Origin of the sequence: Actinopolyspora mortivallis (assembly GCF_003001495.1) — a bacterium.
In the GTDB taxonomy this organism is placed as follows: domain Bacteria; phylum Actinomycetota; class Actinomycetes; order Mycobacteriales; family Pseudonocardiaceae; genus Actinopolyspora; species Actinopolyspora mortivallis_A.
Map to the genome: position 1 here is coordinate 1 of NZ_PVSR01000018.1, position 57,671 is coordinate 57,671.

Consider the following 57,671-nt stretch of genomic DNA (forward strand, 5'->3'; position numbering starts at 1 on the left):
CCCGGCACCCGAACCGTGGTTGTGAAGCTCGTCAGAGGGCGCGCAGGCCGGCCAGCACCCGGGCCAACAGCGCCCGATCCGGAACCAGGGACAGCACCGGGGTAGGCTCGGTCTGCCGACCCGGCAAGGTGGAGCTGCCGGGTCGGCGCTTGGCCACCGCCGTCGGCGGCAGAGTGCCCGACCAGGACAGCCGACGAGGCCACCACACCCCGGCCAGACCCAACACGGCAGGCGCGGGCAGAGACCTAGCCATCGCTGCCACCCCGATACCCCACCCCGTCCACAGTGGCGGCAGGAACGTCCTCCACTCGTCCAGCGTGCTCACCCAGCGCGGCGGCCAACTCCTCCAGCGCGGCGGCCACGTCCCGACACTGCCCGCTGGTGTAGCGCCGCCCACCGACCTCGTAAGCGGCCTCCTCCACCAACCACGTGCCCCGCACCAACAACTCGGCCAGCACGGCCCCCGAACTCGGCCCGCTCACGACCGCTGCCCCACATCCGGACGCGGCGGAGCCCCCACGATCTCCCGCGCCCTGTCATCACAGTCCGGGCAGGTCCACCACAACCAGGCCAGCTCACCCTCACAGGCCTCCACCCTCAACCCACACAGGGTGGACACCCACTGGCCCTCCGGATACACCCTGCGCCCCCGCTGAGAGACCGGATCCATGCTGGCGTGGCGTGCCCGCTCGGCGGGCACCCACGCAATCGGATGTGACATAGCGTAATCTCCAATCCGAACACCAACTTGGTGCCGTCACCAAATAATCCAGGTACTGTCACCATGTGATCAATCGCTCGATTAGGTGATCCATTGCGCTGATCACGCACGCTAGAGTTTGGTGACATGGCCGAGACCACAAATCCGGCGCCGCGTGCCTATCTACTGGGTTCTGAATTGCGCTACGCCCGCACTCAAGCTCATATGACGATGCGCGATCTCGCGGAACGGCTGGATCTCTCACATTCCGTGATCGTCCGTTGGGAAAACGGGTCGCGAGTCCCCTCATCCGACTCGGTGTCAGCGGTGTGCGCCGTCCTCGGTCTGTCCAGCTCAGAGCGGGATCGCCTAGCCGAGATGGCACGGGAAGCAGCCGCCGAACCGGCGAACTCCGTCTCAGTGGGATCCACGGGTGAGCAGGACCAACTTGCCGCGCTACTGGAGTACGAACGCAACGCCTCCGCGATCACTGACGTTGCCCCGGTGCTCATGCCGGGGCTGACGCAGACCTCGGACTATGTGCGAGCGATCGTCGGCACCGAAAACGGCGACCTCGATAAATGGGTCAACATGCGGCTGGGGCGAAAGGACATCATCACCCGACGACGGAACCCCACTCACTATGTGGCGTTCCTCTTGGAAGTTGTACTTCACCAGCAAATCGGTGACCGTGAGACCCACATCGACCAACTGCACCACCTGATCGAGCTGGGCAAATGCGACAACGTCGAGATCCGTGTGATCCCGACTACGGCCGGTTGGACCCCAGCACACACAGGCCCGTTCGTTCTGTTGGAATTCGACCGCGCCGACCCGGTAGTGCACCTCGAACACCACAGGTCCAGCGCAACACTACGCGACAAGGATGACGTGACAGCCTATCTCGAAGCACGAGATCATCTCGCACGTGCGGCGATGACCCCGGAGGACTCGATCGGACACATCGCCGCCGTGGTCAACCGATTGGAGAATACAGCGTGACTCTACCGCAGACCCCCGACAACTGGCGCAAGTCCAGCCGATCGAGCAACCAAACCAACTGCGTCGAAGTCGGCCGCGTCGGCGACGGCGCCGCCGTGCGCGACACCAAGGACCGCTCGGCCGGGTACGTCACCACCACCCGCCAGCAGTGGACGGCGTTCCTCGACGCGGTCAAGAACAACCGCTTCGAGTGACCCCGTAGCGACAACACGGCGCCCCCGGAAGGGTTCCGGGGGCGCCGTTTTCATGTCATGCCCCGCGTGTGCCGCGAGTGCGTGGCCCGATTTTGCCTAAAACTGGCCCGGCCCCGTCCCCGCGTGTGCGGAGAACACATCCCCCGAAGGGCCGCGCGGCCGTGACGAAGAGTCCATCCCCGCGTGTGCGGGGAAAACATGCTCGCCGAGCTAGAGCTGCACTGCACCTGGGGTCCATCCCCGCGTGTGCGGGGAACACACGTACTGACCTGCGGATTTCCATCAGCGTTATTCACTTGTGATCTTCCGTGGGAAGCACGCGCATCCTAGTCGGCCCACACCGACCACCACAACGACTCCCCCGGCAGCCCCGGCCGGGCGGACCCGGCCGGGTCGCTGTCCGGTCCCGCTTTCAGCGGTAGAAGTCCCGGCTCAACAACGGCCAGGAGCGGTGCAGCGCACGTTCCCAGTACGGCCAGCTGTGCGTTCCGGGCCCGTAGAAGTCGGTGGTCACCGGAATGTCCCGCCTGCGCAGTTTGCGCACGAAGGACTCCGAGGTCCGCAGCGCGGCGGGCTCCAGCACGTCGAAACCCGGCCCGTCGTCCAGCGGCCCGCTCAACCCGTTCCCGCTGGAGACGTAGAGATCCGTCCCCCGCAGACTCTCCACGTTGTCGTAGGGGTTGTGCGAACGCCACAGGTGCGGGGCGATCCTGTCGTCCCCCCACAGTGCTCGCCAGTCGTAGTAGCCCTCCCGGATCAGGATTCCCTTCACCACCGCCGGGATCAGCGGCCCCATCGTGTTGAGCATCCCGCTGTAGGAGGCCGCCGCGTCGAACATGTCCGGATGCCGGAAGGCGTAGTGCATGGCGCCGAAACCACCGATGGACACCCCGGCCACGGCCCGCCGCTCACCGGCGCGGAAGTTACGTTCCAGGATCTGTCTGACCTCGGTGAGGTGGAAGGTCTCCCAGTCCGGGATGTCGACCATCCCGTGGTTGTGCCAGGCGCTGTACATCCCCGCCGGGCCGTCGCTGGGCATCACCACGATCACCTCCTTGTCGGCGGTGAACTCCCGGACGTCGGTGAACCTGGTCCAGGACTCGTAGTCGGCCACCTCGCAACAGCCGTGCAGCAGGTACAGCACGGGCCACCTGCGCCAGGGCTGTTGCTGCCACCTCGGTGGGAACAGCACCCGCACCATGCCGTGCTCCCCCAGCGAGGGGGAGTCGATGGCCAGGTCCATCGTTCGCTTCCCCAGTATCCGTCGCTCGGCGATGCGGGCCCCGTTGTCGGCGGGGACGTTGCCGCCGTAGCCCCCGGAGAACCCGGGCAGCGGGTCGCGGGGGAACCAGTCGGGGAAGGCGTGCCCGTCCCAGGGGTCCTCGGCCGAGCCGAGGGCACCGCCCGCCGAGAAGGGCACGGAAAGCACCAGGAACAGGACGGTGAGAACACCGAGCACACGCGACGGTCTGCGCACCAGAACTCCTCTCCGAACCAACCCGTGACGACGCCGATCCCGGGGCGTGCCCGCGTGAGCCGACAAGCGGCTCACACACCCCCTTCGCGCGCGGCGGAGACCTCCGGGGCGGGGTCGGTCTCGCCGGAGCCCCCACCGCGCTCGGGATCCTCAGGACGCAGCAGCGGCAACGCGGCCAGCGCCGCGATCCCCTGCAGAACCGCGGCCACCACCAACCCGTGGGTGTAGCCGGAGGCCAGCGCCTCCGGCCGGTCCAGCCCCGAGGCGAGCCCCCGCGCGAGCACCACGCTGACCACCGCGCCGATCAGGGCCACCCCGAAGGCGCTGGAGACCTCCCGGGAGGCCGTGAGCACCCCCGAGGCCCCGCCCGCCTCGGACTCCCCGCTCGCCTCCAGCGCGTGGGAGGTCAGCGGAGCCGTCAGCGCCGAACCGAGCCCGATCACCAGCAGCGCCGGGAAACGCGGCAGGAGCTGGGGAAGGTGGTTGACCCCGGCCAGCAGGAACAGCCCCACCGAGACGGTCGCGAGCCCGCACGCCACCACGGCGGCGACCCCGAAGGCGCGCGTGGCCCGGGGGACGAAGGGGGTGGCCAGCACCACCCCGACCGCCACCAGCACCAGCGGCAGTCCCGCCGAGTCCGGCGCGAGCCCCAGGTAGCGCTGGTGCAGCAACGGGGTGAAGAACACCACGCCGCTGATGCCCAGCCCCCACAGCACCAGCAGCGAGTTCGCCCCGAGGAAGACGCGGCCGGTCACCAAGCGGGCCGGTACCAGCGGCGCGGAACTGCGCCGTTCCGCCAGGACGAACCCGCACAGCACCGCCCCGCCCGCTCCTCCCAGCAGCACGGCGGAGCGCACACCGAGCTCCCCCTCGGCGGAGGTCACCAGCGCGGTGAGCAGCAGGGTGAGCCCCGTGGTCACCGCCAGGGCGGCACTCAGCCGCACCGGGTCACGGCGTCCACCACCCCGGTCGGGGACCCCGCGCGTGAGGAACAACGCGACGGCGGGCGCCACGAAGAGCACGTTGCCGTGGAAGATCCAGCTCCAGTGCGCGTGCCGCGCCACGAGCCCGCCCAGCCACGGCCCCGAGGCCAGCGCCGCGGCCAGGGCCGCCGTCCACGTGGCGGCCGCGGTGGCTCTCCAGCCGCCGGGCAGCTCGGTGCGCAGCAGTCCCAGGGTTCCCGGCACGATGACGGCCGCCGCCACACCCTGCAGAACCCGTCCGAGCAGCAACGGGACGGCGTTCCAGGAGAGTCCGCAGAGGACGGCCCCGGCGCAGAACAGCACGAGCCCGGCGAGCAACGCGCGGTCCCCGAGCCGGTCCAGCACCGCTCCGGCCACCAGCACCAGCCCGGCGTAGGGAAGCATATAGGCGATGCTCACCCACTGGAGCGTGCCCAGGTCCATCGCGAAGTCCTCGCCGACGGACGGGGCGATCACGGCCACCACCGTGTTGTCCAGGGCGGTGACGAAACCGACCGAGGCGACGACGGTGAGGATCACCAGCGGATTCCGGTGGAATCGTCGAGGCGGATTCGTCGACGTGGTCACGGAACCACCGGTTTTCCCCCGCGCGCGGATGTTCCGGCCCCGGACGTCCGGCACGGACCACGACATCCGCCCCCGGAACAGGGCCCCGTTCCCCTCATCGGATCCGCTCCGTCCTCTCGTCGGTTCCCGCTCTTTTCCGAAAGAATCGTTTCCCGTCCCACGCTGGTGGAGCGGCCAAGATACTCGAAGTACGGGGGAACCACAAGAAATCTCCCGGACGCCGCAGTGAATTCATAACCTCGTTGACAAAGACTCCCCGGAGAACCGCTCACCGCTCCGCGCCACGGTGTCACCACCGTGCCAGGACGGCAGGACACCGCACCCCGTGCCGCGAACCGTTCTCCTCACCGCCCGGCCCCGGGACGACGACGCGGAACGGAGTCATTCGGATGACAATCGAGGACCCGACAGTGCTCAGCTCCGCGAGTTCTTTCCGCACGACGCGCGGAAAAAACCGGGGAAATCCCCTCCGAACGCTTTCGAAGTATTGATCCGCTCTCGCCCCGTGTGGAGGCTGACGAAACACGGACGAACGGGGGCGAAACACCGGATTCCCACCGGAAGAAACGCCTTCCGCAGCATCCCCGAAGGAGTGGAAATGCATCGAACAAAGCGCACCTGGCGGGTTCTCCTCGCCTCTCTCGGCGCCGTCGCGCTGGCCGCGACGGCCGGAATCGGCACGGCTTCCGCCGACGACGAAACCGGAGAGACCGGTCCACGACAGGACGACTTCCTGTCGGCGTTCTTCTACTCGCAGAAACACCCGGAGGCGGTGCCCCCCGGGGCCAACGACTTCTCGTGCACCCCCGGCCCCGAACACCCCGACCCCGTGGTCCTGGTGCACGGGACGTTCGAGAACCGCTACGACAACTGGGCGGGGCTCTCCCCGGAACTCGCCGAGCGCGGCTACTGCGTGTTCGCCCTGAACTACGGGGGCAGCGAGGGCAACCCGATCAAGGGGACGAGGGAGATCACCCGCTCCGCACGGCAGCTGGACGGGTTCGTCGAGCGCGTGCTGCGGGCCACCGGAGCGGACGAGGTGGACATCGTGGGCCACTCCCAGGGCGGGATGATGCCCCGGTACTACATCGAGAACCTCGGCGGCGCGGACCGGGTGGACTCGCTGGTCGGGCTCGTTCCCTCGAACCACGGCACCACGCTGTGGGGGCTGGACACACTGGGATCGTTCCTGCCCGAGGGAACCCCGCCGTGTGCCTCGTGCACCCAGCAGTTGAAGGACTCCGAGTTCATCACCGAACTCAACGCGGGCGGTGAGACCCGTCCCGAGGTGGACTACACCGTCATCGCCACCAAGTTCGACGAGGTGGTGACCCCCTACACCTCCTCGTTCCTGGAGGAGGCACCGAACGTGACCAACCAGACCCTGCAGGACTTCTGCTCCGGCAGGCTGACCGAGCACGTGGGGATCTCCTACGACCCTGCCGCCCAGCAGCTGGTGTTCAACGCGCTGAACCCGGACGGGGCCGAGCCCCCCACCTGCTGAGAACACGAGAGTGCGGCGGTGACCGCGTCGGGAACGGTTCGGGGGATCACCCGGCAGGCGGAACCTTCCGGGGTCTGTCGCCGGGTGGTCCCCCAGCGTGGGGCCGGGAGCGCTTCCGCTGCCTCATCCGCCGAACAGGCGCACTCCTCCCGCCCGCACCGTCTCGCACAGCCGTTCGCACGACATGGGACGGGAGAACAACCACCCCTGGTAGGTGTGCACGCCCACCCCGCGCAGCACCTCGAACTGCTCGCGTGTCTCCACTCCTTCGGCCGTGCAGGTGCACCCGAGGGCCTCGGCCAGGTCGGCGATGGCCTTGACCACGGAAAGCCCCGAACGTCCCGTGGTGACCTCGGAGACGAAGCTCCGGTCGATCTTGATGATGTCTATGGGGAACTCCTTCAGCCGCGCCAGCGAGGAGTAGCCGGTGCCGAAGTCGTCCAGCGCGAACCGCGCCCCCTTGGCGGTCAGTTCGCTCATGGTCTCGGCTCCCTTGGTGGGGAGGTTGATCAGCGAGGTCTCCACCAGCTCGACGGCGATGTCGGACCATCCGAGGCCGGACTCCTCCAGGGCCGACTCCAGCACCTCCACGAAGTCGTGGTCGGCCGGGGAGAACTCACCCAGGTTGAACGCCACCACCACGCGCCCCCCGTCCGGCCTGCGCGGCCAGCTCGCCGCGTCCCGCATCGCCGAGCGCAGCACGCAGTGGTCCAGCGAGCGCAGCATGTCCCCCCGCGCGGCCACGGGCAGGAAACTCCCCGGGCTCAGCAGTCCCCGCTCGGGATGGTGCCAGCGCACCAGGGCCTCGGCGGCGACGATCACACCGGTGTCGTCCACCACCGGCTGGTAGTGCAGGGTGAGTTCCTCCGCCTCGATCGCGGCCCGCAGTTCGCTCTCCAGCTGGAGCTGGCGGTCCATCGAGTCGATCAGCGCGGTGCTGGCCACCGAGATCCGGTCCCTGCCGCCGCTCTTCGCGTCCATCACGGCGGCGCTGGCCGAACGCAGCAGGTCCTCGGGGTTGGTCTCCCCCTCGGCCACGGCCACGCCCACCGAGACCGAGACCTGGATGGGCGGGTGTCCCCGCAGGTACACGGGGCGGTTGAACAGGTCGGTCACCAGGGTGGCCATCTCGTCCACTCCGCCCGCCTCGGCCACGTCCGGGCAGACCACCAGGTACTCGTCGGCGGCCATCCGCGCCGCCAGCCAGCCCTCAGGCAGGTCGCCGCGCAGCCTCTTGGCCATCTCGACGAGCAGGTCGTCCCCGGCCTGTAGTCCCAGCGACTCGTTGATCCGGCGGAAGTTGGTGATGTCGCAGTAGAGCATGGCCAGGCGTTCGGTGTCGGCGTTCCCGAGCAGCTGGGTGATGGCGGCACGGTTGGGCAGACCGGTCAGCTCGTCGTGGGTGGCCCAGTAACGCCATTCCTCCATGACCCGTTGACGTTCGGTGAGGTCCTGGAAGGCCACCAGCCAGAACGGCTCGCCGTCCGGCCCCGCCGAGCGGGTGATGTGCAGTTCGCAGACCAGTCGCCTGCCGTCCGCCCGGACCAGCGGCCACTCCTGGACGATCTCCCGTTCGGGCGGGGTCCCGGCACGGAACACCTCACGCAGTCGTCGCCGGTCCGAGACGTTGGGATGGACCATGTCCGCGGCGTGGACGCCGCGCAGCTCCTCCCCGCCGTGGCCGAGCAGTTCGCACAGGGCGACGTTGGAGTCGCGCAGGTGGCCGGACGAGTCGAACACGCCGATCCCCACGGGAGCCAGGGAGAACAGGTCGCGGAACTGTTGCAGCGACCTTTCCAGCTGGAAGTGCAGATCGGTTTCGTCCCTGGTCACCCGCGCGAAACCGCGCAGTTCGCCCTCGCTGGACCACAGGGCGGTGGTGACCACGTGGGCCCAGAAACGGCTGCCGTCCTTGCGGACCCTCCACCCCTCGTCGACGCAGCTGCCCTCGCGCACCGCCCTGTCGAGCAGCTGCCGTGGTTTCCCGGAGGCGATCTGTTCCTCGGTGTAGAAGAGCGCGATGTTGTTGCCGACCACCTCCGCGGCCGAGGCCCCGGTGATGTGCTCGGCTCCGGTGTTCCAGCTCGACACCACACCGTCCGGGTCGAGGGTGTAGACCGCGTATTCCCGCAGCGAGGCCCCGAGCTTGCCGACCAGTTCCTCCGTGTCGATCCGAATCCCGCCTTGGTTGTCCGCATCGCTCATGTACCCGCTCCGGCTACCGAGTCGCGATCGGCCCGTGGTCTCGTCAGCCGACCCGTCTTTACGAATCAGTGTCCCGCACGTTCCGAACCCCGACCGGTTCCACCGAACCCTGTTCCCCGGTGTGGCACCGTTGCCGTCGAGTGTCCGCCAGGATCACAGTACGCGCACGGCTTCTCGGGACGAGATTTCACCCGAAGGTGTGAGACGGTTTCCTCACCACGAGAATGCTGTTGCCAAGGAGAAGCATCACTTTCCGCGCAGTACCGCGTCGACGGATCACGTCCTGCGCTGCCGAAACATCCGAACAGCCCTGAACACTCCGTCCACGGGGGACTTGACACCCAGACACGACGGTGTGAACGTCCTGCGTGACAACAACGCGGCGACGCGCGGGAAGCCGGTGCGAGTCCGGCACGGTCCCGCCACTGTGAGTGGGGAGTCTCCCGCCAACACGCCACTGTCCGAGGCCGGGAAGGCGGCGGGTGAGTGACGGGCGTGGCCACCGGCCACCGTGGAGTGATCGCGTGCCGGGCTCACCCGGCGACGGGGGAGAGTTCCTCTCCACAGGGATGGGCCGCCCTGGCCCGGGAGAGGGCGTCCCCTGCCGTGACCACGTCCCCGGCCAGCACCGTGCTCAGTGCCCCTCCCCCGGCCAGCGGCATCAGCGCCCACCCGTCCCCGGAGCACTCCACGGGATCGCGGTCCCAGACCACGGCCTCCGTGGCCAGCACGCGGGCCCCTCCGAGATAGGCGTGGCTGTCGCGCAGCCGGGAGTCGGCGGTGTCGAAACCGTTACGCAACAACGCGGTTCCGGCGCGTTCCAGCTCCAGGCGGCTGCGCAGCCTTCCGGGGCGCTCCCCGCTGCGTCCCAGCACGAGGACCTCCCGGCAGCACAACCGGGCGTGTTCTCCCATCCGGACCGACAGTTCGGCCTCGTGTTCGGCCCGGGAGGTCACCACCGTGGGTTCGGGGAGGTACTCGACCGTGCCACCGTCGGCCACCTCGATCCGGACCGAGCCACGACTTCCGCCGGGACGGTGTCCCGGAAGCGCCAGGGTGGCCGCCGTGCCGCGCAGCAGCAGCCGGGCCCCCGCTCCGACGTGCACGTCCAGGTCGAGGTCGTCGCCTCCCAGCGGGGAGGTGGCCGAGCCGACCAGGTGCACCACGACCGCCCCGGAGGGCTCCTCACGCCGACGCCGGGGGAGCAGCGTCAGCGGCGCGTGGGAACGCAGCTCGCGCACCACCGAGCGGGACCGCTCGTCCGCCTCCACGACCAGTCGGGCTCTGGACCGCATCACACCACCGGTTCGGTGGAACGGCTCCACTCGGCGAGCCGCTGCCGCACCCAGTTCGCGGTGTCCCCGGCGCTCGGGTCGTCGGTCAACGACTGGGTGATCACGGGGAGGTCCCCTCGCATCCGGTGGGCGTCCGCGCACATGACGGACATGTCGGCCCCGACCCGTTCGGCCAGGTCCACCTTGTTGATCACGAGCAGGTCCGCCGTGGTCACCCCGGGGCCGCCCTTGCGGGGAACCTTGTCCCCTCCCGCCACGTCGACGACGAAGATCTGCGCGTCGGCGAGTCCCCGGCTGAACACGGCGGTGAGGTTGTCCCCACCGCTTTCCACCAGCACCAGCTCCAAGCCGGGGTGAACCCGCTGCAACCGCTCCACCGCGTCGAGGTTGGCGGTGATGTCGTCCCGGATGGCGGTGTGCGGGCAGGCTCCCGTCTGCACCGCCTCGATCCGGCTGGTGTCCAGCACCGCCGCACGACGGAGGAAGTCCGCGTCCTCGGTGGTGTAGATGTCGTTGGTGACCACGGCCAGTTCCGTCTCCGCGCCGAGGGTGCGGCACAGGGCCGCGGTCAACGCGGTCTTGCCGCTGCCGACGGGGCCTCCGATGCCGATCCGCAGCGGGCGGTCCGCGCGGCGCTCCGCGCTGAACGGGTCCGGTCCGGCCGCCGTGGGGTCGAAGTCGACCGGGTGCCGGTGGGTGGCTCCGGCGTGCTCGTGGGCGTGTTCAGCTGGCAAAGAGTCGCACCTCTTCCTCGTGGTGTTTGCGGTGTGCCTGGGCGAGCAGGTCCAGCGCGGGAGCCCCCGTCGAGGGCAGCTCGGCGGCGGGCAGTGCCGCCGTGCGGGCCGCCGCCCGCGCGAGCCGTTCCGTGTCCGTCTCGAAGGCGGCCACCGCCGCGTTGGCCGCGAAGGGGTCGAGGCCGAGCAGGCGCACCGCCGCCGAGGCCGGACCGCTGAGCGCGAGGTAGGCCACCACCGCCGCCGCGTCCTTCGGCCCCGCCAGGGAGCTCGCCCCCACCAGCACCCCGACCACCAGCGGGTGGTGGGGACTGTCCGTGACGCTCAGCAGTTCCCGCAGCGCCGGGGAGGGCCATGCCGTCCGCCCTGCCCGGGCGGTACCGCGCCCCTGGGACCGGGAGGCCGCACGCTGGGCCGGGGAGGGAACGCGGGCGTCGTACTCGGTGTCCAGTTCGGACCAGTGACTCCGGGGAGCTCCCCGGGCGGCGGCGTGGGCAGCGGCGGCGGCGAACACGGCGGCCTGCCGTCCCGCGCCGTGCAGGCGTCCGCGCAGGAACTCCCGCAGTTCGTGCGGGCCGGTGACGGTGCCGCGGTGGACGGCCTCCTCCAGACCTCCCGAGTGCGCGTGGCCGCCTCCCGGCAGGCGCGCGTCGGCCAGCGCGAGCACGGCCAGCGAGCTCGCCGGGCCGGAGGGCGGGGGTTGCTGTCGTTCGGTCATCACACTCGTCGTTTCAGAACAGGAAGTAGCGCTGTGCCAGGGGAACCTCGTCCACCGGTTCGGGTTCGACGAGTTCCCCCTCGACACGCACCGCGAAGCTGTCCGGGTCCACCTCGATCTCGGGAGTGGCCTCGTTGAGCGGCATGTCGGCCTTGGTGACCCCGCGGGTGTCGGAGACCCCGACCAGCCCGCTGCGCAGACCCAGCCGCTCGTCCAAACCGGACTCCAGGGACTCGGGCGCGACGAAGAACAGCGAGCCCGCCGCCGGCGCTCCCGCCAGCTGGCCGAACATCGGACGGGAGAGCACCGGCTGCGGCGTGGGGATGGAGGCGTTGGCGTCCCCCACCGCCGCCCGGACGGGGAAACCGCTCTTGAGCACCATGTGCGGACGAACCCCGAAGAACTTCGGCTCCCACAGCACGAGGTCGGCGAGCTTGCCCGTCTCCACCGAGCCGACCGAGTCCTGGATGCCGTGCGCCACGGCCGGTGCGATCGTGTACTTGGCCACGTAGCGCCGGGCACGCAGGTTGTCGGCGTCCGTGTCCGTCGGCAGGGGTCCCCGTCGCCTCTTCATGGCGTGGGCGGTCTGCCAGGTCCGTGTCACGACCTCACCGATCCGTCCCATCGCCTGGGCGTCCGAGCTGATCATCGAGATGGCACCGAGGTCGTGCAGCACGTCCTCGGCCGCGATGGTGGTGGGGCGGATGCGGCTCTCGGCGAAGGCCAGGTCCTCGGGCACCGAGGGGTTCAGGTGGTGGCACACCATCAGCATGTCCAGGTGCTCGTCGATGGTGTTGACCGTGTGGGGTCGCGTGGGGTTCGTCGAGGAGGGCAGCACGTTGGACCGCGCGGCCACCCGGATCACGTCCGGCGCGTGGCCGCCGCCCGCCCCCTCGGCGTGGTAGGCGTTGACGGAGCGCTCTCCGATGGCCCGCAGGGTGGACTCGAGGAACCCGGCCTCGTTGAGCGTGTCGGTGTGGATGGCCACCTGCACACCGCTGCGTTCGGCCACGCGCAGGGCGGTGTCCACGGCCACCGGTGTGGCGCCCCAGTCCTCGTGCAGTTTGAGTCCGCCCGCCCCGGCACGCAGCTGCTCCTCCAACGGCTCCTCGGCCGCCGTGTTCCCCTTGCCCAGCAGGAGGACGTTCACCGGGGAGTCGTCCAGGGACCGCAACATCCGTCCCAGGTGCCAGGCTCCCGGGGTGACGGTGGTGGCCTTGGAGCCCTCGGTGGGACCGGTTCCCCCGCCGACCAGAGTGGTCACACCGGAGGCCAGCGCCGTGTCGATCTCCTGTGGACAGATGAAGTGCACGTGGCAGTCGATGCCGCCCGCCGTGAGGATCCGCCCGTTGCCGGAGATCACCTCGGTGGAGGGGCCGATCACCATCGCCGGGTCCACCCCGTCGGCCGTGTCCGGGTTCCCGGACTTGCCGATGCCGACGATCCTGCCGTCCCGGACGGCCACGTCGGCCTTGACCACTCCCCAGTGGTCCAGGATCACCGCTCCGGTGATGACCGTGTCCGGAGTTCCCTCCGCCCGGGTGGCCACCGACTGGCCCATGGACTCGCGGACGACCTTGCCGCCCCCGAACACCGTCTCCTCCCCCGAACCCCGCTCGCCCAGGGAGAGGTCGCGGGTGACCTCGACCAGCAGATCGGTGTCGGCCAGCCGTATCCGGTCACCGGTGGTGGGGCCGAACAGCTCCACATAGCGTTGCCGGGAGATCTCCGGCTCCGCCTCGTCACCGCTCACGGCCGTTCCTCCTCTCCCACGGTCTCCCGTTCGGCGCGGCGGTCCAGGTCCCCGGAGTACTCGGGACGCAGGCCCGGCACGGTGCGGCGCCCCTCGATCGGAACCAGCCGCACCTCGCGCTCGACTCCGGGTTCGAAACGCACCGCCGTTCCGGCGGGAATGTCCAGCCTGCGTCCCCACGCGGCCGTCCTGTCGAACGACAGCTCCGGGTTGGCCGCGGCGAAGTGGTAGTGCGAACCGACCTGCACCGGCCGGTCGGCCTCGTTGACCACGAGCAGCCGGATCCGCTCGCGTCCGGGGTGCAGGGGAACCGGTTCGCTGCCGGGAAGGATCTCTCCTGGACGCACTGTGGCTCCTACTGGATCGGTGCGTGCACGGTGACGAGCTTCGTTCCGTCCGGGAAGGTGGCCTCCACCTGCACGTCGTCGATCATCTCGGCCACCCCGTCCATGACCTGTTCCCGGCTCAGCACGTGACGCCCGCTGGACATCAGCTCGGAGACGCTGCGTCCCTCCCGGGCCCCCTCGACCACGTGCTCGGTGATCAGCGCGACCGCCTCGGGATAGTTCATCCTCAGCCCGCGCTCCAGCCTGCTCCGAGCGAGCTGCGCCGCGACGTGGACGAGCAGCTTGTCACGTTCCTGGGGTGCGAGGTGCATGACGCGTTTTTAGCATTGCGAACTATTTTCGGCAGCCCGCACAACACGAACGTCACCGGAAAGAAACAAATCCGTCCGGTTCGGACCGGATCGTCACCCCGCGTCCGGTTCGTCGCCGGTGAGCGGCTCGCCGCACCGGAGACGAACCCACCGCGATCCAGAGCGGGAAACAGTCCCGAAACCTCGGGAAACACACGGGAGCCGCCGAGTCACCCTCGTGGACTCCTCGACGGCGATGCCACCCGGATCAGGCCGTTTCCACACCCCGCCGTGCTGTGCGGGCAACCCCCGCGATGTCCACCGGCTCGGCGGGCACGGGACGCGCCCGCGGCAGCCACTCGGCGGCGGTGCGCCACGCCCAGTCGATCAGGGCGGCGGAGTGCTTGAACGAGTAGGGGGAGAGCCGGTCGACCTTCGGGGCGGGCAGCACGTAGAGCTCACAACGCGCGGCGTTGAGCTGCATGTCCAGTTCGGAGGCCGCGTACATGGCCGCGCTCAACGCCGCACCGTTGACCGCCGGAATGGACCCGCCCACTCCCTTGTCCGGGGGAAGCTGTTCGAACTCCGCCGAGTCCAGCGGCCGCGTCCCCCCGCACGGCAGCACGTACACCCGCTCCGCGCCCTGCTCCACGGCGCGGCTGATGGGCATGAACGCGGCCGGGCCACCGTCGACGAAACGACGTCCTCCGATCTCCACCGGCGGGAACACACCGGGGATGGCGCAGGAGGCCACCAGGGCGGGCAGGGCCGGACCACTCGTGAAGTAGGTGGCCTCGCCGCTCTCCAGGTCGGTGGCGGTGACCGTGAGGGGCACCTCGGCCTGGTCGAGACGCCGGAAGGGCAACGTGCGATGCAGCCACCCGGCCAGTCCCCTGTTGCTCATCAGGTGGTCGGACAGTCCGAGTTTTCCGGCCAGGATCCGCATCGGTTCGACCGGGAACACGTCACCGCGCCGCATCGTCCGCCAGATCTCGCGCAGCCTCTCGGCGCCGCGCGGCGTGGGGTCGGCGGCCAGCCATGCCGAGTTCAACGCCCCGGCGGAGGTCCCGATCAGCATGTCCGGCGGGGACTCCACCTCGAACAGCGCACTGACCAGACCCGCCTGCACGGCCCCGAACGTGGATCCGCCCGGAAGCACCCACGCCGTCGACATCCGTGTCCCCCTCGTCTCGGGTTCCGCCGTTCTCGTGCGCGGGGCACGTCCCGGCGGCGGTGGCCGCCGCGGACACCCCGCGGACCGGTGTCTCAGGATATCGGGTCCTCCAGCGGCCCCTCACCGCACGGCACCGGCCGCACGAGAGTCACTCCCGTTCCATCCGGCCGCGTCCACGGGTGCGCTTGATCGCGGAGCGGTGTCGTTTGTCCTCCAGCCTCCTGCGCTTCGCCCCGGCGCTGGGACCGCTGCGTCTGCGGGGAGGCGGGGCGGGACGCAACGCCTCGGCCAGGAGGTCGGCGAGCCGGCGCCGGGCCTGTTTCCGGTTGGCGAGCTGACTGCGCCTGCCGTCCTCCACCACGGTCAACGCCCCCGCGGAGATCCGGTGGGAGAGCCGGGCGAGCACCTGCTCGCGCTGCCGCCACGAGAGCGCCCGCGAGCTCTCCGGGAAGAACACGAGTTCGACCCGGGACTCGGTGGTGTTCACGTGCTGGCCTCCCGGCCCGGAGGACCGGGAGAACCGTTCCACGAGTTCGGACTCCGGGATGCTCACGCGGTGGTTCACGCGCAGTTCGTCGGCCACCCCCCGAGCATCCCGCCCGGCGGGCTCGGACATCAATCCGAAATCCGTCCGGTGTTCCGGGACGTGAGCCGGAACACCCGTCCCGGTGCGGAGTCGGTCTCCGCACCGGGACGCGGAGCCACCACTCAGGAGTGCCGGACCCCGTCCACCCGACGCGGGATCCCGAGGGGGTTGTCGTCCCGCAGCGCCTCGGGAAGCACCGCCTGCGGCGAGTTCTGGAAGGAGACCGGCCGCAGGAAGCGCTCCACGGCGGCGGTCCCCACCGAGGTGTGCGTGGGGGCCGTGGTCGCCGGGTAGGGCCCGCCGTGCTGCATCGCGTGGGTGACGCTGACCCCGGTGGGCCATCCGTTCCACACCAGGCGCCCGGCCCTGCGGCGCAGGATCCCGAACAGGGAGGCGACCGGCTGCTCGTCCTCCTCACCGTGGACCGTGGCGGTCAGCTCGCCGGAGAACCGTTCGGCCACGCGGAACAGCTCCGTGGTGTCGGAGTAGCCGACCAGCACCGACACGGGGCCGAAGCACTCCCGCAGCAGTTCGTCCGAGTGCTCGAGGAACTCGCTCGCCCCGGTGGCCAGCAGGGTGGGGCTCACCCCCTCCTCGGTGCTGGTCCCGGCGACCAGCTCCCGCACCGCCGGGTGCCCCCGCAGGGAGGCCAGGGTGTCGTGGAAGGCGTGCTCGATGTCCGGGTTGAGCATCGGGGCGGCGGAACGCTTCGCCACCTCGGCGAGCAGGGTTTCCTCGAAGGTCGACTGCTGCTCGCGCGGAACGAACAGCAGTCCCGGTTTGGTGCAGAACTGCCCGACCCCCAGGGTGTAGGAGTCCAGGTAGCCACGGGCTATCTCGGCTCCGCGCCGCCGGGCCGCCTCCGGGGTGACGAACGCGGGGTTCACGCTGCCCATCTCGGCGTAGAAGGGGATGGGTTCGGCCCGGGAGCACGCCAGGTCGAACAGCGCGCGACCACCGCCGTGCGAACCGGTGAAGGCCCCGGCGCGGATCCGTTCGTCGAGCAGCGCCGCGCGCGCGGTGTCGGTGCCCTCGACGAGCGCGAAGGTCCCCTCGGGCGCGCCGGCCTCGGCCAGTGCTCCCTCGACGAGCGCGGCGGTGCGCCGGGACAGGTCGGGGTGGCCGGGATGAGCCTTGACCACCACGGGGCAGCCGGCGGCCAGGGCCGAGGCCGTGTCCCCACCGGCCACACTGAACGCGAAGGGGAAGTTGCTGGCCGCGAACACGAGAACCGGCCCGATCGGCAGGTGCACCCGTCGCAGGTCCGGGCGGGCGCCGGTGGGCCACTCCGGATCCGGGGAGTCGATCGTGGCCGCCAGATGGGCGCCCTCCTCGACGAGATCACCGAACAGGCGCAACTGGAACGTGGTGCGCGCCAGCTCTCCGCACAGCCGTCCCTCCGGGAGGTTGCTCTCCCGCTGCGCCAGGGGGACGAGCTCCTCACCCGCCGCGTCCAGCGTGTCGGCGATCCCGCGCAGCATCCGGGCCGTGTCCGCCGGCCGGAGGTTCTCCAGCTTCTCGGAGGCGGTGCGGGCCCTGTCGAGCACGGAGTCGAGAGCCTCGGTGGTGCTCGGAGGTGTCGATGTCATGGAGTGTGCAACCTCCTGGGTAGTCGTCGTCGTTCACGGCCGCAGCAGCGTCTTCACGTTCCGTTCGAGGGAACGCAGTGCCCGCTCGGCCTCCTCCAGTCCGAACTCCTCGGTGACGATCACCCCGGGGTCGAGCGCCCCGCTGGTGAAACTCGACACGGCGTGTACCCAGGCGTGGGAGGGAGCGCCGAACACGGTGTGCACCGTCAGCTGCGAGAGCACCAGTCGGGCCGGATCCAGGGGAACCGAGTCCTGGGCGGCGACCCCGGTGAGCACCACCCGTCCGGCGGGTCGGGCGAGGGCGGTGGCCAGTTCCGCCGTGCCCGGGACCCCCGCCGCCTCCACGACCGCGTCGTAACCACCGAGTTCGCCCCGAGCCCGCTCCGGGGAACACACCCGGCTCGCCCCGCAGCTCTCGGCGAGTTCCGCGCGACGCTCGTTCGGCTCCACCATGGTCAGTTCACCGGGAGAGGAGGCCGCGATCAGCTGGGTGGTCAGCAGCCCCAGGCTGCCGCCGCCGACCACGGCCACCCGCTCTCCCGGCACCGGGGCGAGCTTGAGCGTGGCCGCCGCCGCGCACGCGGCGGGCTCCAGCGCGGCGGCGCCGCGCGGGTCGGCGTGGTCGGGCAACACGTGCAGCAGCCGGGCGGGCAGGGTCAGCCAGTCCGCCCAGGCTCCCGGACTGGTGAACCCGGTTTCGTCGTACTCGGCGGCGCAGAGGTTGGTGTCCCCTCGGCGGCAGCGCGGGCACACCCCGCAGGAGCGGAACCCCTCGCCCACCACGAGCCGTCCGAACAGCCCCTCGTCCACACCGGTGCCGACCGCCGCGACCCTGCCGGACCACTCGTGGCCGGGCACCACGGGGTAACGGACGAAGCCCTCGGGCCGTCCGCCGGTGAAGACCTCCCGGTCGGAGCCGCAGATGCCGCTGTAGGCCACCTCGACCAGGGCCTCGCCGGGTCCGGGCGGTGTCGGATCGGTGGGAACCAGGCGGAGCACGCCCGGTTCCTCGATCCGCACCGCGCGGGGCGCGTCGCTCATGAGGCAGCTCCCTCGGTCGCCTTGGTGCCGCGGAACTGCCAGTCCTCGGCGTAGAGGTCGAAGCGGGCTCCGCGTGCCGGGTGCTCCCGGACGAAGTCCACGTCGAGCTCGACCCCGAGACCGGGCCCGGAGGGCAGCGCGAAGTAGCCGTCCTCCACCTCGGGAAGTCCCGGCGCGGCCTGCTTCACGTGCGCGTCGGCGAAGTCGTTGAAGTGCTCCTGGATCTTGAAGTTCTCGGTGACGGCGGCCAGGTGCAGGTTCGCCGCCGTGAGCACCGGACCGCCCACGTTGTGCGGGGCGAGCAGCACGTAGTGGGTCTCCGCGGTGGCCGCCACCTTCCGGGTCTCGGAGATCCCGCCGAAGTGGCCGATGTCGGGCTGGATGACGTCGGCGGCCTGGCGGGCGAACAGCTCGCGGTACTCGAAGCGGTCGTGGATGCGCTCACCCGTGGCCACCGGAATGGTGGTGCCCGCCGAGACCTTGCTCAGCGCCTCGGGGTTCTCCGGTGGAACCGGTTCCTCGATCCAGCTGGGGGAGAAGGGGGTGAGGTCGGCGGCGATGCGGGTGGCCTGGGCCGGGGTGAACCGACCGTGCATCTCGATCAGGATCTCGACGTCGGGTCCGACCGCGTCCCGCACGGCCTCCACCAGCTCCACCGAGCGGCGGGTCTCGGCGGGTTCCAGTTCCCAGCGTCCGGGCCCGAACGGGTCGAACTTCAGCGCCCGGTAACCACGCTCCACCACGGTGCGGGCCGCCTCGTGGAACTGCTCGGGAGTGCGCTCCACCGTGTACCACCCGTTGGCGTAGGCCTTGATCCGGTCCCGGACGTTGCCGCCGAGCAGCCGCCACACAGGCTGGTTCAGCGCCTTGCCGATGAGGTCCCAGCAGGCCGTCTCCACACAGGCGATGCCGGACATCACGACCTCACCGGCCCGGCCGTAGTCGCCGCGCTTCATCCGCCACACCAGCGCCTCGATGTTGAACGGATCGGCTCCCACGACGTGGTTGCGCGCCGCCTCGTTGAGGTAGCCCAGCAGCGCCTCGGTGTGCCCGAGCATCCGCGTCTCACCCACCCCGACGAGCCCGTCGTCGGTGTGCAGCCGCACGTAGGTCATGTCCCGCCAGGGGGTTCCCAGGACCAGGGGTTCCAGTTTCGTGATTCTCATCGCAGTTCACCCGCTGTCTCGCTCGTGACGGGCTCGCCGTGGGGCACGGCGAGGTCCCGGGTGGGCAGTTCCGAGGTGGTGGCCTGGGGCATGTACCGGTGCAGCATGTCCAGGCCGATCCGGGCGCGGCGCACGCGTTCACGTCCCAGTGCGATCGCCGTGGAGGTCAGGTGGCTGCCGCTCGGGTAGATGTCCGGAGCGTTGCGCAGTCCGAACTTGACGTAGACCGGGGCGGCCACCCGGACTATCTCGGCGATCTCGTAGTGACGCACGAACCCGCCCAGGTCGTCGGGGGACTCGACGTAGACGTCGAGCGGGAGGTCCGTGGCGGCACGGATCGAGGCGAGCTGGCCGATGGAGAGGTCGGTCGGCACGTTGTAGGTGTCGGCTCCGATCCGCTCGGCCAGCGCCACGGAGGCGGGGTTGGACAGGGCCATCTGAACGCTGCTCTTGAAACGCATGTCCGCGGGGAGTTCGCCCCGCTCGCGCATCCGCGCGGCGACCGACAGCACGCCCAGGTCGGTGACCAGCACACTGCGCACGCCCGCCTCGGCGCTGCGGCGCACGTCCTCCAGCACGTGCACGAGCTGTTCGGTACCCCGGGCCTGGGCCGCGACGAGGCCTCCGGCGGGCGCGGCGACCATGGCCCCGGTGTGCCATCCGGCCTGGGGACGGGCGAACAGGCTCAGTTCCACACGGGCGCGCCCGGCCGTGTCGGCCATCCTGGCCAGTTCCCCGTCGGTGAGCAGCATGGCCCCGCTGCCCTGCGAGATCCGGTGAACCGGCACGTCCCGCTCGGCGGCCTCGGCGAGCACCGCGTCGAGCACCTCGGGACCTTCGGTGCTGGGGATCTCCACCCGGTACTGCGCCCCGTCCGGGAAACGCTTGGGGCTGGCGGGCGGGGATCCGACATCCTCCGCGGGCAACCCCTGGGATCGCAAGAACGTTCGTGTATCCAACACCCACTCCGTTCGAAATATCGGACGCTGTTCGAAACAATAATCACGGGCGTCCAACCGGGTCAATAGGCCACGAGGTGCCGCCCGACGGAAACCGCGACCGCCCAGCCGCGACACCGGGAAACGACCGGCACGAAGCCACGACCGAACGGACGAGCCGGTTACGGGTAAACTGTTCGAAATACCGGCTCCACGCCGCTCGACACCCGCTCACGAAGCCGGCGCGACCCGAGGCGCATCCGCTGCAGAACAGGAGGAGCAACCGCGGTGGCACGAGCAGTACCCGCCCTGGAGCGGGCCTTCGACATCCTGGAACTCTTCCTGGACGAGCCGGAACTGAGCGCCCCCGAGATCACGTCCAGGCTGGGGCTTCCCCGGACCACGGTGCACGAACTGCTCGGCACCCTCGTGGAACGCGGCTATCTCACCCACGCCGGCGGCAGCGGCTCCCGGTACCGCCTGGGCGTACGGGGATTCCAACTCGGATCCGCCTACGCGGACCGGCTCGACCTGGCCCGCGAGGGACACCTCGCTGCGGAGGAGACCTCGCGCCAGTGCAACGAGACGGTGCACATCGGCATCCGCGAGGGCACCGACGTGCTCTACGTCGCCAAAGTGGACAGCGGACATCCGGTCCGGATGGTCTCGGCCGTGGGCCGGAGGATCCCCGCCCACTGCACCGCCGTGGGCAAGGCGCTGCTCGCCCCCCTGTCCCGGGAGAAACTCGACGAGCTCTACGGCGGGACGACCCTGACCCCCATGACGGACAACAGCATCAGCGACTACCCGAGCCTGCTCGCCGAGCTGGCCGAGGTCGCCCGCCGCTCCGGCCAGGCCAGGGAGTACTGCGAGTCCAACGACTCGGTCGCCTGCGTGGCCGCCCCGGTACGGGACCACTCCCACGAGGTGGTGGCCGCCATGAGCATCGCCGTTCCCATCCTGCGCTGGAACGAGCGGGTCGAGCGCGAACTGACCGAGACAGTACTGCGCGGTGCCGCGAACCTCTCGGAGAGGCTCGGGCACCGCGCGGACTGACCCCGCCGTGGGGAGGTGAACCCGTTCAGTCCTCCTGTCCGGGGATCTCGGGTGTCTCCAGCGGGCGAAGTCTTACCCACAGCAGGAAGAGACCACCCAGCACCAGCATCGCCAGGCCGGTCCAGAGGTTGATGTTGATCCCCTGGGCCTTGGCCAGCCCCTCCTCGGTGGGGAAGAGCCCCGCCACGCCCACCAGCACGCCGTAGACCACGAACAGACCACCGATCACGGTCCGCACGTCGAACAGCTTGCCGGCACCGCTGCGCGCGACGGCCTCGGGGTGCTCCTGCGGGGAATCCGGGTGTTCGGACAAGGACTACCTCCCAACGTAGCTTCTCGACCGGGCGTCTTCGACGAACGCCCCGTCGCCGGTCCCGGCCGGTGGAACCTCACACCGAGAACGGCACGTAGCACAGCGCGGCGAGTATCACGGCTCCCCAACCGAGCAGCGCCGGTTTGCGGTACCAGGCGTCGTCGCCCTTCTGCAGCTCCCCCTTGGTCCGCGCGTCGGCCTTCGTGTAGACCAGCCCGGCCAGTTCCGCCTCCGTCTTCGGCCGGGTCGCCAGCGCGATCGGCACGCTCACGGCCACGTCGACGGCGAAGGCGATGATCGAGGAGGTCATGTTCACCGCCTGGTCGGTGCTCATGTCCACGATTCCCACCCGGTACATGCTGTAGAAGGCTATCGGCGCGACCGTTCCCGCCAACAGTCCCCAGAATCCCGCCTGGGCCGTCATTCTCTTCCAGAACAGGGCGAGAATGAAGGTGGCGAAAAGCGGGACGTTGAAGAAGGAGAACAACGTCTGCATGTAGTTCATGATGTTGCTGAACGACGCGGCGATGAACGCCGTTCCGATTCCGACGACCACGCCCACCGCGGTGATGACACGCCCGACGACCAGGTAGTGCGCGTCGGATTTCCCGGGCTTGATGTAGGCCTGCCAGATGTCGGTGGTGAAAACCGTGTTGAAACTGGAGACGTTGGCCGCCATACCGGCCATGAAGGAGGCCATCAAGCCGGTCACGGCCAGACCGAGCACGCCGTTCGGCAACAGTTCCGCCATCAGCAGCGGTATCGCCGAGTTGTAGTCGTACTCACTGCCGGGCTGGCCGATGTTCGGCTGCACGACCAGGGCGATCAGCCCGGGCAGCACCACGATCAGCGGGATGAACATCTTGGGGAAGGCCGCGATCAGCGGGGTGCGCCGTGCGGCCGAGAGGTTCTTGGCCGACAGGGAACGCTGCACCTCGGCGAAGTTGGTGGTCCAGTAGCCGAAGGATATGGCGAAGCCGAGCCCGAGTGTGATGGTCAGCCAGTTGGTGCCCAGGGGGTTGTCCTGGCCGAATCCGGTTCCGCCCCACGCGGTGAGGAACTGCGTGCCCTCGGCGGCCGTCACCTTGTCGATCAGGCCGCTCACCCCGCCGACACGGACCAGTCCGAGCACGGTGAGCGGGACCAGCGCGGCGACGATCACGAAGAACTGCAGCACCTCGTTGTAGATGGCCGAGGTGAGCCCACCGATGACGATGTAGGCGAGCACGAACAGCCCGGCCACCACGATGGACACCGGGATCGGCCATCCCAGCAGCGCCTGCAGCACGATCGCCAGCGCGTACAGGTTGACTCCCGCGATCAGCACCGAGGCGACCGCGAATATGCTCGCGCTCAGCAGGTGCGAGGAGCGGCTGAATCGCAGGAGCAGGAACTCCGGAACACTGCGTACTTTGGAGTTGTAGTAGAAAGGCATCATCACCAGGCCGAGGAAAACCATGGCCGGGATGGCGCCTATCAGGTACCAGTGGATGGTGTAGGCACCGTACTGTGCCCCGTTGGCGGCCATTCCGAGAATCTCGGTGGCGCCCAGATTCGCCGAGACGAACGCGAGTCCGGTCACCCACGCGGGCAGGGAACGCCCGGACAGGAAAAAGTCCAGTGTGGTGTGCACGCTGCGTTTGGCGGCGAACGCGATCCCGAGTACGACCGCGAAATAGATGACAAGAATGAGGCTGTCCATCCAGTTCATCGACAGCCTTAGCCCATCGGCCAGAGTGTGCATCGTCGTCCGATCCTGTCGCTGTCCGCGAGTTGGCTCTCCAATCGCATGTTCGGTATGCCGAACGTTGTTCGGACAACCTACGACACGTTCGGGTGACGGTCAACACATACGGCTACTCCACTTTTCGAGTGAAGTTCTGCCCCGACAGGGGCTCCCAGCACGTGGACGGTGCCCGTTCCGTTCGGGACGGGGCGTCGCCGAGTCCGTTCAGGACGAGCGCCGCCGAGGGCGACACACACGCAGCCATGACCACGGAAGTTCAGCGCGATCGGCCTGGTGGCCGAGGGGGCGGCACGGCCCCTGGCGCTCTACCGACGACGCGGCCCGGCCCCGCCACCGGAGTCCGACGCGACCCCACGTGGAGACGACCCCGCCCGGCGGTCCCCGCCTGATGTGGGACGGGACAGCGCTCCACGACCACGCTCGACACGGACGACGTTCACGTCGACCCGTTCGCCACGCTCACCGGCCCCACAACCGGGTGAAACCGATCCCGGTCAGCCAGTGGGTTTCCGCACATCGGACGGGGCGGATGTCCGACCCGGCCACGAGGAGCCACCAGCTCCCCACGCATCCGTCCGACAGCACGTCCACGGCGTGCGGGACGCTCGTGCGCACCACGCGCGCCCGCCGGACGCTCGCGGTGCGCCTGTTCGGTCCGACACGCCGGAGCCGAGGGCCCCCATCACGGCACGGTGCCGTGCCACCCCCGGCCCAACGACGTCACTTCCACGGACGGGTTCCGCCGGGAACGGGTGCCTGGGGGTCGTAGGGACTCCGGGTGAGCACGAAGGTGTTCAGGTCCAGCCAGTGCGGACTTCCGTCCTCGGAACGGACGACGCGCAACACCTCACCACGGTGGTAGCCGTCCAGTCCCACCCAGGTCCCGTCGCCCTCGGCACGGAACCGGGAGGTTCTTCCCGGCCCCTTCCAGGCCGACAGTTCGACCAGCCCGTCCGGCAACACCCGCAGCAGGTGCGGGATCGGCCCCCAGTACCACAGGCCGGTCAGTTCGAGCGTCTCCGCGGAGACCTCGGTGCTCGGATGCCACTCCGGAGGAATCCGCGGCTCGTGTTCCTCGAGGATGTCCAGCAGGTCGGTGGCCAGCGGCCCCACCCCGGAGGTGGTGTTGGCCAGGAAGACCACCCCGGTGGCCTCGGCCGGATCGGCCAGCACGTTGGCCAGGAAGCCCGGCATCGAACCACCGTGCCCGACCAGCCTGCGCCCCCGGTGCCGTGCCAGTTGCAGGCCGAGCCCGAAACCACGCGTCCACTCGTCGCCGTCGTCCACGCTGACCGGTTGGCACATCTCGGTCAACGTCTCCGGGCTCAGCACTCCCCCGGTCTCGCCGGTGAGGAAGCGCAGCCAGCGGATCATGTCGCCCACCGTGGACCAGAGCTGCCCGGCGGGAGCCATCGCACCGGCGTCCTCGGCGGGTTCCGGCTGGAGCACGTCGGCCCACGGATGAACGGCCCAGCCGGGGGCGTACGGTTCGACGGGTTCGGGGGTGGTGCGGTTCATGCCGAGCGGATCGAGCACCTCCTCGCGCAGCACCCGATCGAACTCCCTGCCACGCAGCCGGGCCACGAGCTGCCCCAGCAGCCCGAAGGCCGTGTTGGAGTAGTGGAAGACGTGCCGGGGCTCCCCGCGCAGCTGCGACTCATCCACTGTAGACAGGAACTCCTCCGGGGCGTATCCGGGAACACGTTCCCACCACTGCCCCGCCGGTTCGGAGCTCAACCCGCTGTTGTGCGCCAGCAGCTGCCAGACGGGCCGGTCGTCGACCACGGTCCCCGGGACGTACTCGCCGAAGCGGTCGGACAGCTCCAGCAGCCCCTCGTCCCGCAGCCGCAGCACGAGGACGGCGACGAACGTCTTGGTGATCGAGCCGATGCGGTACTGCGTGTCCACGGTGGGACGTTCGGTACGCACCGCCCCCCGACCGTCCACCCACAGGGTCTCACCGTCCCGGACCAACCCGGCGATCAGGGAGGGGACCCGGTTGCGGGACTGTTCCACGGCCAGCCTGTGCAGCAACGCGCGTCGCGTCGTGGGAAGCAGTTCGCTCGGCATGGGGACATGTTTTCGCGCGGACGCACCGCTTGGCAAGTTGCCGCGGATCCCGCCTCGCACTGTGATCACCGATACACCGGACGGTGAAACCCCTGGGGACGACGCTGCGAGCTCGACCCGTCACCAGGGCGGGTCCGCCACCGGGGGTTGCCAAACGACTCCACACGCGCAACCATTTCCGGCGCCGATGGTTCACCGGCCGGTGCGAACGAGCCGGCGCGGTGAGGCAAGAGGGAACCCGGTGCGAATCCGGGACTGCCCCGCAGCGGTGTGTGGGAACGAACGCCGTCCCCGGACACGTCGAGAGTCGTCCGCGGAACCCGGCACTGGGTGTGCGCACCCGGGAAGCCGACGGCCACTAGGAGAACCGGTACAGCCGGAGACGCCCACGAGTCCGAAGACCTGCCGTCGGTGCGCGTCCGGTGCACGGACGCGCGAGTCCGGGGCCTCGCGGGAAGGCCGACAGGACCGAGGGTACGGGCTCCCACTCACCTCGTGCCGTCTGTGCTGCCTTCCTCCGGGGTCTCGGTGACCGTGTCGTCGAGCTCGCGAGGAGAGGGCTTTGACCAGCAAGATCGGATCCACCGTACTCGGCTATCCCAGGATCGGGCCGCGCCGCGAACTCAAACGCGCGCTGGAGAGCTACTGGGCCGGCAGGATCGGCCAGGACCAACTGCGCGAAACGGCGGCGGAACTGCGCGCCCGAACCTGGCGGGAACTGCACGATGCGGGTCTGGGATCCGTGCCGAGCAACACGTTCTCCTACTACGACCAGGTGTTGGACACGGCCGTGACCTTCGGGGCGATCCCCGAACGCTACCGCGCGCTCGGGCTCGACCCGCTGGACACCTACTTCGCCATGGCCCGGGGAGTGGAGTCCACTCCTCCGCTGGAGATGACGAAGTGGTTCGACACCAACTACCACTACCTCGTCCCCGAGATCGGCCCGGAGACCACCTTCTCGCTCGCCGACCGCACCCCGGTGGAGCGGTTCCGCGAGGCGGAGCGGATGGGGATCACCACCCGGCCGGTGCTCGTCGGGCCGCTGACCTTCCTGCTGCTGTCCAAGAAGACCGCCGAGGCACCCGACTCCTTCACTCCCCTGGACAGGCTGGACGACCTGGTGCGGAGCTACGCCGAGCTGCTGAGCGAGCTGCACCACGCGGGCGTGGAGTGGGTGCAGCTGGACGAACCGGCGTTCGCCGCGGACCGGCAGTCCGCCGAGCTGGAGAAGCTGCGCGGTGCCTACGAACGGCTCGGGAAGCTCTCGGCCCGGCCGAAGCTGTTCGTGCCGACCTACTTCGGGGACCCCGGTGAGTCCCTCGAAGTGCTCACCTCGACCCCGATCGAGGCCGTCGGTGTCGACCTCGTCGCCGGTGCGACCACGACGAACGTGCTCTCCGGCCTGACCGGGCTGCGGAACAAGACCCTCGTGGCCGGGCTGGTCGACGGGCGCAACATCTGGCGCACCGACCTCGACCACGCGCTGGCCACGGGGGCTACCCTGCTCGGCCTGGCCGGGGAGGTGGCGGTCGGCACCTCCTGCTCGCTGCTGCACGTTCCCTACGACGTGGAGTTCGAGCAGAACATCGACCCGCAGGTGAAGTCGTGGCTGGCCTTCGCGAAGCAGAAGGTCGAAGAGGTGGTGCTGCTCGATCGTGCGCTGCACGAGGGCCGGGAGGCCGTACGGGAACAGCTCGACAACGCCCGAGCCGCCATCGAGGACCGGCGCAACGCCTCCCGGCTGCGCGACGAGAAAGTACGCGCCCGCACCGGGCAGCTGCGTCCCGAACACGCCCGACGTGGCGACAGGGCGAAACGGCGTGCGGATCAGCGGCAGGCACTCGGGCTGCCACCGCTGCCCCTCACCACCATCGGTTCCTTCCCCCAGACCTCCGACGTGCGCAAGGCACGCGCCCAGTTCAACAACGGGCGGATCGACCGGCCCACCTACGAGTCCAGAATGGTCGACGAGATCCGCCGTGTGATCGAGCTGCAGGAGGAACTGGGACTGGACGTGCTCGTGCACGGCGAGCCCGAGCGCAACGACATGGTGCAGTACTTCTCCGAGCACATGGAGGGCTTCGTCAGCACCGAGAACGGCTGGGTCCAGTCCTACGGCTCGCGGTGCGTGCGCCCGCCGATCCTGTTCGGCGAGGTCTCCCGACCGGATCCGATCACGGTCGGCTGGGCGAAGGAAGCCCAGGGCATGACGGACAAACCGGTCAAGGGGATGCTCACCGGTCCGGTCACCATCCTCGCCTGGTCGTTCGTGCGCGACGACCAGCCGCTGGCCGAGACCGCCGAACAGGTGGCCCTGGCCATCCGCGACGAGGTGGTGGACCTGGAGTCCGCGGGGATCCGGGTGGTCCAGGTGGACGAACCGGCCCTGCGCGAGCTGCTGCCGCTGCGTTCGGAGCTGCACGGCCAGTACCTGGAGTGGGCGGTGCGGTCCTTCCGACTGGCCACCTCGGGGGTCTCGGACTCGACCCAGATCCACACCCACCTGTGCTACTCGGAGTTCGGCGAGGTCATCAACGCCATCGTGGACCTCGACGCGGACGTGACCAGCCTGGAGGCCGCGCGCTCCCGGATGGAGGTGTTGGACGACCTCAACTCCGTCGGCTTCGCCAACGAGGTCGGCCCCGGCGTCTACGACATCCACTCCCCCCGGGTGCCCGAGGTCGGCGAGATCGAGAAGTCGCTGCGGGCCGCGCTGGAGGCGGTCCCGGCCGACCGGCTGTGGGTGAACCCGGACTGCGGGCTCAAGACTCGTGGCTACGAGGAGGTGAGAACGGCACTGGCGAACATGCGCACCGCCGCCGTACGGGTGCGCGACTCCCTGAACTGATTCCGCACGCCGAAAGGGCCTCCGCCCCGCTTCCCCAGCCATGAGCGATGGGGGCCCTCCGGGCCGCCGTCCGTGCTTCCACGGGCGGCGGCCCGCTTTCTTCTCCGGCCGGGCTCCTCGCCCCACGGGCGGCCGCGGTCTTGGCAGAATGTACGGATGAGATCCGAGTACGACCGAGTGGACGTTCGCGGCGTGGTCGGCTTCGTGCTGATCGCCTATGTTCCGGCGTGGCTGTTGACCCTTCCCCTGTGGCTCTCCGGCCAGGGACTGGGCTCGGGCTGGTTCCCGCCACTGCTGGTCGCGATGATGTTCATGCCGGGCGTGGCCGCGCTGGTGACCGAGCGGTGGATCAGTCCCCGGCGTCGGCCGCTGCGCGCGGTCGGCGTCACGCACCAGCGCGGAATCCGCGGGTGGTGGAGGTACGCACTGCTCGGCTGGATCGGCGCGCCGCTGGCCATGATGCTGGCTCTGGTGGTCGGCTGGGCGCTGACCGTCTACGACGCGCACTGGCTGGACCTCTCCGAGCTGTCGGGACAACTGCGGTTCACGCTGACCGAGGAGTCCCCCGACTCGACGGTGTCGGGCCTGGCGCTGCTGCTGGTGAACGTGTTCGTGTTCGGCTGGCTGAACGTCATCCCGGCAGTGGGGGAGGAACTGGGCTGGCGCGGCTATCTGACCAGGGCGTTGCTTCCGCTGGGACAACCCGGGGCCTTCCTGGTCACCGGTGTCCTCTGGGGACTGTGGCACGCACCGCTGCTGGTGCTGGGCTACAACTACCCGACGATCCCCGTGGTGGCCGCCTTCGCCATGATGATCGTGTTCTGCGGCCTGGTCGGTACCCTGCTGGGATGGTTGCGGCTGGCCTCCGGCAGCGTGTGGCCCGCCGTGATCGCCCACGGCTTCCTCAACGCCTCGGCGGTACTGCCCGGCGTCTTCCACGCACCCGACGAACCAGCGGTTTCCAACGTGTCGGTGGGCCTGCTCGGGTGGACCGGCTGGATCGTGCTGGCGCTGCTGATCCTGGTACTCGTCGCGTTGCAGCGCCTGCCGGTGCGGCTGCCCGCCCGCCGCGAGGACGAACCGGGCATCAGCCGCGGCGTTCGCCGGTTCCACCACACCTGAGTTCAGCCGTCCTTGTGTGCTCTGGCCGCACGCCGCCAGGCAGGAACAACTTCACTGGTAGTGGAGCTGTTGTGTTCGGCTTCGTGGGATCCGGCGTCCCTGCGGCCAGGATCCGTTCGGGAGGTGAGCGTGGTGCGGACTCGTAGTCAGCCGCAGAGGGTGGTGACGTGGGGTTCGGCTGCGTATCGGACGGCGAGTCCGTCGTAACGGCCGGCGACAGCACGGTGGTGTCTGAGCTGGTTGAGGCCGCGTTCCACGGCGTGGCGCTGTCGGTGGAAGGTGGTGGGGGACGCGGGGCGGTCTGGTCCGGTGGGCTCACGACCGTGACCGGGGCCCCGCGTCGCCGGGGGTAACATCGGTTGACCGCCGATGAGCCTCTTTGGCCGGACTCCGTTCGGAGCGGCCACGGGATGCCCACCTCGTCCTCGCTCCTCGGACAGCCTCCAGCGTCCGGTTCCCGGACAGGACACCGTCCCGTTGCCAACGACGGAACAGCTGACAGAGCGACTGTCAACGCCCGTACGGCTGCGGCGTATCCCGCCACTACCGGTCCGTGAGACCCTTCCGCCCAACACCCCCGATTGATCGAACGGCTCGCCAGCTGCGGTACACCGCCACCAAGAAACCGGGTAAGAACAAGGTCAGCATAAACCCGATTTCCAGATCCACAAGAGCGACGATGAGAACAGTTCCGATCATCTGCACACCGAGAAAAAACAACCGCAACCACAGGGGGCGCCAAGGAATGAACGCCAAAGCGATCCAAAATGCCATAACAGGCAAAACAATAACAATTATTACCGTGTAAATCATTTCTTCGTCATCGCCTCCCATTCTACGACATCTTCATCTCTCGAAGAGACCCTACCAAGAAAATAGCCCGCCGACGGCAGAGCGTCGACGGACTATTTACTAACCAGGAGTAATTAATCTCCTACCCCTCGACTACTATGGGAAGGACTCGGAGTCATATCAGGATTCGTGCAGAAGTGCATACTATCAGGATTGAGACCAGGCCTGGGGAACGGTCTTATACTCCAAGGGTTCTCGTTTCTGATCGGAGCTTCCTCCTTTTTCTTACAAGGGCCGTACGACGAGTTTTTGTGTATCCACTGTATATTGCTGAAGTAATCAAAATTTCCATGCATCAAAGGAGATTTTTCATTTCTAGCGTTGCCATCCTGATCCATAGCTTCCCCATTATGATAGAGGTAATGATCGGGCATCCAACTCGCACGGAGTATGGGATTATCCTCAATCCTTCTGATTGACCCGTCCGCACAGGCCCTGAAGTTCAGTTCCTGCCATATAGGAGGAGCAGCATTATACATGCTCGACTCCAAAAGAACCAATTTACCTCTGTCGAAAAACATTTCTCTGATGTTTTCTACGAGTTCCCAGACGCTTTGTGCGACCTCGGGGGTGTTCTGCAGTTTCTCGCTGAAATCGTACATGGCGTCGGTCGGCCCTTTTTTGCTGAGCAGGGTCCGGTATCCGATGCTGCCGCCGGCCACGGTACGGGCGGCGACACAGGTCGCTCCTAGCTGGTCACCGCTTCCCTGGAAGCTCGTCAACTTCGGAGCCTTGCCCGCGTAGGCGTAGGCACGTCCGGGGATGATCCCTTTCCGTAGCGGCCGCACCGTGGTGTATTCACCGTTGTGCTCATTGAGATCCTTGGCTCTGTAGCTGAGGTCGGGAAGGGAAACTCCGTACAGACCGTAGTCCTTGGCCACGGCTCTGATCAGTTCGAGCACGAAATGCGGCATGTGCGTGTCTGCTGTGCGATGACTGTAGTCTGCGTGCTCACTACCAGGAACTATTTTCCCGTTCTCCCCAGTGACGAAGGACACGGTCGCCTTCGTCTTTATCTTGTACCGACTGTCGTCGTCGAAACTGGCGGGTCTCCGATTAGAGCCCGGCCGGTCCTTGTAGGAGTTTGCGAACCCGATCCAACTTGCTATACTGTTTCCCGGCGGATGGTTTTTCGGATCCGTTCCCGCGGCTTTCACCTCGGCGCGCCAGTCCGCCACCACTTCTCCGACATTCGGTGTCAGACAGTCCCCGACCTCCGAGTCGCAGTTCTTCATCGACAGGACCTTGTCGGACATGGTCATGGCCCAATCATAGAGCTTTTTTCTATTTTTCAACGGGCCCCAATTGACTTTGGACTCAGGAACAGTCGTATCTATATTTTGGTCCTCATCGAATAGTGCGTCAGCTTCGATGGTCTCCTCGTGGTACTGACCGTCTATGGGGACGAAGGCCATCGCGTCGAACGCGATGTCATTTTCCCCCGTCCCGTAGGGGGTCTCCGAGCTGAGTGTAACTTCGGGAACCACTCCGTCGAACATGTAGGTGCCGATGGACACCCATCTGACGCCGTCCCCAGGTTGTCTGGTCACCTGCCCCTCGGGGCCGCGTGTGGCGTTGACCTGATACTTCGCCACCGGTGTGTGCGCCCCGTGGTCGGGCAGGGCCGCCAGGATTTTCATCGGTCCGCTGCGTTTGTGGTCCAGTCTCCAGGTTCCCGTCACCTCCATCTTTCCGTTCCAGGCCCCCGGCTTACGGGTGTGAGCGAACCAGAAGTGACCGCCGAATCCGGCCCCGATCTGATGGAAGTCGATCTTCGAGGGATAGTGGCCGCTCGAATCGCTGGCGAAGTCCAGGCTGAACTCACCCGCGTTGCTCCACGGGCGACCGCAGTTGGGTCTGACTGAGTCCACGGAGTCGGACACGTCGTCGACGACGAGCGTATTCTCCGGCAGAACGTTGAGATCGCACACGGGCGGATACTGGGTTCCATCGGGTTGCTCGGGATAGGTGGTGTCGAACCTGATGAACTCGTTACCGCAAGTGACATCGCAGTCCTTTTTCCACGTAGCCGGTTTGTGGAACCAACAGCGGTAGTCCTCCCGCTTACACGGTTTCTCCAGATTGGCGGGATCACAGGAGTTGCTCGAATCACAAAACAGCCGGATGGGCGGTTTGGAGTCGAACCGGTACTGCTTGCTGTTCCACCACGCGGCCCGGTAACCGGCCCCGTCGGCGTTCGCCAAAGGATGCCCGGCCCAACCGATCACCTTCTCCGGGTACGGCCAGTCCTGCGGGTGAGCCGCATCATGGTACGTGTCTTCGAGAAAAGGAAGCCGGTCGGAAGGATAGCGCGGGTTGATCGGATTATTGAACCAACCCACTCCCCACTGACCGCTCGGATGGTCTCCCTCCGGGTAGAAGCCGCTGTTGTAGGCCCACAGGGCGTAGAACCAGTTCTCTATTTTCGCGGGATCACCGTTGTTGATGGTCATCCCCGCGCGCCGTGTCGCGTTCCATTTCTTCTGCAGTATCTGCATCCCCGCGGCCAAGTTGGTCGCGTAGTCCAACGCCACCGCGCGCTGTTTCCGCATCGGCCACGCCTTCAGGTCGTCCGGTTTCTCCTGACCGGCCAAACGCATGTGATCGGTTACCTGGGACATTCCGTAGCCACAGTCGGCCTCGGAGAAGTCGATGTCCCAGTCGTTGTCAGGATTGTCGTCGTAGACATCCCGTCCGTAGTAGTTACCGATCAGCGGGTTACCCGTCACACCGGGCAAGGCGTGCCAACTGGCCTGGGACATGTTCGATTCCTGGGTCAGAACTCCCAGCATTATCTGAGCGGGGATCTCCCCTCCGCCTTCCAACGCGATGGGAGGGAACATCTCCTGTGGATCCCAGGACCGCAGGCCCGATCCCTTCCAGTCATCCGAGCGGGGCGGATGCAGGTCGTGCTGCACCGCCTGGTTGACCGCCCATTCGACCTGACGTGGAGTCGGTTGGTACACCTGCGTGTCGGGATCGTTGCGCGGAACGGAACAGGTCCTCCCCTGGTCGACGGGATCACTGGCGGAACCAGCCGCCATGGTGGACGGAGAGTTCCCCGGAGAAGCCAGCCCCAGTTCGGGATGCGGCGCACTGGCTTCCGTATCCGACGCGGACAGGGTTTCCGGACGCACCCGGAAATCCAGCTCGGCTCCGGTACGGAGCACCTTTGCCCGCATGCTCACCGGTTCGGTTCCTTCCGGTGCGGGCCGACTGGGGCCGTTCTTACCGATCCCCTTGCTCAACTCCGGCCCAGTGACCGCGATCTCTCCCGTGGTGGACGGCTTCGCTCCGGCGGGCACCGACAGCATCGTCACCGGCCCCGGCACGCTCCGAGCGGCCTTCGTCGACTGTCCGGTCACGAACACGGATCCGCCCTTGCCGGACCCGACTCGGATCTTTCCCAACTTCCCGCTGGCCACGGATTGCAGGGCCTCACCACTCCAACGGCGCACCCGAACACGCTCATTGTCCGCCGAACGCTGTTGGAACACGACACCACCCGCAGAGTCCGCACGCATACGGAACGGGACACTGTCCGTACGGGCGAGCTCGTGTTGGTCACCCGCCTTCCCGATCCGGAGCAACCGTGATCCGCGCGCGGCGACAATCCCCTGCGGCGTGGGCACCGCTGAGGTCACCTGCCCCTCAGTGACCACCGGAGACAGTTCCCCGTTGCTCGCATCCAGCCGGACCAAACGCGTTGTGCCGGTCTTCTCGTGCCCCTCCTGGGTAAGCACCACCTGTTCGCCCGGTCCACACCCGGGATTGAAGTAGGCCAGACTCGACCGCACCGGTATCTTGTCAACCGCTCCGGTAACCAGATTCACCACAGCAGTGAAAGCCCCTCGCTCCACAAGGGCCCGCTCATTGGTGAACGTACGTGGCGCATAGACCACGACAGCACGCCGACCGGATCCAGTCACACAGACATTACCGATCCAACGGTCCGACACAAGCCCCGGCTCCGATAGTGTCGCCACAGTCCGCCACGAATAACCTGACTCCGCCTCCGCCGTCAGAATATGAAACCCCGTGGAATCCCCCGAGGTCGTCCAGGCCATGTCCTCAGAAGAACGCCATCCCTTCCCCAGCACTTTATCCCGCTTACCGGGAACAATCATACTCCTGTCCGCAGGTGCTTTCTGCTGTGCACCGTTCGGTTCCTCTTGTTCCTCCTGGAGCCGCTGTGCCTGCGCCGGAGCGGTAATCAGCGCTGCGGACATCAAGGCCACGGACGCGACCGTGGCCAGTCTTCGTAATCTCAAAACATCCTCAAAAGCAAAAATTTTACTACAAAATAATAGAAACTATACAGTAGCAAGAAAACAAATCAACCAAAAAACTTCACAAAACAAAAACAGAATCAACGAAAGAACAATCCAAGAAAACTTACAACAAGAATCCTCCTAATCACCAAAACCGAAATAACAATACTTCTCAGTACGGCCGCCAAAAAGATCCGCTAGGAGCATAATAGCTACTCCGTTCAGAGTAGAAGCGTACGCACAATTGGGCCAGAGTAATCCCCCCCCGACAACAATTAGAAACCGATCAAAAAGAAAAGCTCTTACCATGATTCTCCAGAAGAGTTCGTTGGTGACTTCGGACGTAGTTCCGCATCCGATCCAGGAACGAACGATAGTCTTCTCAGAGACATTCGGCTGAGTGATCGGAACCAGTAAACGATACTTCCGGCGAGTGAAAGGTTCGTTATGGGTGCCAACACTGAATTTCCAGTGCTTAGACAGATCTTCGAACCTGTGCGGCAACCTGAAAACGAGTTCGCAGGTTCAGCGAACCGTTTGGTTGTTCTCCGGAGAAAACAACGAATGATCAACGCCCGGATTACGTCTCTAACAAGAGAATTCGGCAGGTATATAACGCGTATCAGCACAAGGAATCAAGCAGAACCTCTGGTGAGGCGTGCTTATTTTTGACGAAGCAACCTCACCAGAGGGTTCACTTAACAAATAATATACTACCGACCGAATATCATTCTAGGCAAATAAATAACCCGCCTGACGAGCATTCAAATCGGCTCAACTGAAAAATACTAAAACGTTTTTCGTGGCTTTCATGAATAAAAAACTAATGCCATTCCGAACAGTACCACTTACTCGTATCCGATCCACCTCCCGGCGAGGGGGTTCCATACCGTCCACAGACGCGTGTTTTGTCCCTATGCGCACCCATCATTGTCCATTGAGGGCCCGGCCACACCTGATGACTGGGGAAAGTGGTACTGAACGTGTAAGGTTCGTACTTCGACTCTGGCGGAATTCCATCCAGATTTACTGTATCTCCTTGCACGGAAGGACGTAGCATGCGGCCCCACGTAGCATCACACGAAGGAGAGTAACGTAACTGCCACTGTCGGCCGTTGGCGATTACACGGTCGATTGTACGTGCATCGGCAGAACAGCCCGTCGCTCTAGGATCTTTCCCTGTACAACTACCACCATAGCAGCTTGCCGCTGAAGCCGATCCCGCACCGATAAGACCGGTGAAAATTAAACAACACACGCCAAAAAAAGAAAAAACAGTCAGTAGTTTTAACTTATTATTCATAACGAGAAAAAACCTCCCTGTCGCGAACCCCTCCAACTTATCATGCAGCCTGGAGGGTGATCAACACTTTCTTCAATACAGCAAGATGCCCTGTTTGCTCTACTGGCAGAGGAAAAGGCCACCTCGGAAGGTGAGCACGGGACATGCTGCGTCGCGTAAATGTGGGTGATGACACAGTGGTCGAGCTCGAATTCTCGGTCCGCTTCGATGATCTGACCGGCGATCCCATACGACTAACGAACCCGTGTCCGCGGGCTGCTCACTCAGGTTCCCTCCACCCCGGAACGGGCACTCCGGGCCGAAAACTCCACATCGGTACCGCCCTCGTCGGGACGATCCGGTCGGTCCGGGACGAACAAACCGTCACCGTGACAAGCATCCGCACCGTGAAAACAGTGCTATCGAAACTGGTCGAGTGCCTGGAAACCAGGCTGTCCCACCGCACAACCACTCCCAACGAGGTCGACAGGATGCTGGAGCCACCTCCCCTTGCCGGACTCGGGAACCTCGATACCTGGCTCCACGTCAGGCTGCCCCCAGCAGGGTCTGTTACGAAAGCACAAAAGAGCCGAGACAAACCCCGAGACACCACCCGGAGTCGCCTCGCCCACCGCGAGGACGAACCGGGCATCAGCCGCGGCGTTCGCCGGTTCCACCACACCTGACTCGCCCCGGGCGAGCGCACTCTCCTCGACGTACCGGGCCCTGCCCGGGGGCAGGGCCCGGTGTCGGCTCAGTTCTTCCCGATGCTCGAGAGCTGCTCGACCGGCAGCCCCTCGTGGATCTTCTTCATCGCCGGATAGAAGGTCCGCGCCGGTATGGTGCCGCCGTAGAGGTTGCCCACCGTGTTGCCGCACTGGTACGGCGGTGCGCTGCCGTTGACGCAGATGCCGTCGTAGGGCGGGCCGTCGGCGTAGGTCATCACGGCAGCGGCCATCTGGGGCGTGGCTCCGACCAGCGCGGCCGAACGGTAGTTCTGCGTGGTTCCCGTCTTGGCCATCAGCGGGCGCTGCCAGCCGGCGGCCTCGGCGGCGGCGTGCGAGGTACCGCCCGCCTTGTGGTCGTCGGCCAGCCCCTGCGCCAGCCCGTGCGCCGTGCTCGGCGAGATCGCCTGCTCGCAGGGCTGTTCCTCGATCTCGACCGGATCGCCGTCGCGGTCGGTCATCGAACTCACCGGGCTCGGCGGGCACCACGTGCCACCACTGGCGATGGTGGCCATCACGTTGGACAGCTCCAGCACGCTCACCTTATGGACACCGAGCGTGAACGAACCCTGCTCGGACTGCTTGATGAACTGGGCGCGGGTGAGCTCCCCGTCCGGCGACGTCTCGCCTTCCTCGTCGACCTTCTGGGAGAGACTGTCCCGGAGCCCCATCTTCTTGGCCATGTCCACGGCGTTGTTCAGCCCGACCCGCTCCAGCAACCACACGAAGCCGGTGTTCGGGGAGGTGGCCAGGGCCTTCCGCAGACTCCTGCTGCCGGAGGAGACCCCCTCGGCGTTGTGCATGGTCCATTCCTGCCCGTGGCCGAACTCGTAGGTCGTGTAGGAGGACGGAACCGGAATGGTGTCCTCGGGGCTCCAGCCCTGCTGGATCGCCGCGGCGGCGGTGAAGATCTTGAACACCGAACCGGCGCCGAAACCAGCGACCCGGTTGGTGATGTTGTAGGCCGTCTGGCCCTTGCTGGCGTCGTTGCCGTAGTCGCGGTTGGCGACCAGGGCGCGGACCTTGTGGCTGTCCTTGCCGGGTTCCACGATCGCCATGGGGTTGGCGATGTTCTCGGAACGCTTGGGGACCTGGGCCTCGGCCGCCTCCTTCGCCGCCTCGGTGGCCTCCGGATCCATCGTGCTGTGGATGGTGTAGCCACCCCGTTCGAGCTCCCTGTCGCTGAAGCCGACGCGGTTGAGGTAGTTCCTCAGGTAGGTACAGAAGAAACCGTTGGTGGCACTTCCGCCCGCACTGATGCAGCTGCTCGGCGGACGTCCGAGCGGATCCAGCACCCCGAGCGGCTTGCTCTTCGCCCGTTCGGCGTCCTCCTCGGTGATGCGGATCTTGTTGCCCGGCTCGGTCATCCGGTCGATCACCAGGTCACGCCGTTCCTTGGCCGCCTCCGGGTTCAGGTTCGGGTTCAACGCCCCGGGAGCGTTGACCAGCGCGGCCAGCAGGGCAGACTGCGAGATGGTCAGCTTGTCCGGTGTGGTTCCGAAATAGGTTCGCGCCGCCGCCCCGATCCCGAAGGTCTGGTTGCCGAACGGCACCACGTTGAGATAGGCGGTCAGGATCTCCTTCTTGCTCATGGTGCGTTCCAGCTCCACCGCCAAGCGCGCCTCACGCAGCTTCCTGGCGATCGTGGTCTCCTTGGCCTCGTGGCGTTCCATGCCGGTGTCGGCCACGACGTGCACCAGGTAGTTCTTCACGTACTGCTGGGTGAGGGTGGAGGCGCCCTCCTCCACCGAACCGCTGCTGAGGTTGGTGGCCAGCGCACGCATGGTGCCCTGCCAGTCGACGCCGTTGTGGTCCCAGAAGCGCTTGTCCTCGACCGCGGTGATCGCGGCCTTCATGGTGTCCGAGATCTCGTCGGCGGACGTGGGAACCCGGTAGTCGTCGTAGAAGTAGGCGATCGGATCACCGTTGCGGTCCAGCACCTTGGTGGTCAACGGCATCCGCGCCTTCTGCAACGACTTGGACATCCGCGCCATCGCCGAGGAGGTCTGGTTCACCGCGGCACCGGCCCCGAGCGCGGCGGGCAGCATCAGACTGGCCACCAGCACCCCGGCGAGTACACAGAGTCCGAACAGTTTCAACAGCACGCCACCGCGCCGCACGCCAGCCCCAATCATGCTCGTGTCCACGGAGCAGAGCATCGACATCGGGGTTCGCAACGAACCACGTCTTCGTCACAGGCGAATCCGGAACCCCCGGGGGATCGTGGCGCCGGGTCGGACCGGACTCCGCGCCGATTCCCCCGTCGTCGCTCAACCACTTGATATCACACCCTCCCGCCCCCGGATTCCGCTGCGCCGGAACGACCGCACACCGGGTCACCGAAAAGTGATCGACATCACCGGAAAGGATACCGGGGATCGGCCTCGGGGGGAATGCTCCTTTCGGAGAACGACCAACACCGCGCACACGTCCGGATACACTCGCGGTACGAGACACCGCCCACAACGGACCGGGTCACCGGGCCGGTTCCCCGTCGGGAGGAAATCCCATGTCCGATCCCTTCCTGGAGTCCGTCGCCACCGCGCTCGCGGGGCAGGCCGCCGTCGCACTCGGCAGCGCGGGCAAGGCCGCGCTGGTCAAAGTGCGTGAGCTGCTGCGTAGAAAGTCCGAACAGGACCAGCGGGCACGGGCGGCGCTGGAGACCGTCGAGAACGACGCCCCGGAGCGGGCGGAGGTGGCCACGCTGGTCCGGCAGCTGCGCCTACTGGAGTCCGCCGACGAGGAGTTCTCCGGACGGCTGCGCGCGGAGGGCGCCCCGATCCACCGGGAGCTGAACGGGGGGACACACACGGTCACCAACCAGTTCTCCGGGGACGCGAAGAACGTGGTCCAGGGGGAACGGTTCGACAGGATCGAGTTCCACTGAGGACGGCGGTGCCGAGGATCACCGCGACCGTGCCGCCGCGTTGAGCTCGGCCAGGTAACGATTGTACTCGGCGAGCTCGGGATCCTCCTCCTCGGTGACGGGTGGGGCGGGCGGAGGCACCGGGGAGCGTCGGCGGGCACCTCCGGTTGTCCGTTCCGTGGCGTCCTCGCCGGCGGACTCGGAGTGTCCGGTCGCGCTCGGCACGGTGATCGACTCTCCCTGCCGGTGCAGTTCGGTGCCGTTGACCATCCGCACCACCTGGTACCACAGGAACAGCGCGAAACCACCGAACAACGGCCACTGCAGCGCGTAGCCGAGGTTCTGGAAACTGCCTCCCGCCTCGTGGGCACGTTCCCACTGCCACCAGCCCAGCCAGCCGGAGGCGACCACCGCCGCCAGGAACACCAGGTGCAGCAGCACCAGCCGTGGCGCGAACAACCTGCCCTTCACACGGCCATTGTAGGGTGGGCACGAGGTGACCGCTCACCTGTTCCGTCCACCGCGAGACGCGGGGGAGGTGGGAGTCACTGCCCGCCGTGCCCGACGCGCCACGTGCAGGGCGGCGGGAAAGCCCGCCGCGACGAGCGCGGCGCAGGTGAGGAACCCCGTGGGATACCCGCCCGCGGCCACCACGGCCCCCAAACCGGCCGAGCCGATCCCGTTGCCCGCGTCATAGGCGATGTTCCAGGCTGTGCTGGCCGCCCCGGCGGGAGCGCGCTCGAACATCAACACCAGCGCCGCGTTCTGCAACCCTCCGAAACCCGCTCCCACGCCGAAGGTCCCGAGCACGGCCAGCCAGCCGTTCCCGGTACTGCCGAGTGCGAGCGCGACCAACCCCACGGCCGCGACGGAGACGGCGGGCAGCAGGAGTCGGGCGGAACCGAACCGGTCACCGAGATGTCCGGCGACCCAGCGGAAACCGACCGTGGCCGCACCGAACGTCAGCAGACCCGCCGACCCCGCCCCGGATCCGACGGCCAGGGGCAGGAAGGCCACCAGCCCGCCGGCGGCCACCGAGACCGGTGTCATGGCCAGCCACGGCATCAGCAACCCCCTGGTCAGCGGCGTCCGGCCCTCGGGGGGACGGTCCCGGAACGGGGTGGTGGCCCGGCCGAGTCCCGCGGCGGCGGTCGCGGCGAGCGCGGGGACCACGGCGGCGATCCAGAAGAGCGGGACGAACCCCAGCAGTTCGGCCAGCCGCACCCCCACCGGCAGCATCACCGCGTGGGGTAGCCCGACCGCGAGTCCGTACAGTCCCGAAGCGCGGCCCCGGCGGTGGGCGGGCACGAGTTCGGCCACCAACGCGCTGCCCGTGACGGTGAGCAGCCCGAACCCGACGCCCCGCACCCCGGAGACCGCCAACAGGCCGGGAAGCGTCGTGAACAGTCCGAACAGCGGCGCGCCCGCTCCGAGCAGCAGCGTTCCGACGGCCAGCAGCGAGCGGGGCGAACGGGTGCGCAGCAACCACGGCATCATCAGCTGGGTCAACACCGTGACCAGCATGAAAACCCCGTTGGTCAGACCGGCTCCCGTCTCGCCCGCCCCGGACCGGACCGCCCACAGCGGCACCACCGGCAGCAGCAGCACGTAGCCGACGAAGGCTCCCGCGGTGACCACGAGCAGCGCGGCGAAGGAGCGGTCGTGGCCGGAACGGGCTCCGCGCTCGGTGGGAACGGACATCACTCTCCTCCGTCTCTGCCGGGGTTCCCGCAGTCCTGTGACACCGTGAGGGCTCGTCCCGGCGAGCCACGCGCGAAGACGACTCCCGAGGGGTGGCAGAACAGTTCCGCGGCGAGCCCACCGGAGTTCCCGACCGGGAGAACCGGCGGACACCCCGCAAGCGACTCAGTGCTCGGCGAGCAGCTGCTGTTCGGCCACGTCCAGGTACTCGTCGAGCCGGTCCCCGGCCGCCGCGTACTCCCCGCGCGCCACCAGCTCCGCGATCTCCCGGTTGCGGGCCAGGTAGGGCTGGTGGAACTCCCGCATCCGGGGCATCGCGTGGAAGGCCAGCCGCAGCTCCGCGAGCAGTTGCCGCATGGTCTCGTCGACCCGGGGGCTGCCCGCCAGCGCGGCCAGGGCCTGGTGGAAACGCATGTTCGCGGTGCCGACCTCGCGCCAGCTGTGCTGGGCCGCCGACCGCTCGCCCTCCTCGACCGCACGCTCGACCGCCTCCACACGGCTGCGGGGAACCTGCTGGGCCGCGCGCACCGCACCACACTCCAGCAGGCGACGTATCCGGTAGAGGTCGACCACGTCGGTCACGGAGAGCACGCGCACGAAGACTCCTCGGTGGAACTCGTGCACCAGCAGTCGCTCGTGCACCAGCAGCCGGAAGGCCTCCCGCAGCGTGTTCCTGGACACGGCGAGCGCCCGCCCCGCGTTCTCCTCGGACAGCCGGGTCCCCGGCGGGAGGTCCCCCTCCAGCAGTCGGCGGCGCAGCACGTCGGCCACCCGCTCCGCCGTGCTGGCGCGATCGAGCAGGGGCCGGTCGGAGGTGAGCAGTTCCTCCCAGGTGTCCGGGGTGTCCATCCACGCTCCAACCGGGTGTGCTCGCTGCCGGATCCACCGATCCCGTGCGGGACGTCCGCAGTGTATCTGGCCGTGAACGCTTCCCTCGTGGCAGGATTGTTCAACAATTCACTCGTTCGAGGACACCACGACCAAGAGGAACCGGGGTGACGGGGCACGATGGCCGAAGACGTCGCGAGAGCACGCGGGGCCGCCGTCGGCCGGGGCAGCCTGCTCGGAGCCGTCTTTCTCATGGCGACCAGCGCCATAGGACCGGGGTTCATCACCCAGACCACGGAGTTCACCGTGCGTCTCGGGGCCGCCTTCGCCTTCGCGATCCTGCTGTCGACCCTGTTGGACATCGCGGTCCAGCTCAACGTCTGGCGGATCATCGGCGTCTCCGGAATGCGGGCCCAGGACCTGGGGAACCGGGTGCTGCCCGGGCTGGGGTCGCTGATGGCCGCCCTGGTCGTCTTCGGCGGCCTGGTGTTCAACATCGGCAACATCGCCGGGGCGTCGCTGGGTCTGGACGCCCTGCTCGGTCTCGACGTCAAGATCGGAGGCGCGGTCTCGGCGCTGGTCGCCACAGCGATCTTCCTGAGCAGACGAGCCGGGATGGCCGTGGACCGCCTGGTGCTCGTACTCGGCGTCGTCATGATCGGACTGACCCTGTACGTGGCGCTGTCCTCCGCACCGCCGGTCGGAGAGGCACTGCGCCAGACCGTGCTGCCGCACCGGGTGGACTTCCTGGCGATCACCACCCTGCTCGGAGGCACGGTCGGCGGCTACATCACCTACGCGGGCGCGCACCGGCTCGTCGACGCCGGGATCACCGGACCGGAGTACACCGGGCACATCACGCGCAGCTCGGTCCTCTCGCTGCTGACGACCAGCGTGATGCGGGTGGTGCTGTTCCTGGCGCTGCTCGGTGTCGTGGCCGGAGGGGTGACGCTGTCCGGGACGAACCCGACCGCCGAGGCGTTCCGACACGCCGCGGGACCCGTGGGGGTGCGGCTGTTCGGGGTGATCCTGTGGTCGGCGGGCATCACCTCGGTCGTCGGTGCCGCCTACACCTCGGTCTCCTTCCTGAGCACGCTCTCCCCGAGGCTCCAACACCGTCGAACCGGGTTGGTCGTGGCCTTCATCGCGGTGTCGGCGGGAGCATTCCTGGTACTGGAACAGACCCCCGCCACCCTGCTGGTGCTCGCCGGGGCGCTGAACGGGCTGATCCTGCCCCTCGGATTCGGGGTACTGCTCTGGGTGGCCGCACGCCGCACGGACCTGCTCGGCGGCCACCGACACCCCCGCCCGCTGCTGGCCGTGGGGGTGCTGGCCTGGTTGTCGACGCTCTACATCGGGGTGAGCTCGGTGAACGGCTTGGCGGAGCTGTGGCACTGACCCGTGAAACCGAACAACCGGCAGCGCTCCGGAAAACCCGTCCGTTCGAATCACCGTGAAAGGATCCGCGTGATGGACCTCAACGCCGACCTGGCCGAGAGCTTCGGCCGATGGGAACTGGGCGACGACGAAGCACTGCTGAACATCGTCACCAGCGCGAACGTGGCCTGCGGCTTCCACGCCGGAGACCCCCGGGTGATCCGCCGGGCCTGCGCACACGCCGCCCGGAGCGGGGTGGCCGTGGGAGCGCAGGTGAGCTACCGGGACCTGGCTGGATTCGGGCGGCGCTTCGTCGACGTGGCCCCGGCCGAGCTCACCGACGAGGTGCTCTACCAGATCGGCGCCCTGGAAGCCCTCGCCCGGGTGGAGGGGACCCGGGTGCGCTACGTCAAACCGCACGGTGCCCTCTACAACGCGATCGTGAACCACCGGGAGCAGGCCGCCGCCGTGGTCGAGGCGGTACGTCGGTACGACCCGGGGCTGGCGGTGTTGGGGCTGCCCGGCTCGGAATGGCTGCGCCAGGCCGAGCAGGCCGGACTGCGCGTCCTCGTCGAGGCGTTCGCCGACCGGGCCTACACCCCGAACGGGACGCTGGTACCCCGCAGTGAGCCCCACGCGGTGCTCACCGACCCGGAACACATCGCCGAACGCTGCCTGCGCCTGGCACGGGCGGAGCCGGTCGAGGCCGTGGACGGCACCGGGATCACGGTGGCGGCCGACTCGATCTGCGTCCACGGCGACACCCCGGAGGCGATCACCATCGCCCGGCGGGTGCGGCAACGGTTGACCTCCGCAGGGGTCCCCCTGCGCAGCCCGCACGGGAGGGAGGCCGGATGAGGGTACTTCCCCTGGCCGACAGCGGTCTGCTGGTGGAGCTCGACGACCTCGACAGCGTGCACGGGCTCTACACGGCGCTGCGGCACCAGCGGATTCCCGGGGTGGTCAACCTCGTTCCGGCCGCGCGCACCCTGCTGTTGCAGTTGGACCCACGCCACGCCGATCCCGAGGAGATCGAACGCCTGGTCCGGCGAACCCCTGTCGAACCGGGCGGACTCGCCACGGAGGAGTTGCTGCGGATTCCCGTCGTCTACGACGGTGCGGACCTCGCGGAGGTGGCGGCCCTGACGGGACTGACCGAACGCGGGGTGGTCGAGGAGCACACCGGCACCGAGTGGAGGGTGGCCTTCGGCGGGTTCGCCCCCGGCTTCGGCTACCTGACCGGAGGTTCGGCCCGGTTGGAGGTGCCGCGGCGCAGCGAGTCCCGCACACGGGTTCCCCGGGGGGCCGTGGGGCTGGCCGGGAGTTTCAGCGGTGTCTACCCGCGAAGCTCGCCGGGAGGATGGCAGCTGATCGGACACACCGATCTGGAGATCTGGCGACCGGACCGGAAGCCTCCGGCCCTGCTGCGCCCCGGCGTCCGCGTCCGTTTCGAGGAGGCCGGTTGACCGAACTGCGGATACTCACCACCGGGCCGCTGACCACCGTGCAGGACCTGGGACGCACCGGAGCGGCCCACATCGGCGTCGGCGTCTCGGGAGCGGCGGACCGGGGATCGTTCCGGCTGGCCAACAGGCTGGTCGGCAATCCGGAGGAGTACGCGGGCCTGGAGATCACCCTCGGGGGGCTGAGCCTGCGGGCCGACCACCCCCTCACCGTGGCCCTCACCGGGGCGGACTGCCCGCTCACCGTCAACGACTGTGCGGCGGCCCCGAACGCCGTGCTGCGCGTTCCCGCCGGAGGGGTCCTCACCGTCGGCACACCGTCCCACGGGGCGCGTGGTTACCTGGCGATACGCGGCGGGGTGGACGTGGATCCGGTGCTGGACTCGCGCGCCACGGACACGCTGTCCGGGCTGGGACCGCCCCCGGTGCGTCCCGGGGACGTACTGCCGGTGGGGCCGCCGCCCCCGGAGTTCCCGCTCGTGGACACGGCCCCGGTCCCGTCTCCCCCCGAGGGGGATCTTGTGCTCACGGTGACGCCCGGACCCCGTGCCGACTGGTTCACCGGGGAGGCGCTGGCCACGCTGCTCGGGGCGGGCTACCGGGTCACCCCGGAAAGCGACCGGGTGGGGATGCGGTTGGACGGTCCCCCCTTGGAACGCCGCCACGGCGGGGAACTGCCCAGCGAGGGCATGGTCGCCGGGGCGTTGCAGGTCCCCCCGTCGGGGAGGCCCACGTTGTTCCTGGCCGACCACCCGGTCACCGGGGGCTATCCCGTCATCGCCGTGCTCCGCTCCGCCGAGGTGGACCGTGCCGCCCAGGCCCGCCCCGGACAGCGCCTGTGGTTCCGGGCCGAACGAGGTCGCGGACCGCTCAGCTGAGCTCCTCCAGCCTGCGCTGGGCCTCCTCCAGCTCACGCTGCAACTGCTCGACCCGGGCCCGTTGGTGTTCCCGCTCCGCCTCCAGCAGGGGCTCCACGGCGGCGGCCACGTCCTCGTGCAGGGCCTTCGCCGCCTGCCCCACGGCGGAGGCGGGAACCTCGGTGGGGCGCAGCACCCGTTTCTTGCCGTTGCTGACCTCGACGGTCCACGTGCCCTCGGTGCCCGCCGTCAGGGTCACCGTCGCCCCCGAGGGACGTCGGTTCGCGGAGCGGGTCGAGGTTCCGCCGCGCGAGGTGGTGGAGCGCTTCGTGCCCGCCTCCTCCGGGTTCCGTCCCTCGGAGGAGGTTCCGCCGCGCTCGTCGGTCCCCTTCGTCCGCCGCGAGGTGGACGCGGACGTGGAGGTGGAGCCCCGCGAACCGTCCGCCCGGGAGGCTGTTCCGCGCGGGGTCTCCGCCGACGAGGAGCTCTCCGCCTTCGCGGAACCGGATCCCTTCCGGGAGGTGCCCTTCCCGGCCGTCGCGGACTCCCCGCGCTTGCGCGCGGGTTTGTCCAGGGTCACCTCGGCCGCGGAGAAGGAGAGCACGTCCTTGGAACCGGCCGGACGCACCTGGAGGAACTCCCCCTCGGCGGGTTCCTCCATGGAGACGACCTTGCCGGAACGGCCCGGATCCACTCCCACCGCCGAGGCGGTGAACCAGACCGTCGGCGTGGTTCCGTTATCCAGTTCCGCGCGGAGACCGCGAATCTGCTCGGACGACAGTGCACGGGCCTCGGACATCGGGCCTCCCCCGAGTGGACAACGGCATGCGCCCCGCACCGCGCGGGAACGGACCCCGTGGACTCGCTCGGAGAGGGTCGCCCGTTCGCGACGCGCGGGCGCACCGGCGTGGGTTCACACGAACTGACCAAGGCAGCCTATCGAACGTACGTGCGAATGCTCAACGCGCCCCCGCGCGCTGGATCTCGTAGTCCCTGGGATCGGCCTTGCGTGTCTCCCACCAGTAGTTCCAGGTGAACCCGGGCCACAGGGTCCGGTTCACCCCGTTGGCGTCCAGGTACCAGCTCTGGCAGCCCCCGGCGGACCACACCGCTCCCTTCAGCTTGGACTGGATCCGCGCGTTGAACTCGTCCTGGGCCGACTGCCGCACGTCGGCCTGGGTGAACTCCCCGCGCAGCAGTGGCCGCAGGATGCTGAGCACGTAGTTGATCTGGGACTCGATCATGAAGACCACGGAGTTGTGTCCGAGACCGGTGTTGGGACCGAGCAGGAAGTACAGGTTGGGGAACCCGGAGACCGTGATCCCCTTGTGCGCCTCCATGCCGTCCTTCCAGGCCTCCTGGAGTTTGCGCCCGCCGCGTCCCACGATCGACAGGTGGTCGAAGGCGTCGGTGACGTGGAATCCGGTTCCGAAGATGATCGCGTCCACCGGGTGTTCGACCCCGTTGCCGTCGACCACGGAGTTCTCGCGCACCTCGCTGACACCGCTGGTGTTGAGGTCCACGTTGGACTGGTTCAGCGTCGGGTAGAAGTCGCTGGAGAGCAGGATCCTCTTGCACCCCATGGCGTAGTCCGGGGTGACCGCCTCACGGATCCTCCTGTCCTTGACCTGCTTGCGGATGAAGCGTTTGGCCAGCCACTGCGAGACGCGTTGCAGGCGCGGTTCGCGCAACACCGCCACCGAACGCACTTCGAGGGTCATGTAGATGGCGAAACGCACCGCGCGCTGCAACAGGGGCACCCGCCGGAAGGCCTTCCGCAGCCGTTCCGGCAGGGGGCGGTCCGGCTTGGGCTGGATCCACGGCGGGGTGCGCTGGAACAGGTTCAGCTTCGCCGCCTGCTGGGCCACCCTGGGGACGAACTGGATGGCGCTGGCGCCGGTGCCGACCACGGCGACGCGTTTGCCCGTCAGGTCGTAGTCGTGGTTCCACTCGGCGGAGTGGAAGGCCTCTCCCCGGAACCTCTCCATCCCCGGCAGGTCGGGGTAGTTCGGCAGGTGCAGGGCGCCCACCCCCGACACCAGGGCCCTGGCCACGTACTCGTCACCATCGGCGGTGAACACGTGCCAGGCGTGGTTGTCCTCGTCCCACTCGGCGCCGGTGAACTCGACGCCGTAGTGGATGTGCTCCTCCACCCCGTACTTCTCGGCGCAGTGGCGCAGATAGTCCTCGATCTCGCCCTGCTCGGCGAACATCCTCGACCAGTCGGGGTTCTGTTCGAAGGAGAAGGAGTACATCAGCGAGGGGACGTCACAGGCGCAGCCGGGATAGGTGTTGTCCCGCCACGTCCCGCCGAGATCCCACGACTTCTCCAACAGTACGAAGTCGGAGATCCCCTCCTTCTTCAGCCGGATGGCGGTGCCGAGACCGGAGAAACCACTCCCGACGATGACGACGGAGGTGCTGTGCCCACGCTGTTCCCGCTGTCGCTTGACCATCCCCCGGTGCCTCCCTAATCGAGCGGAGTGATCTTACTAACCAGTAGGCTACTACTAGTAGGGTTACTTACGGTAGGGTGAATTTCGTGAAGATTGCGCAGCGGGCCACCTCCGGTCGCAAACGAATGTCCCGGGCCGAGCGGGAGCAGCAGATCCTCGGCGTCGCCGAGGAGGTCTTCGCCGCCCGGGGGTACCAGGCCACCTCCATGGACGACATCGCCCGGCGGGTCGGCCTGTCCAAACCGATGCTCTACGAGTACTTCGGCTCCAAGGAGGGACTGCTGCTGGCCTGTCTGGAGCGGGTCAGGCGGGAGCTGCTGGAGTGCACCTCCGCCGCGGCGGCAAACGCCGTCGGCCCCGAACAACAGCTCCACGACGGTCTGCTCGCCTTCTTCCGCTTCGGCGAGGAGCACAAGCAGTCCTGGGCACTGCTGCGCACCGAGTCGGCGGTGGTCAGGGCGGGACTGGACACCGAGCTGGAGGGGTTCCGCACCCAGCAGGCCGAGTTCACCGAGCAGATGCTGCGCGTCACACTGCCGAACACCGACCCGGCCCGGCTGGAGGCCTTCGCGGAGGCGATCATAGGAGCCTGCGAGCGGATGGCGCTGTGGCGGGAGAACCGTCCCGAGATCACCCCGGAGAGGGTGACCGAGCACCTGATGGCCCTGATCTGGCCGAGCCTGTCCGCGGAGGTGGCCGCCGCGGAGCGCGTGCACACCACCTCACACGATCAGGGGTAAGAGGCGAAGGTCGACTCAAGATCAATCTCGGTGTTTCCGATGCGGTCGCGTAGGTCGATTGTCACGCACGGATCCCCGGTACCTGCCGAGACGCTGCCGGCGTGTCAACGACCGAGCCCGTGAACTCGGATTCAAGGAGTACTGATCTTGCGCCCCTGGACCACGCGCACGTTGAACGCTGTTGTTGTGGCCGCGGGGTTCGCCGCAGTCGGGGCGGGAACGGCCGCGGCCGATTCCTCCGACCCCACGACGTCGGACCTCGCCAAGCCGGACCTGTCCCAGGTCCCCGACGAGATCTCCTTCACCGCTCCGGTGGATGCCTGCCGTGACCCCGGCGTTCCCGGTCGGGAGAAGATGCCCTGCGCGGACACCACGGTGAGCGTGAAGACCCCGAACCTCTTCAAGGAGGTCGGCAAGGAGATCACCAGGACCTCCCACGGCCTGGCCAACGAGGTGCGCGACGAGGAGCCCGTCCTGGAGTCCGGTGAGGCCACCAGGCTGATCGGCCAGGTCGGCGGAACCACGAGCCGGCTCCAGCAGATGACCAAGACCCGCCCCGAGGTGGGAGTCAACGTCGAACCCGGCTACACCGGCGTCGTGGACGACGGAAACGGCCGGGCCGAACTGCTGGACGCGAAGGTGGGCCCGCGCGGGGAGACCCACGAGGGCATGTCCACGCTGGACACGGCTGTGGACGCCACCGTGGCCGAGGGCTACCAGGCCAAACCGCTGACCAACCCGGTGGGCGCACTGGCCAAGGCCCTCACCGAGTCACCGCTGAACGCCTCGGACAACCCGGTCGAACTCCCCGAGGTGGAGCACGTGGTTCCCGCCACGAAGCAGGTGCCGACCGTGCGCAGGCTGGACGACAACCCCTCCGAGGCCGTCCGCGACGCCATCACCGGCGTGGTGGAGAACCCCTCGAAGACCCTGTCCGTGGGACAGGGCACCAGCCTCGCCCGGACCCTTCCGGTCGGTGACGTGCTCCGCGCTCCCCGACAGGCGGGCTGAACGAACCCCGGGCGCGGAGTCCGGCTCCGCGCCCGGATCCGTCCGCGGCGGGACTCACGCCGCCACGGCCGTGACCACCTCGGGATCCGGCTCACCGACGTCGAAGACCTCACCGGACTCGGCCCTGGACACCAGCGAGGCCGGTGGCTCGAACCGGTCACCGTAGCGGGTCGCCAACTGCCTGGCCCGTTCGACGAAGCCGCGCAGTCCTCCCGGGTAACCGTTCATGTACTGCACCACCCCGCCGGTGGCCGGAGGGAATCCGATCCCGAACACCGATCCGATGTTGGCGTCCGGCACCGAGGTGAGCACCCCCTCGTCCAGACACCGCACGGTCTCCAGGGCCTGCACGAACAGCAGGCGTTCCTTGAGGTCGGTGAACGGGATCTCCTCCGGGGGGAGGCTGCCCGCTCCGAAGTGCGAGCCGAGTCCGCTCCACAGCCCCAGCCGTTGTCCGTCCTCGTCGTACTCGTAGAAACCCGCCCCCGAGGAGCGGCCCTTGCGTCCGAACTCCTCGACCATCCGGTCGAGCACCGGGTCGGCGGGGTGGTCCCGCCAGGTTCCCCCGGCCGCCTCGACGGCCTTCCTGGTCTCCTCCCGGATCTTGCGCGGCAGGGTCAGGGTGAGCTCGTCGAACAGTTGCAGCACCGGCGCGGGGAAACCGGCCTGGGCGGAGGCCTGTTCGATCGAGGCGGCGGGCACTCCCTCACCCAGCATCGCGACCCCCTCGTTCAGGAAGGTTCCGATGACCCTGCTGGTGAAGAAACCCCTGCTGTCCTGCACCACGATCGGGGTCTTGTTGATCTGCCGCACCACGTCGAACGCCCTGGCCAGTGCGTGATCGCTGGTGTGCTCACCACGAATGATCTCGACCAGCGGCATCTTGTCCACCGGCGAGAAGAAGTGCAGCCCGATGAAGTCCTCCCGCCGCCGCACTCCTTCCGCGAGTTCGGTGATGGGCAGCGTGGAGGTGTTGGAGGCGATCAGGGCGTCGGCCTCGATCCACTCCTCGGCCTCGGCGTACACCCGGTGCTTGACCTCGGGGTCCTCGAAGACGGCCTCGATCACGAGATCGCAGCCGGCCAGGTCCTCACCGCGGTCGGTCGGGGTGATCCGGGCCAGCACCTCGTCCCGTTTGGCCTCGGTGATCCGCCCCTTGCCGAGGTCCTTCTCCAGCACTCGGGCCGAGTACTCCCTGCCCTTCTCCGCGGCGGAGCGGGAGACGTCCTTGAGCACCACCTCCATGCCGGACCGGGCGCAGACGTAGGCGATGCCCGCGCCCATCATCCCCCCGCCGAGCACGGCGACCCTGCTCGCCGACCACTGCGGCTGGCCGTCCGGCCTGCTGCCACCGGAGTTGACGTGTTCGAGGTCGAAGAAGAAGGCCTTGCTCATGTTCTTGGAGGTCTGCCCGCAGACCAGCTCCACGAAGTAGCGTCCCTCGATCTCGAGGGCGGTGTCCACATCGACCTGGGCGCCTTCCACGGCCGCGCAGAGGATGTTCTTCGGCGCGGGGAGATCGGCTCCCTTGAGTTGCTTGCGCAGGTTGGCGGGGAAGGCGGGCAGGTTCGCGGCGAACTTGGGGTCGGAGGGAGTGCCGCCGGGGATCCGGAATCCCTTCCTGTCCCAGGGCTGCGAGGCCTGGGGGTTCTCCCGGATCCACTCCTTGGCCCGCCGCATCAGGGAGTCGGTGTCCTCGACGAGCTCGTCGATCAGCCCGACCTCGTGGGCCTTGCCCGGCCGCATCCGCTGCCCCTGGGTGAGCACTCCGAGCAGCGCGTCGGCGATCCCGAGCATCCGCACGGTGCGCACCACACCACCGGCCCCGGGCAGCAGTCCCAGACTGACCTCGGGAAAGCCGAAACGCGCCTTCGGGTCGTTCAACGCCACCCGGTGGTGGCAGCCGAGCGCGATCTCCAGTCCACCGCCGAGGGCCGTTCCGTTCAGCGCGGCCACCACCGGAACACCGAGGGTTTCCAGCCTGCGCAGCTGCTGTTTGGCCCGGGTGCTCGTCTCGGCCGCCCGTTCGGCGTTCTCCGGACGCGCCCTGATCAGCTCGTGCAGGTCACCCCCGGCGAAGAAGGTGCTCTTGGCCGAGGTGACCACCACGCCGGAGAGGCGGTCCCGCTCGTCCTCCAGGCGTCGTACCGTCTCCTCCATGGAGCGCAGGTAGCGCTCGTTCATGGTGTTGGCCTGCTGCTCGGGGTCGTCGAGGGTGAGTACCACGACACCGTCGGCGTCGGGCTCGTCCCAGCGGATGGTGCTCTGTTCGCTCATGTGGTTCGTCCTTCACAGACTGCGGGATGGGCGGGTTCGCGCCGGGCCGGGCGGGGGCACACCGCCTGCGGGCGACCGGGGTGTCCGACGGGGACCGTCGTGGCGGAAAGCTCCGCCGCTGCCCGGCGGGAGTGAGGGGTGCCGGTCACTCGCTGACGCGTTCGACGACGGTGGCGATGCCCATGCCTCCCCCGATGCACAGCGTCGCCAGCCCGTAGCGCAGGCCACGGCGTTCGAGTTCGTCGATCAGGGTGCCGAGGATCATCGCGCCGGTGGCCCCGAGCGGGTGCCCCATGGCGATGGCTCCGCCGTTGACGTTGACCTTCTCGTGCGGGACCCCGAAGTCCCGCATGAACTTCAGCGGCACGGCGGCGAAGGCCTCGTTGATCTCGACCAGGTCGATGTCGTCGATCCCCAGTTCCGCCTTGTCCAGTGCCTTGCGCACCGCGGGTCCGGGGCCGGTGAGCATGATGGTCGGGTCCGCCCCGCTGAGCGCCGCGGAGACGACCCGGGCTCGCGGTCGCATTCCGGACCGCTCGCCGAAGTCCGCACTGCCGACCAGGGTGAGCGCGGCCCCGTCGACGATCCCGGAGGAGTTGCCGGGAGTGTGCACGTGGTTGATCCGCTCGACCCAGTGGTACTTCTGCAGGGCGACCGCGTCGAAACCGCCCATGTCCCCGATACCCGCGAAGGAGGGTTCCAGCTCCCCCAGAGCCTCCACCGTGGTGCTCGGACGCACGTGTTCGTCACGGTCGAGCACCGTCCTGCCGTTGCGGTCGGTCACCGGCACCACCGAGCGGGAGAAGCGGCCGTCCGCCCAGGCCTTGGCCGCACGGGTCTGCGACTCCGCGGCGAAGGCGTCCACGGTCTCCCGGTCGAAGCCCTCGAGGGTGGCGATCAGGTCGGCTCCGATGCCCTGGGGGACGAAGGAGGTCTCCAGATTGGTCTCGGGATCCATCGCCCAGGCACCTCCGTCCGTGCCCATGGGGGTCCGGGACATGGACTCGACCCCTCCGGCCAGCACGGCGTCCTCCCAGCCGGAGCGCACCTTCTGCGCGGCGGTGTTGACCGCCTCCAGGCCGGAGGCGCAGAAGCGGTTGAGCTGGACACCGCTGACGGTCTCGGGCAGTCCGGCGGCGAGCGCGGCCGACTTGGCGATGTCCCCGCCCTGGTCTCCTATCGGAGTGACCACACCGAGCACCAGGTCGTCCAGTACCTCCGGATCCACGTTCGGGTGACGGCGACGCAGTTCCTCCACCAGTCCGACCACGAGACTGATGGGTTTGGTCCCGTACAACGCACCGGATTTCTTGCCGCGACCGCGCGGAGTGCGGATCGCGTCGTAGACAAACGCCTCGGACATGTGTGGGGGGCCTCCTCGTTGTGACTTTCCTCCATGAAGAGTGTGACACCAACACTGTCACAGTCAATGGGAAACACTCGGGAGGACGGGGACGGTCCTCACCACGGACGACACCACGGCGGGGAGCGGGAGACCCGTGTCGTCGGGGTCAGCTCCCCGCCGGTGCCCGGTGGCCCAACAACGTCTCCGCCGGAAGCCCCCGCACGGCCGCGTCCAACACCTGGACGGTGTGGGCCACCGGCATCCGCTCACCACGACGACGCAGGGCGGCGGCGATCTGCATCGCACACCCGGGATTGGCCGTCACCAGCAGTTCCGCCCCCGTGGCACGGACGTTGCCCGCCTTGAGCTCACCCAGCTCCGCCGCCGGTTCCGGACGCAACAGGTTGTACACCCCGGCCGAACCACAGCAGATCTCCCCGCGCTCGATCTCCCGCACCTCCAGCCCGGGAACGGAACGCAGCAGCTCACGCGGTTGGCTCCGTATCCCCTGTCCGTGGCTGAGGTGGCAGGCGTCGTGGTAGGCCACGGTCAGCTCCAGCCGGTGCCGTTCGGCCACCGGACCCAGCTCGGCCACCAGCTCCGCCACGTCGCGCACCCGCTCGGCCAGCGACGCGGCCGCCGCGGCGTACTCCCCCTCGTCGGCCAACAGGCGGGCGTACTCCTTGAGCGTGGAACCACATCCGGCCGAGTTGACGACCACGTAGTCCACCTCCGCCGTGGTGAAGGTGTCCACGACGCGCTTGGCGAACGCCACGGCCTCCCGTTCCCGGCCGGTGTGCTCGCTGAGCGCGCCACAGCACCCCTGCCCCCGCGGGACGAGCACCTCGCACCCCTCGGAAGCCAGTACCCGTGCGGTGGCGGTGTTGACCTCGGGGAAGAAGGCGTGCTGCACACAGCCGGTGAGCATCCCCACCACCGCCCGACGCCTCCCCCGCGCCGGAACGCGTTCCGGAATCCGGGGCGTGCTCCGGACCGGAGGGGCCAACTCCTCCATCGTCCGCAGCGAGGCGGGCAACCCGTCCGTCAGCCCGGTGCGGCGCAGCAGTTCGGACAGTCCCGAACGCTGGTACAGCGCGAGCGGACCGCGCAAGGCGCGCAACCGTCGCGGGTGGGGGAACAGCCCGAAGATCAGCCGACGCAGCAGGCGCTGCCCGAGTTCGCGACGGTGGTTGCGTTCGACCTGGGCCCGGGTCCTGTTGATCAGGGGACCGTACTGCACTCCCGAGGGGCAGGCCGTCACACACGCCATGCAGCCGAGGCAGTTGTCGAAGTGCTCGACCATGCTCTCGGAGAGCGGTTCCCCGTCCAGACCGGTCTCCATCAGGTGGATCCTCCCCCGGGGGGAGTCCATCTCCTCGCCCCACAGCTCGTAGGTGGGACACGAGGGCAGACAGAAGCCACAGTGCACGCAGTCGTCGATCAGCTCCCGCTGCGGAGGGTGGAACGCGTCGAACGCCCCTCCGACACCGGAGGAGACCGGGGTGGACGGCTCCGCTCGGTCCTCCTTCCACGGGCCCGGTTCCTGCTCGGGAGTCCGCTCGCTCATCACAGCCCTCCGACGAAACGTCCCGGCGCCAGCCGGTGTTCGGGATCGAACCGCTCCTTGGTGCGCCGCATCAGTTCCCCGACACCGGGGGCCACCGGCCCCCACACGTCGACGAGTTCCTTCACCCGTCGCGGGGTGTGCACCACCGTGGTGTAGCCGGCGAGCCTTCCGGTCTCCACCCGCACCCCCTCGACCAGCCGGGCCACCGTCTCCGGGGTGACCCCGGCGGGAACGGCGCCGTGCAGCACCCCGAGTCCGGCCGCCCCGCGCAGCGCCAACGACACCCCGTGCTCCCGCTCGACTCGGCCGACCCGTTCGACCAGCTCGCCGAGGTCGGCGGGAGCGCTCGCCAGCCGCAGCAGCGTTCCCCCCGGCTCGTGGGGCAGCTCGTCCCACCACTCCGGGGCCCGGGCGAGGACCTCACCGGCGGTTCCCAAGGTCCGCTCGAACGAACGGGCGAGTTCCTCGGCCCGCTGTGCGGTGGCCCCGACACGCCCTTCCAGCTCGGCGCAGACGGTGATCCACTCCCCACCGGCGGGACGGTCCAGTTCGACGCCGGTCGGTGCGGCCTGGCAGACCCGGAACAACCGGGCGGCCTCCGCGGCGCTCTCCGAACCGGGAACCCGCACCGCGACCCACCGGCGCTCCGCCGCCAGCGGGTGCAGCCGGAAGATCGCCTCGGTCACGACACCGAGCGTTCCGTACGAACCGGTGAAGAGCTTGCCCAGGTCGTATCCGGCCACGTTCTTGACGACTTTTCCCCCGGACCGTGCCACGGTGCCGTCGGCGCGGACCACGGTCAGACCGAGCAGCAGGTCCCGCACTCCCCCGTACAGCTGGCGGCACGGCCCCGAGGTCCCGGTGGCTATCACCCCACCCAGGGTGGCCGTGGGGCGCGGGTCGGACACGGACAGCTGCTGCCCGGCACGGGCCACCACGTCCTGCACGTCCCGCAACCGCGCACCGGCTTGGGCGCGCACCACGAGGTCGCTGGCAGCGTGTTCGAGCACCTCGTCGGCAGCGGACAGGTCGAGCAACAGGTCCACCTCCTCGGCGGGCCCACCCGTGTCGAGCTTGCTGCCGCTGCCGCGTGGCACCACGGTCATCCCGTGCTCGGCAGCCACCCGCAGGATCGCGGCGGCGCTGTCGGTGCCGTCCGCACGGGCGACCCAACGGGGAGCGCCCCCGTCGACCACGTCGGACGCGGAGGGCCGCCCGACCCGTTCCTCTCCGACCGCCCTGCGGAGTGCCTCCGGGACGGTTTCCTTCGCCGGGGTACCCATCAGAACTGCTCGGCCAATCCCGCTTCGGTCAGTGGGTGCACGCCACGCCGCCTGCCCGGGGTTTCCCCGCACAACCTCGGCGTGGGGAACACCTTACCCGGATTGCACAGCCCCTCGGGGTCGAAAGCGCAGCGCAGGGACTGCATGGTGTCCAGGTCCTCGGGTGTGAACATGCGTCCCATGTAGCGCACCTTGTCGGCTCCGACGCCGTGCTCCCCCGTGATCGAACCGCCGTGTTCCACGCACAGGTCGAGGATCGCCCCGGAGACCTCCTCGGCCCGTTCGGTCTCGCCGGGGTCGGAACCGTCGAACAGCACCAGGGGATGCAGGTTCCCGTCCCCGGCGTGGAAGACGTTGGCCACCCGCACCCCGGAGGAGGCGGACAATTCGGCGATGCGGCGCAGCACGTCCGGCAGGGCGGTACGCGGTATCACCCCGTCCTGCACGATGTAGTCGCGGCTGATCCTCCCGACGGCGGCGAAGGCCGACTTGCGCCCCTTCCAGATCAGGGCGCGTTCCCGCTCGTCGGCGGCGGTGCGGATCTCGAAGGCCCCGTGTGCGGTGCAGTGCTCGGAGACCTCCGTGAAGGTGTGTTCGACCTCGGCGTGCGGACCGTCCAGCTCGACGATGAGCACCGCCCCCGCCCCTTCGGGATAGTCGCACCGCACCGCCTGCTCGGCCGCGCTGATGGAGAGGGCGTCCATCATCTCCACGGCTGCGGGGGTGATCCCGGCGGCGATGATCGCGGAGACGGCCGCACCGGCGTCGTCGGTGGTGGGGAAACCGGCCAGCAGCGTCCGCACGCTCTCCGGGGCGCGCAGCAGCCGCACGGTGATCGAGGTGACCACTCCGAGCGTTCCCTCGCTGCCGACGAACGCGCCGAGCAGGTCGTAGCCCGGTGCCTCCCGGGCGGGTCCGCCCAGCTCGACCTCTTCCCCGTCCGGAGTGACCACGGACGCGGCCAGCACATGGTTGACGGTGAACCCGTGCTTCAGGCAGTGCGCCCCGCCGGAGTTCTCCGCGACGTTGCCGCCCACGGAACAGACCTGTTGGCTGGAGGGGTCGGGGGCGAAGTAGTAGCCGTACGGCTGGGCCGCCCTGGTGACGTCGAGATTGACGACGCCGGGTTCGACCACGGCGCGTTCGTTGGCGACGTCCAGCTCCAGGATGCGGCGCATTCTGGAGGTCACCACGAGCACCCCGTCGGAACGGGGCAGGGCCCCGGCGGACAGACCCGTGCCGGATCCGCGTGCGACGAAGGGAACCCCGTGCGCCGAGCAGGTCGCGACCACGGCGCGGACCTGTTCGGCGTTCTCGGGCAGCACCACCACGGCGGGGACGCTGCGGT

At 68.3% G+C, this 57,671-nt stretch carries 47 protein-coding genes and 2 riboswitches (1 of these 49 running past the window's edge); of the genes, 13 read left to right on the forward strand and 34 right to left on the reverse strand.

Annotated features, from left to right (window positions below; all coding sequences use genetic code 11):
• Positions 1-31: 31 nt before the first annotated feature.
• From CEP50_RS11430 to CEP50_RS11440, 3 genes are read right to left on the reverse strand one after another with little or no spacing between them, the layout of a single operon-like run.
• The gene (locus tag CEP50_RS11430) at positions 32-253 is read right to left on the reverse strand and encodes a hypothetical protein (protein ID WP_146134801.1); all 222 of its coding nucleotides are present in this window, start codon (positions 251-253) and stop codon (positions 32-34) included.
• Positions 246-482, reverse strand: coding sequence for a hypothetical protein (locus CEP50_RS11435; RefSeq protein WP_106113942.1), 237 nt, complete (start codon positions 480-482; stop codon positions 246-248). The genes CEP50_RS11430 and CEP50_RS11435 overlap by 8 nt, the downstream gene beginning before the upstream one ends.
• Positions 479-721 (reverse strand): zinc finger protein, encoded by a 243-nt coding sequence (locus tag CEP50_RS11440; protein ID WP_106113943.1) that lies wholly within the window; start codon positions 719-721, stop codon positions 479-481. Before CEP50_RS11440 ends, CEP50_RS11435 begins: the two co-directional genes overlap by 4 nt.
• Before the next feature lie 126 nt (positions 722-847).
• Here CEP50_RS11440 and CEP50_RS11445 point away from each other — a divergent pair, with 126 nt between their 5' ends.
• Together CEP50_RS11445 and CEP50_RS11450 are read left to right on the forward strand one after the other, a co-directional pair.
• On the forward strand, positions 848-1,702 hold the full coding sequence (locus tag CEP50_RS11445; RefSeq protein WP_106113944.1) for a helix-turn-helix domain-containing protein: 855 nt from the start codon (positions 848-850) through the stop codon (positions 1,700-1,702).
• A complete protein-coding gene (locus CEP50_RS11450; protein WP_106113945.1) occupies positions 1,699-1,896 on the forward strand; it encodes a DUF397 domain-containing protein in 198 nt (65 codons plus the stop codon). Before CEP50_RS11445 ends, CEP50_RS11450 begins: the two co-directional genes overlap by 4 nt.
• A gap of 412 nt (positions 1,897-2,308) precedes the next feature.
• Here the strand turns inward: CEP50_RS11450 and CEP50_RS11455 are convergent, their stop codons facing one another.
• Both CEP50_RS11455 and CEP50_RS11460 read right to left on the reverse strand, forming a co-directional pair.
• Entirely contained in the window at positions 2,309-3,373 is a 1,065-nt protein-coding gene (locus CEP50_RS11455; RefSeq protein WP_219905440.1) for an alpha/beta hydrolase, read from the reverse strand.
• Between the two features lie 71 nt (positions 3,374-3,444).
• On the reverse strand, positions 3,445-4,875 hold the full coding sequence (locus CEP50_RS11460; RefSeq protein ID WP_219905441.1) for an MFS transporter: 1,431 nt from the start codon (positions 4,873-4,875) through the stop codon (positions 3,445-3,447).
• Positions 4,876-5,521: 646 nt separating this feature from the next.
• Between CEP50_RS11460 and CEP50_RS11465 the strand changes: the two genes are divergently transcribed.
• Positions 5,522-6,427 (forward strand): esterase/lipase family protein, encoded by a 906-nt coding sequence (locus tag CEP50_RS11465; RefSeq protein WP_106113993.1) that lies wholly within the window; start codon positions 5,522-5,524, stop codon positions 6,425-6,427.
• Between the two features lie 123 nt (positions 6,428-6,550).
• Here the strand turns inward: CEP50_RS11465 and CEP50_RS11470 are convergent, their stop codons facing one another.
• The 13 genes from CEP50_RS11470 to CEP50_RS11530 form a co-directional block, all read right to left on the reverse strand.
• A complete protein-coding gene (locus tag CEP50_RS11470; protein ID WP_106113947.1) occupies positions 6,551-8,632 on the reverse strand; it encodes a putative bifunctional diguanylate cyclase/phosphodiesterase in 2,082 nt (693 codons plus the stop codon).
• A gap of 337 nt (positions 8,633-8,969) precedes the next feature.
• Positions 8,970-9,157: riboswitch (cobalamin riboswitch) on the forward strand.
• An 8-nt stretch (positions 9,158-9,165) separates the two neighbouring features.
• Entirely contained in the window at positions 9,166-9,927 is a 762-nt protein-coding gene (locus tag CEP50_RS11475) for an urease accessory protein UreD (protein ID WP_181188341.1), read from the reverse strand.
• Entirely contained in the window at positions 9,927-10,661 is a 735-nt protein-coding gene (gene ureG, locus CEP50_RS11480) for an urease accessory protein UreG (protein ID WP_106113948.1), read from the reverse strand. Before ureG ends, CEP50_RS11475 begins: the two co-directional genes overlap by 1 nt.
• Positions 10,651-11,379, reverse strand: coding sequence for an urease accessory protein UreF (locus CEP50_RS11485; protein ID WP_106113949.1), 729 nt, complete (start codon positions 11,377-11,379; stop codon positions 10,651-10,653). Before CEP50_RS11485 ends, ureG begins: the two co-directional genes overlap by 11 nt.
• A gap of 13 nt (positions 11,380-11,392) precedes the next feature.
• On the reverse strand, positions 11,393-13,132 hold the full coding sequence (locus CEP50_RS11490) for an urease subunit alpha (RefSeq protein WP_106113950.1): 1,740 nt from the start codon (positions 13,130-13,132) through the stop codon (positions 11,393-11,395).
• Positions 13,129-13,479 (reverse strand): urease subunit beta, encoded by a 351-nt coding sequence (locus CEP50_RS11495; protein ID WP_106113951.1) that lies wholly within the window; start codon positions 13,477-13,479, stop codon positions 13,129-13,131. The genes CEP50_RS11490 and CEP50_RS11495 overlap by 4 nt, the downstream gene beginning before the upstream one ends.
• A gap of 8 nt (positions 13,480-13,487) precedes the next feature.
• Positions 13,488-13,790, reverse strand: coding sequence for an urease subunit gamma (locus tag CEP50_RS11500; protein WP_106113952.1), 303 nt, complete (start codon positions 13,788-13,790; stop codon positions 13,488-13,490).
• 247 nt (positions 13,791-14,037) lie between these two features.
• The gene (locus CEP50_RS11505) at positions 14,038-14,943 is read right to left on the reverse strand and encodes a patatin-like phospholipase family protein (RefSeq protein ID WP_106113953.1); all 906 of its coding nucleotides are present in this window, start codon (positions 14,941-14,943) and stop codon (positions 14,038-14,040) included.
• Between the two features lie 148 nt (positions 14,944-15,091).
• Positions 15,092-15,559, reverse strand: a complete 468-nt coding sequence (gene arfB, locus CEP50_RS11510; RefSeq protein WP_181188342.1) for an alternative ribosome rescue aminoacyl-tRNA hydrolase ArfB — start codon at positions 15,557-15,559, stop codon at positions 15,092-15,094.
• A gap of 92 nt (positions 15,560-15,651) precedes the next feature.
• Positions 15,652-17,118, reverse strand: coding sequence for an aldehyde dehydrogenase (NADP(+)) (locus tag CEP50_RS11515; RefSeq protein WP_106113954.1), 1,467 nt, complete (start codon positions 17,116-17,118; stop codon positions 15,652-15,654).
• A 33-nt stretch (positions 17,119-17,151) separates the two neighbouring features.
• Entirely contained in the window at positions 17,152-18,159 is a 1,008-nt protein-coding gene (locus tag CEP50_RS11520) for a zinc-dependent alcohol dehydrogenase (RefSeq protein ID WP_106113955.1), read from the reverse strand.
• Positions 18,156-19,325 (reverse strand): mandelate racemase/muconate lactonizing enzyme family protein, encoded by a 1,170-nt coding sequence (locus CEP50_RS11525; RefSeq protein WP_106113956.1) that lies wholly within the window; start codon positions 19,323-19,325, stop codon positions 18,156-18,158. Before CEP50_RS11525 ends, CEP50_RS11520 begins: the two co-directional genes overlap by 4 nt.
• Complete coding sequence (locus tag CEP50_RS11530) at positions 19,322-20,287, reverse strand: U32 family peptidase (RefSeq protein ID WP_181188343.1); 966 nt, start codon at positions 20,285-20,287, stop codon at positions 19,322-19,324. Before CEP50_RS11530 ends, CEP50_RS11525 begins: the two co-directional genes overlap by 4 nt.
• 264 nt (positions 20,288-20,551) lie before the next feature.
• Between CEP50_RS11530 and CEP50_RS11535 the strand changes: the two genes are divergently transcribed.
• A complete protein-coding gene (locus CEP50_RS11535; protein ID WP_106113957.1) occupies positions 20,552-21,319 on the forward strand; it encodes an IclR family transcriptional regulator in 768 nt (255 codons plus the stop codon).
• Positions 21,320-21,344: 25 nt separating this feature from the next.
• Here CEP50_RS11535 and CEP50_RS11540 read toward each other — a convergent pair whose 3' ends face one another.
• The 3 genes from CEP50_RS11540 to CEP50_RS11550 form a co-directional block, all read right to left on the reverse strand.
• Positions 21,345-21,632 (reverse strand): hypothetical protein, encoded by a 288-nt coding sequence (locus tag CEP50_RS11540; protein ID WP_106113958.1) that lies wholly within the window; start codon positions 21,630-21,632, stop codon positions 21,345-21,347.
• A gap of 76 nt (positions 21,633-21,708) precedes the next feature.
• Positions 21,709-23,376, reverse strand: a complete 1,668-nt coding sequence (locus CEP50_RS11545) for a sodium:solute symporter family protein (RefSeq protein WP_106113959.1) — start codon at positions 23,374-23,376, stop codon at positions 21,709-21,711.
• A 723-nt stretch (positions 23,377-24,099) separates the two neighbouring features.
• Positions 24,100-25,449, reverse strand: coding sequence for a serine hydrolase domain-containing protein (locus tag CEP50_RS11550; protein ID WP_106113960.1), 1,350 nt, complete (start codon positions 25,447-25,449; stop codon positions 24,100-24,102).
• Positions 25,450-25,620: 171 nt separating this feature from the next.
• Positions 25,621-25,873: riboswitch (cobalamin riboswitch) on the forward strand.
• Positions 25,874-26,011: 138 nt separating this feature from the next.
• Here CEP50_RS11550 and metE point away from each other — a divergent pair.
• The gene (gene metE, locus CEP50_RS11555; RefSeq protein ID WP_106113961.1) at positions 26,012-28,300 is read left to right on the forward strand and encodes a 5-methyltetrahydropteroyltriglutamate--homocysteine S-methyltransferase; all 2,289 of its coding nucleotides are present in this window, start codon (positions 26,012-26,014) and stop codon (positions 28,298-28,300) included.
• Between the two features lie 156 nt (positions 28,301-28,456).
• Entirely contained in the window at positions 28,457-29,422 is a 966-nt protein-coding gene (locus tag CEP50_RS11560; RefSeq protein WP_181188344.1) for a CPBP family intramembrane glutamic endopeptidase, read from the forward strand.
• A 926-nt stretch (positions 29,423-30,348) separates the two neighbouring features.
• Here CEP50_RS11560 and CEP50_RS11575 read toward each other — a convergent pair.
• From CEP50_RS11575 to CEP50_RS11585, 3 genes are all read right to left on the reverse strand, one after another.
• Complete coding sequence (locus tag CEP50_RS11575; RefSeq protein WP_219905442.1) at positions 30,349-34,107, reverse strand: hypothetical protein; 3,759 nt, start codon at positions 34,105-34,107, stop codon at positions 30,349-30,351.
• Positions 34,108-35,368: 1,261 nt separating this feature from the next.
• Entirely contained in the window at positions 35,369-35,848 is a 480-nt protein-coding gene (locus tag CEP50_RS20905) for a DUF2690 domain-containing protein (protein ID WP_106113965.1), read from the reverse strand.
• Between the two features lie 733 nt (positions 35,849-36,581).
• The gene (locus tag CEP50_RS11585) at positions 36,582-38,687 is read right to left on the reverse strand and encodes a transglycosylase domain-containing protein (RefSeq protein WP_258175169.1); all 2,106 of its coding nucleotides are present in this window, start codon (positions 38,685-38,687) and stop codon (positions 36,582-36,584) included.
• A 374-nt stretch (positions 38,688-39,061) separates the two neighbouring features.
• On the opposite strand from CEP50_RS11585, the gene CEP50_RS11590 reads away from it, so the two are divergent.
• Positions 39,062-39,439, forward strand: a complete 378-nt coding sequence (locus CEP50_RS11590; RefSeq protein WP_106113967.1) for a hypothetical protein — start codon at positions 39,062-39,064, stop codon at positions 39,437-39,439.
• Between the two features lie 18 nt (positions 39,440-39,457).
• Here the strand turns inward: CEP50_RS11590 and CEP50_RS11595 are convergent, their stop codons facing one another.
• The 3 genes from CEP50_RS11595 to CEP50_RS11605 form a co-directional block, all read right to left on the reverse strand.
• A complete protein-coding gene (locus CEP50_RS11595) occupies positions 39,458-39,889 on the reverse strand; it encodes a hypothetical protein (RefSeq protein ID WP_106113968.1) in 432 nt (143 codons plus the stop codon).
• Positions 39,890-39,922: 33 nt separating this feature from the next.
• On the reverse strand, positions 39,923-41,119 hold the full coding sequence (locus tag CEP50_RS11600; protein ID WP_106113969.1) for an MFS transporter: 1,197 nt from the start codon (positions 41,117-41,119) through the stop codon (positions 39,923-39,925).
• 165 nt (positions 41,120-41,284) lie between these two features.
• Positions 41,285-41,968, reverse strand: a complete 684-nt coding sequence (locus tag CEP50_RS11605; protein ID WP_106113970.1) for a GntR family transcriptional regulator — start codon at positions 41,966-41,968, stop codon at positions 41,285-41,287.
• Positions 41,969-42,127: 159 nt separating this feature from the next.
• On the opposite strand from CEP50_RS11605, the gene CEP50_RS11610 reads away from it, so the two are divergent.
• The 4 genes from CEP50_RS11610 to CEP50_RS11625 all read left to right on the forward strand — a co-directional run bounded on the left by CEP50_RS11610 (position 42,128) and on the right by CEP50_RS11625 (position 45,665).
• A complete protein-coding gene (locus CEP50_RS11610) occupies positions 42,128-43,345 on the forward strand; it encodes an NRAMP family divalent metal transporter (RefSeq protein WP_106113971.1) in 1,218 nt (405 codons plus the stop codon).
• A gap of 72 nt (positions 43,346-43,417) precedes the next feature.
• Positions 43,418-44,182 carry a LamB/YcsF family protein gene (locus tag CEP50_RS11615; RefSeq protein ID WP_106113997.1) on the forward strand — a complete coding sequence of 255 codons (765 nt, stop codon included), beginning with the start codon at positions 43,418-43,420 and terminating at the stop codon, positions 44,180-44,182.
• Positions 44,179-44,790, forward strand: a complete 612-nt coding sequence (locus CEP50_RS11620) for a 5-oxoprolinase subunit B family protein (RefSeq protein WP_106113972.1) — start codon at positions 44,179-44,181, stop codon at positions 44,788-44,790. Before CEP50_RS11615 ends, CEP50_RS11620 begins: the two co-directional genes overlap by 4 nt.
• The gene (locus CEP50_RS11625) at positions 44,787-45,665 is read left to right on the forward strand and encodes a 5-oxoprolinase subunit C family protein (protein WP_106113973.1); all 879 of its coding nucleotides are present in this window, start codon (positions 44,787-44,789) and stop codon (positions 45,663-45,665) included. The genes CEP50_RS11620 and CEP50_RS11625 overlap by 4 nt, the downstream gene beginning before the upstream one ends.
• Here the strand turns inward: CEP50_RS11625 and CEP50_RS11630 are convergent.
• Together CEP50_RS11630 and CEP50_RS11635 are read right to left on the reverse strand one after the other, a co-directional pair.
• Complete coding sequence (locus CEP50_RS11630; protein WP_106113974.1) at positions 45,658-46,443, reverse strand: DUF6319 family protein; 786 nt, start codon at positions 46,441-46,443, stop codon at positions 45,658-45,660. The genes CEP50_RS11625 and CEP50_RS11630 overlap by 8 nt on opposite strands.
• 160 nt (positions 46,444-46,603) lie before the next feature.
• On the reverse strand, positions 46,604-48,100 hold the full coding sequence (locus CEP50_RS11635; RefSeq protein WP_106113975.1) for a flavin-containing monooxygenase: 1,497 nt from the start codon (positions 48,098-48,100) through the stop codon (positions 46,604-46,606).
• Positions 48,101-48,225: 125 nt separating this feature from the next.
• On the opposite strand from CEP50_RS11635, the gene CEP50_RS11640 reads away from it, so the two are divergent.
• Together CEP50_RS11640 and CEP50_RS11645 are read left to right on the forward strand one after the other, a co-directional pair.
• Complete coding sequence (locus tag CEP50_RS11640) at positions 48,226-48,840, forward strand: TetR/AcrR family transcriptional regulator (protein ID WP_106113976.1); 615 nt, start codon at positions 48,226-48,228, stop codon at positions 48,838-48,840.
• Positions 48,841-49,011: 171 nt separating this feature from the next.
• Complete coding sequence (locus CEP50_RS11645) at positions 49,012-49,851, forward strand: hypothetical protein (protein ID WP_258175171.1); 840 nt, start codon at positions 49,012-49,014, stop codon at positions 49,849-49,851.
• A 54-nt stretch (positions 49,852-49,905) separates the two neighbouring features.
• Here the strand turns inward: CEP50_RS11645 and CEP50_RS11650 are convergent, their stop codons facing one another.
• The 5 genes from CEP50_RS11650 to CEP50_RS11670 all read right to left on the reverse strand — a co-directional run.
• Entirely contained in the window at positions 49,906-52,128 is a 2,223-nt protein-coding gene (locus CEP50_RS11650; RefSeq protein WP_106113978.1) for a 3-hydroxyacyl-CoA dehydrogenase NAD-binding domain-containing protein, read from the reverse strand.
• 145 nt (positions 52,129-52,273) lie between these two features.
• Positions 52,274-53,491, reverse strand: coding sequence for an acetyl-CoA C-acetyltransferase (locus CEP50_RS11655; RefSeq protein WP_106113979.1), 1,218 nt, complete (start codon positions 53,489-53,491; stop codon positions 52,274-52,276).
• 148 nt (positions 53,492-53,639) lie between these two features.
• On the reverse strand, positions 53,640-55,040 hold the full coding sequence (locus CEP50_RS11660) for a (Fe-S)-binding protein (RefSeq protein WP_181188346.1): 1,401 nt from the start codon (positions 55,038-55,040) through the stop codon (positions 53,640-53,642).
• Positions 55,040-56,323 (reverse strand): FAD-binding oxidoreductase, encoded by a 1,284-nt coding sequence (locus CEP50_RS11665; protein ID WP_106113980.1) that lies wholly within the window; start codon positions 56,321-56,323, stop codon positions 55,040-55,042. Before CEP50_RS11665 ends, CEP50_RS11660 begins: the two co-directional genes overlap by 1 nt.
• Positions 56,323-57,671, reverse strand: the 3' portion of a protein-coding gene (locus CEP50_RS11670) for an FAD-linked oxidase C-terminal domain-containing protein (protein ID WP_106113981.1). 154 nt of this gene lie beyond the right edge of the window; 1,349 of the gene's 1,503 nt are visible here — the last part of the coding sequence; its start codon lies beyond the right edge, outside the window; its stop codon occupies positions 56,323-56,325. Before CEP50_RS11670 ends, CEP50_RS11665 begins: the two co-directional genes overlap by 1 nt.

What these genes read in the sequence shown, in the direction of transcription:
- CEP50_RS11430 (WP_146134801.1), bottom strand. Translation starts at nt 253, where the DNA reads ATGGCTAGGTCTCTGCCCGCGCCTGCCGTGTTGGGTCTGGCCGGGGTG.
- CEP50_RS11440 (WP_106113943.1), bottom strand. Translation starts at nt 721, where the DNA reads ATGTCACATCCGATTGCGTGGGTGCCCGCCGAGCGGGCACGCCACGCC.
- CEP50_RS11445 (WP_106113944.1), top strand. Translation starts at nt 848, where the DNA reads ATGGCCGAGACCACAAATCCGGCGCCGCGTGCCTATCTACTGGGTTCT.
- CEP50_RS11465 (WP_106113993.1), top strand. Translation starts at nt 5,522, where the DNA reads ATGCATCGAACAAAGCGCACCTGGCGGGTTCTCCTCGCCTCTCTCGGC.
- CEP50_RS11470 (WP_106113947.1), bottom strand. Translation starts at nt 8,632, where the DNA reads ATGAGCGATGCGGACAACCAAGGCGGGATTCGGATCGACACGGAGGAA.
- CEP50_RS11475 (WP_181188341.1), bottom strand. Translation starts at nt 9,927, where the DNA reads ATGCGGTCCAGAGCCCGACTGGTCGTGGAGGCGGACGAGCGGTCCCGC.
- CEP50_RS11485 (WP_106113949.1), bottom strand. Translation starts at nt 11,379, where the DNA reads ATGACCGAACGACAGCAACCCCCGCCCTCCGGCCCGGCGAGCTCGCTG.
- CEP50_RS11500 (WP_106113952.1), bottom strand. Translation starts at nt 13,790, where the DNA reads ATGCACCTCGCACCCCAGGAACGTGACAAGCTGCTCGTCCACGTCGCG.
- CEP50_RS11505 (WP_106113953.1), bottom strand. Translation starts at nt 14,943, where the DNA reads ATGTCGACGGCGTGGGTGCTTCCGGGCGGATCCACGTTCGGGGCCGTG.
- arfB (WP_181188342.1), bottom strand. Translation starts at nt 15,559, where the DNA reads ATGTCCGAGCCCGCCGGGCGGGATGCTCGGGGGGTGGCCGACGAACTG.
- CEP50_RS11515 (WP_106113954.1), bottom strand. Translation starts at nt 17,118, where the DNA reads ATGACATCGACACCTCCGAGCACCACCGAGGCTCTCGACTCCGTGCTC.
- CEP50_RS11520 (WP_106113955.1), bottom strand. Translation starts at nt 18,159, where the DNA reads ATGAGCGACGCGCCCCGCGCGGTGCGGATCGAGGAACCGGGCGTGCTC.
- CEP50_RS11525 (WP_106113956.1), bottom strand. Translation starts at nt 19,325, where the DNA reads ATGAGAATCACGAAACTGGAACCCCTGGTCCTGGGAACCCCCTGGCGG.
- CEP50_RS11545 (WP_106113959.1), bottom strand. Translation starts at nt 23,376, where the DNA reads ATGCACACTCTGGCCGATGGGCTAAGGCTGTCGATGAACTGGATGGAC.
- CEP50_RS11550 (WP_106113960.1), bottom strand. Translation starts at nt 25,449, where the DNA reads ATGCCGAGCGAACTGCTTCCCACGACGCGACGCGCGTTGCTGCACAGG.
- CEP50_RS11560 (WP_181188344.1), top strand. Translation starts at nt 28,457, where the DNA reads ATGAGATCCGAGTACGACCGAGTGGACGTTCGCGGCGTGGTCGGCTTC.
- CEP50_RS20905 (WP_106113965.1), bottom strand. Translation starts at nt 35,848, where the DNA reads ATGAATAATAAGTTAAAACTACTGACTGTTTTTTCTTTTTTTGGCGTG.
- CEP50_RS11585 (WP_258175169.1), bottom strand. Translation starts at nt 38,687, where the DNA reads ATGATTGGGGCTGGCGTGCGGCGCGGTGGCGTGCTGTTGAAACTGTTC.
- CEP50_RS11590 (WP_106113967.1), top strand. Translation starts at nt 39,062, where the DNA reads ATGTCCGATCCCTTCCTGGAGTCCGTCGCCACCGCGCTCGCGGGGCAG.
- CEP50_RS11600 (WP_106113969.1), bottom strand. Translation starts at nt 41,119, where the DNA reads ATGTCCGTTCCCACCGAGCGCGGAGCCCGTTCCGGCCACGACCGCTCC.
- CEP50_RS11605 (WP_106113970.1), bottom strand. Translation starts at nt 41,968, where the DNA reads ATGGACACCCCGGACACCTGGGAGGAACTGCTCACCTCCGACCGGCCC.
- CEP50_RS11610 (WP_106113971.1), top strand. Translation starts at nt 42,128, where the DNA reads ATGGCCGAAGACGTCGCGAGAGCACGCGGGGCCGCCGTCGGCCGGGGC.
- CEP50_RS11615 (WP_106113997.1), top strand. Translation starts at nt 43,418, where the DNA reads ATGGACCTCAACGCCGACCTGGCCGAGAGCTTCGGCCGATGGGAACTG.
- CEP50_RS11620 (WP_106113972.1), top strand. Translation starts at nt 44,179, where the DNA reads ATGAGGGTACTTCCCCTGGCCGACAGCGGTCTGCTGGTGGAGCTCGAC.
- CEP50_RS11630 (WP_106113974.1), bottom strand. Translation starts at nt 46,443, where the DNA reads ATGTCCGAGGCCCGTGCACTGTCGTCCGAGCAGATTCGCGGTCTCCGC.
- CEP50_RS11635 (WP_106113975.1), bottom strand. Translation starts at nt 48,100, where the DNA reads ATGGTCAAGCGACAGCGGGAACAGCGTGGGCACAGCACCTCCGTCGTC.
- CEP50_RS11640 (WP_106113976.1), top strand. Translation starts at nt 48,226, where the DNA reads ATGTCCCGGGCCGAGCGGGAGCAGCAGATCCTCGGCGTCGCCGAGGAG.
- CEP50_RS11650 (WP_106113978.1), bottom strand. Translation starts at nt 52,128, where the DNA reads ATGAGCGAACAGAGCACCATCCGCTGGGACGAGCCCGACGCCGACGGT.
- CEP50_RS11655 (WP_106113979.1), bottom strand. Translation starts at nt 53,491, where the DNA reads ATGTCCGAGGCGTTTGTCTACGACGCGATCCGCACTCCGCGCGGTCGC.
- CEP50_RS11660 (WP_181188346.1), bottom strand. Translation starts at nt 55,040, where the DNA reads ATGAGCGAGCGGACTCCCGAGCAGGAACCGGGCCCGTGGAAGGAGGAC.
- CEP50_RS11665 (WP_106113980.1), bottom strand. Translation starts at nt 56,323, where the DNA reads ATGGGTACCCCGGCGAAGGAAACCGTCCCGGAGGCACTCCGCAGGGCG.